Raw genomic sequence first — 57,671 nt, forward strand, 5'->3', positions numbered from 1 at the left:
GGGCTGCTGGGTCGGCACCTGCGAACCGTAGGGCGCGTCGCCCTGGCCCGCCTGGTCCGCCTCGTCGGGGCGCCCGAAATCGTTCGAGTCGTCGTCGTGCTGGGGATCGCGTCCCTCGTGGTCGGGGCGGTCGCGCCGCGGATCGTTCGCGTCGGTCATGGCTCACTCCTGTCGGTGGGGTCGTTCCCTGGATCTGTGATCCTCCTGAACGTTACGCCCGAACGGCACCTCGGGCCGGGAGCACCCGCCCTGGCCGCGAGGACTCGCAGGCCCGGGCGAGCCGGTAGCGTGGACGGGACCGCCGAGCGACGAAGGACGACGACGTCATGACCGACACCAGCCAGACCCCCTCCGACCCGACCGCGACCGACGCCGGAGCGTCCGGGGCCGCCACGACCACGCGTCGGGCCTCCGGGGCCGGCCGCACGCGACCGAACCCCGACATCGCCCGGTCGTGGCTGCTCGTGCCCGGCACGGCGCCCGACCGGTTCGACTCGGCCCAGGCGTCGCGCGCCGACCAGATCGTGCTCGACATCGAGGACGCCGTCGACCCCGCCCGCAAGCCCGCCGCCCGCGACGACGTCGTCGCCTGGCTGACGGGTGGCGGCGAGGCGTGGGTGCGCATCAACGACCGGTCGACCGCCTTCTGGTCCGACGACGTCGACGCCCTGATGGGCCTGCCCGGGCTGCACGGCGTCATGCTCGCCAAGACCGAGGCGCCCGAGCACGTGACCGAGACCTTCGACCGCCTCGGAGGCGCGGTGCCGGTGCTCGCGCTGGTCGAGTCGGCCCTCGGCATCGAAGAGAGCCCCGCCATCGCCAAGGCCCGCGGAGCCTTCCGACTCGCCTTCGGCAGCGGCGACTACCGCCGCGACACCGGCACGAGCGCCGACGACCTGGCCATGGCCTACCCCCGCTCCCGCCTCGTCGTGGCCAGCCGCATCGGCGGCCTGCCCGGCCCGATCGACGGCCCCACGGTCGGCAGCAGCCACCCCGTGCTGCGCGAGCAGTCGTCGGTGGCCGTCGCCCTCGGCCTCACCGGCAAGCTCTGCCTCGACGTCGAGCAGCTGCCCGTGATCAACGAGGTCATCAGCCCGACGCCGTCCGACGTCGCCTGGGCGCAGGACTTCCTCGCCGACTTCGAGGGCCGGGGCCGCGTCATCCGCGACGGCAGCGACCTGCCCCGCCTGGGCCGCGCCCAGAAGATCGAGAAGCTCGCGTCGGCGTTCGGCGTGCAGCCCGCGAGCTGATCCGCCGGACGACCGCAGGAGGCGCACCCCACCCGGGGTGCGCCTCCTTCTTTTTTCTCGTTTTTCACGAAACGGTTGACAGGCGATAGTCAACGACATATCTTTGACACATCGCGACAGCACGTCGCGATCTCGACTTCTCCCCCGACCCGAAAGGAGTACCCCATGGGTACCGACTTCACCCCCGAGAACCACGGCGACCCCCGCCGTGCCCACCACGACTCCCCCGACTCCCGTCGCGAGCCCTTCGGCCGCGGCGAGGGTCACGGCCGCTTCGGCCGCCCGTTCGGCCGCGGCTTCCGTCCCGGCCCCGGCTTCGGCGGCTTCGGCCCCGGCGGCCCGGGCTTCGGCCCCGGCGGCTTCGGCCCGGGCCGCGGCGGACGCGGTCGAGCCCGTCGGGGCGACGTCCGACTGGCGATCCTCTCGCTGCTCGCCGACGCCCCCTCGAACGGCTACGGCCTGATCAAGGCGATCGCCGAGCGCACCGACGGCACGTGGAAGCCCAGCCCCGGCTCGGTCTACCCCACGCTGCAGCAGCTCGTCGACGAAGAGCTCATCTCGAGCGACGAGGCCGCGACGAAGAGCGTCTTCACGCTGACCGAGGCGGGCCGCGCGTACGTCGCCGAGCACGCCGACGAGATCGACAAGGCCTGGGCCGCCACGGCCGACGACGCCAGCGACACCGACCGCGAGTTCCAGACCAGCCTCATGAAGCTGATGGGCGTCGTCAAGCAGTTCCACCACGACGGCAGCGAGGCCCAGCGGGCCGCCGCCACCGCCAAGCTCGACGAGACCCGCCGCGCGCTCTACGCCATCCTGGCCGACTGAGGCCCGGCCGGCGTCGGCCGCTCGACGCGAGCACCCGAGGAGGCGCGGTGCGGGGACGACCCGCACCGCGCCTCCGTCGTGTCGTCACGTCGCCCCGGCGTCGCGCGGGCCGGATGTCGGAGGCCGTGGGCATGATGGCCCCACGAGCACGACGACCCGCCGGAGGCGCCCATGAGCACCGCAGACGACCCCACGACCGCGACCACCCCGGGCCTCGACCGCACGGGCTACGACCCGACCTTCCTGACGGTCGACGTGCCCCTGCCGGCCCTCCACACGACCGTGCGCGAGTTGCCGTACGTCCACTTCACCGTGCTGCTCGACCCGGCCCGGCGACTGGCCGCCCTGACGGCGGTCAACATCGACGGCGCGAGCCTGCTGGACCTCGGCCGCGGCGACGACTGGCACTACGACGAGCGCGTGCCCGACGACGAGCAGACCGGCCCCGACGTCTACGCCGCGAACGACCTCGACCGGGGCCACCTGGTCCGTCGACGCGACCCGGTCTGGGGCGACCGTCCCGTGGCTGCGGCCGCGAACGTCGACACCTTCAGCTTCACGAACGCCGCCCCGCAGGCCGCCGAGTTCAACCAGTCGAAAAAGCTCTGGCTCGGCCTCGAAGACCAGGTGCTGCAGTACGCCTCGACGCACCGGCAGCGCCTGACCGTCTTCACGGCACCGGTGCTGCTCGACGACGACGCGCCCTACCGCGGGGTCCGACTGCCGCGACGCTTCTTCAAGGTCGCGGCGTGGACGACGTCCGACGGCGGGTCGCTGCGCACGGCGGCCTACCTGCTCGACCAGTCGCCCGAGCTCGAGGGCGTCGACCTCGAGGCGGCGTTCGCCCGGGCGCACGAGCTGGGCGACCCGCCACCGCTCGGGCCGTACCGCACCTACCAGGTGCCCGTCCGCGACATCGCCGAGATGACCGGCTTCGACCTGGCGCAGCTCGCCGAGGCCGACACCCTGCAGCCGGTGCCGACCGTCGAGCCACCGGACGGCATCCGCGCCGGCTGGGTGCCGCTCACGTCGGTCGACCAGCTCTCGTTCTGAAGGCCGGGCCGGCGGGTGGGTCGTGCGTGCCGGGCTCCGGGGTGCCGGGCACGTGGGCGCGACACGGCGCAGCGGTCCGGGCGCGCGGCCCGTCCAGGCGGTTCGCATCGACTCGTGCCACCATTCTCGGGCCATGGCAGCGAACGACCCAGACCCCGTCGATCCCGTCGATCCCCGCGACGAGGCGTTCCCCGTCGCCGCGCGCGGCGAGCCGACACCGTCCGGCCCGGGGCCGCACCTGCCCGCCGAGATGCCGCGCAGCCTGACGATCCTGCGCGACGAGGACGCACCTCCCGTCCGTGCCGCGCCGTGGCGCGAGGTGCGGGTCACCTTCCTCGTCCCCGTCACCTCGACCGACGCCGCCACCGGCGTGCGGCACCTGCTCGACGAGCCCGAGCTGCACTTCTCGCCGGGCCTGCGTCGCGGCACGCTCGCGCTGATGCCCCGTCGCTCGGCCCTGCTGCGGGTCGTGCTCGAGTGGGAGTGGTCGGTCGAGGCCGCCTCGTTCGCTGTCAACTCGTTCGAGCGGGAGCCCTTCACGACGGACGAACTCGCTGCGCTCGAGGCCTGGCTCCGCGCCACGGCCCGACGCCTGCAACTCTTCGAGGGTGCCCTGGCGCGTGCCGTCGCCCGGGTCGACCACGACGTCGTCCGGGGCATCGACGCGAGTTCGCCCGAGTCGTCCCTTGCCGGTGCGGCGACGACGGCCCGGGCCACGGGTCCGGGTGCCGGCGGTGCCGGGTCGCCCGACCTGGCCACGGCGGGCCCGGCGGCCACGACGGTGCGCACGGCCACCCTCGGCACGAGGCTCGCCTCCCCCTCACCCAGCGCCGCCCATCCCGTGGTCGACGTCACCCTGCCGGACGCGAGCGACCCCGGCTGGGAGGTCTTCGTCGACGCGACCAGTGGCCAGACACTCGGGTACCGCCGTACCCTCGACGTCGACGGCAGCGCCTACGCCTTCAGCTACCTCGTGGCCGACGACGTCGACGACGTCACGCCCGACGACCTGGTCGACTGGCACGATCAGCACATCCAACGCCAGCTGCTGGTCGAGGACGCCCGCCAGGCGTACGTGCACGTCCTCGCCGGCCTCGAACCGCCGGTCTCGGTGCAGTACACGGTCTGACCGGGGCGGGCCCGGGGCGGGCACGCTGCCGGGCCGAGCCGCCCGGGCGGCTCAGGGAGCGACGTCGACGATGGCGACGAAGCGGGTGCCGACGCCGTCCACCTCGGCGCGCACGACGCCCGGCTCGGGCTCGGGCAACTCGTCGGCGCCGTGGTCGTCGCAGCTGAGGTAGGTGTACTCGGGCCACCACTTCTTCGGGCGGGCCGCCTCGTGGTAGCCGCAGACGACGCACTCGAGCTCGACCCAGACCGGCTTGCCCGTGCGGTTCGCGCGGGACTGCACGAGCCATGCCGGCGGGGTCCGCTCGATCGCGACCAGCTCGTCGACCGTCATCTTGGGCGGCAGTCCGTGGCGCTTCGCCATCTCGAGCGGGATGTCCAGCCGCAGGGCGGCGTCTCGTCGCGTGATCACCCGCACACGCTACCCGTCAGCCCGCATCCGATGCGAGCGAAGGCCCTGTTGCCACGCGCAACACCAGGCGTCAAGTCGGCCAGAGTGCCGACTTGCCCCCGAACGGGGGGCAGGCGGAGGCTCGACCCAGGCGGGACGTGCCCGATCCACCGGGTCGGGCGATCACCGGACCGCCGGGCCAGCACCACCCGACACGCACCACTCGAACCAAGGGGAACCACATGAAAAAGTTCGTCGCCGCCGCCCTGACCGCCGCGGCCCTCGCCGTCGGATCGCTCGGGGTCTCGACCTCGGCCCTCGCCGCCACGCCCGTCGACACCATCCGGTCGACGGACGTCGTCGGTGGCGAGAAGGCACCCACGACGCCGTGGGCCGTGCAGCTGGTCTTCCAGACCGGGGGCACCGCGAGCTACGCCTGCACCGGCGAGCAGATCACCGCCAGCTGGGTGCTGACCGCCCGACACTGCATCGACGGCGTGACCTCCATGCAGGTGTACCACTCGAACAGCACGACGAACCCGGGCACCGCGATCGCCGTCGACCGCGTCGCCGCCGCCCCCGCGGGCGACATCGCGCTCGTGCACCTGAGCCAGTCGAAGACCCTCGGCAGCTACCCATCGCTGAACCTCGGGTTCCAGGCGACCTCGTCGGGCAGCGGAACGATCATGGGCTACGGCCTGCGCGCGAACTCGGTGCAGTCGGACGGCCTGTACCAGGCGACGGTCGGCCTCACCGGCCGCAGCACCGACGCCTACGGCGGGGTCGCCCAGCACCTGAACGGCACCACCGGCGCGGCGAACCACGGTGACTCGGGTGGCCCCCTGATCGTGGGCGGCCAGATCGTGGCCGTCTGCTCGACCGGCGACGAGGCCGACCCCGGCGCGAACACGCGCGCGGGTTCGAACTACGCCGTGCTGTCGCAGAGCGCGAGCTGGATCCGCTCGACGGCCGGCCTCTAGTCCGAGGGCGGGCCGTCCGGCGACCACGGGCGGTCAGGTCGGCCCCGTGTCCACCGAGTCACCCGCGACACCTGCGCAGGAGGCGCGCCCCGACCACGCGGCCGGGGCGCGCCTCCCGCGTCGTGGCGACCCGCGCCTCCTCGGTGCGTCGGCCGCCGGCCGTCAGACGGGCGGCCCTCTGGCCGTCAGACGGGCCCACCGGCGATCGACCGTCTGGCGTCTGCCCCTCAGGCGACCGGCTTCTCGAAGCAGATCGACTGCGGGATGGTCGTGACGTAGGGCTCGTAGGTCGGGATGCGCGTGAAGCCGATCTTCTCGTACAGGGCGACGGCGTCGGGCTGACGGTCGCCGGTCTGCAGGATGAGCCGGCGGGCACCGCCCTCGCGCGCGATCGTCTCGAGCTCGGCCATCAGCAGTCGTCCGATGCCCCGCCCACGCTGGCCGTCGGCGACGATCACGCGCTTGACCTCCCACTCGCCGTCGCGGTCCTGCACGAGGGCGTGACCGACCGGGGTGCCGCCGTCCGCGCCGTCGTCGGCGACGACCAGCACGGTGCCCAGGACGTTCGAGGGGTGCACGGTGAGGGCGGCGTTCCGTGCCTCGACGACGGCGACGGGCTCGACCACGTCACGGTGGTAGCGGACGGTCATCTCGGCGTCCATGGCGTCGCGCAGGGCGACGGCCCGGGGGTCGTCGAAGGCGACGCGTTCGAGGTGGAGTGGGGACGGAGCGGTGGGAGCGGTGTTCGTCACCAGACGATTCTGCCCCTTCGCGGGCAGGCCGTGCGCCGAGGCGACCGGACCTAGAGGCGCACGCCTCGGGCGGCCATGAACGGCACCGGGTTCGTCGAGGCGCCGTTCACGCGCGTCTCGAAGTGCAGATGGCAGCCGGTCGAGTTGCCCGTCGAACCGACCAGCGCGATGAGCTGACCGGCCACCACGCTCTGACCGCGCGACACCTTGATGCCGCCGTTGACGATGTGGCCGTAGGCGGTCGAGACGCCGCCCCCGTGGCTGATCTGGACGTAGTTGCCGTAGCCACCCGTGAGGCCGGCGAACGTGACCGTGCCCGAGGTCGCGGCGTAGATCGGGCTGCCGCAGCCGGGGGCGAGGTCGATGCCGTCGTGCATGCGGTAGACGCCCGTCACGGGGTTGACGCGCATGCCGTAGCCGCTCGACATGTAGCCGGCGCTGGGACGCACCCAGCCCGAACCGGTCGAGGCACCCCCACCGGACGATCCGCCGCCGGTCGACGGGGCCGGACCGGGCGCCGGGGCACTCGGCCGGGCAGCGGCCGCGGCCGCGGCGGCAGCGGCAGCCGCCGCACGCTGCTGGCGCAGGGCCTCGGCCTGACGAGCGGCCTCGGCAGCCGCCGCGGCCTTGCGAGCCTCTTCGGCCTGACGCGCGACCTCGACGCCCGTGGCGTAGTCGGCCTCGGTCTGGAGGCTCTGGTCCTGCAGCACCGCGAGCTGGCCCTGGAGGCGCGACTCGTTCTCCTGCTGGGCGGCCACGGCGGTCGCGGCGGCGTCGGACGCGGCCTGCGCCTCGTCCATCGAGACCTGCGCGGCACCCTGCAGCTTCACGAGGGCGTCCGAGGCGACCTTTGCCTGGTCGGACAACGACTGCGCGACGTTGCGGTCGGTGACGGCCTGCTGGCGGATGCCGTCGGTCTGCTCGGTGAGCTTGCTCATCGCCCCGAGGCGGTAGAGCAGGTCGCCCGCCTTCTCGGTGTCGCCCACGAGCTGCGACGAGACGTCGCCGCCACCCGTGCGGGCAAGCTGGGCCGAGACCTGTCCGGCCCGCTGCTCGCTGGCGTCGGCGACGGCGCCCTTCTCGTCGGCCTGCGCCTGCAGCTCGGCGAGCTTGGCGGCCCCGGCGTCGGCGTCGGCCTGGGCCTTCTCGAACTCGAGGCCGAGACGCTCGGCCTCGGCCTGCGCGTCGGCGGCGTCGCTCGCGAGCTGGTCGAGCAGCCCCTGGATGCGGCTGACCTCGGCGGCCTTGGCCGACTCGTTCGAGCGGGCCGCCTGGACGTCCTCCCACGAGGGGTAGCTGACGGCCTGCGCGGGCGAGGCTCCGAGCACCGTGCCCAACACCACCAGCGAGAGGCTGAGCAGCACCGTCGCGGCGGCGGCGATGCCTCGGCGGCGGGGCAGGGTCACGGGCGAAGTCACGGAGGGGGCACCTATCTGTGGTCGGTCCCGGCCCGCAGGACGCGCCGGATCGACGGTCGACGGGGGTGGGGAACCCGATCAGCCTACGGGCGGAACGCGGAAGGGTAAACCCGCACCTCAAGGTTTCTCGTCATCGGCGCGTCCCCAGTCAGGGGTTCACATGCGGGCACACGACATGACGTGAGTCACACGAGTCACACGATCTGTACCCCGAATACGAGGAGGCGCGGCGGGGCGACCGACGCCGCTCACGACGACACGTGTCGCTTTCATCCCCCGCCGAGGGCCGGCCACCGGCTGCCCGGACCCGGCCTGCTCAGTCGACGAACGCCGAGTTCAACCGGTGCAGGGCGGCGGCGAGCGCGTCGACCTCGGCGGCCGTCCAGCCGGCGAGGCGGTCGGCCAGGGCCGATCGGTTCGCGTCGACAGAACGGGCGAGCAGCTCACGCCCACGGTCCGTCAGGGCGAGCGCCTGACCCCGGCGGGCTTCGCCGCCGGCCGTGCCTCCGGCCGCGGCGCCGGGTTCGACCAGCCCGAGTTCGACCAGCCCGCCGAGCTGGCGCGACACGGTCGAGCGGTTGAGGCCGAAGTCCGCCGCGATGTCGGTGGCGCGACAGCCGGGGTTCGCCGCGATGAAGGTGACGAGCGAGTGCTCGACGAAGGACAGCGGCGCGCTCTTGTGCCGGGCGCGGGCGACCGCCCGCCGCGACACCGTCTCGAGCTCGGAGTACACGGTGTCGATGCCCTGCTGCCCCCGCTGGTCCGTCACGAGCCCAGCCTAGCCAGGGGTGGGCGGGAACACCGGGGTGCTCGTAAGTGTTGCATAATGCAACTGCATGACCGACCGGGCAACGGGGCCCCCGACCACGAGGAGCACCGTGACGACCACCGACCTGACCCTGCACCGACCCGACGACCGGGCGCGACCGAGCGCCGAGGGGCACACCGACGACGAGACGCGACGTGACGACGGGGCGCGACCCGACCCGCGCCTCCACCGTGGGCACCTGCACGCGAGCCCGTCCACCGCGCGACGACCGCGCGTCGACGCCGCGGCCTGGCGCTCCCTGGCGTTGCACGTGCTGATCCCGCTCTTCCTCGCGACGGGCATGGCCCTGGCCTACCTCGGGGCCTTCGGCCAGCCGACCCCGCACCACGTGCCCGTCGCCGTGGTGGGCACCTCGGCGCAGAGCGAGGTCTTCGCCCAACAGCTCAACGACGCCGACCCCGACGCACTCGACGTCCGCACGGTGGCCGACGCGTCCGCCGCCCGCGCCCTCATCACCAGCCGCGAGATCTCGGGGGCGTTCGAGGTGGGTGCCACGGACGCCACCTTGTACGTCTCGTCCGCGGCCTCCGACACCACCGCGAGCGTGCTGCAGAAGGTCTTCGGCCCGGTGGCCTACCAGCTCGGCCTGCCTCTCAAGGTCGACGACGTCGTGCCGAGCGGGGACGGTGACCCGACGGGCCAGGGGCTGTTCTTCCTGCTCGTCGCCCTGAGCGTCGGCGCCTACGCGAGCGCCGCGGCCATCTCGGCGGCGAGCGCCCGGCTGGGTCTCGGCTCGCGCCTCCTCGCCGGCGTCGCGACGGCCGCCGTCATCGCGGCCGTCGGCACGATCGTCGTCGGTCCCGTCTACGGCATCGTCACGAGGGGGCTGTGGGCCCTGGCCCTCGTCAGCTGGCTGTACGTGACGGCGATCGTCGTGATCGGCATCGGCCTCCACCCGCTGCTGCGGCACTGGACGACGCCGGCGCTGACGATGCTCTTCGTGATGCTGAACTTCACCAGTTCGGGTGGCGTCTTCTCGTCGCAGCTCGTGCCGCCGTTCTTCGGTGCCCTCGGCGCCTTCTGGAACGGCTCGGCCTGGTTGCACGCGACCCAGTCGATCGTGTACTTCCCCGGGCAGGGCTGGGGTCGGGCCGGCCTGACGCTCGCCCTCTGGCTGGCCGTGGGGCTGGGCCTCGCCGGGCTCACGCACCTCTGGAGCGTCCGCCGCACCCGCCTGGCGAACGAGCGCGTCGCCGTCCGCGAGGACGAAGAAGGCATCGCGGCCTGACGCGACGCGGGCCGACCACCCGAGGAGGCGCGGCGAGCGGTGATCGCGCACCGCGCCTCCTCGGGCGGTGCCGCCGGCGGAGCCCGGCCCGGGCCGGAGCGCGTGCGAGACTCGTCGGGTGACGACGACGCACGAGACCCTCCGGCCGCCCCGACGCGACGAACGCAACTGGGCCGACAGCTTCAGCTACGGCGCGACCGGGGTCGTGACGCCGACGTCGGTCGACGAGCTGCGCGACCTCGTCGCCGGGGCTCCCCGCATCCGGGCGCTCGGCACGCGCCACTCGTTCAGCGACGTCGCCGACGGCCCCGGCCTGCTGGTCTCGACCACGGCCCTGCCCGCCGACCCGGTGGTCTCGGACGACGGCCGCAGCGTCACGGTGGGTGCGGGCACGAACTACGCCGCCGTCGCCCGGCACCTCGACCGGCACGGGCTCGCCCTGCTCAACATGGGGTCGCTGCCGCACATCTCGGTCGGCGGCGCGATCGCGACCGGCACGCACGGCTCGGGGCTCGGCCTCGGCAGCCTCGCGAGCGCCGTCTCGGCCCTCGAGATCGTCGGGGCCGACGGGTCGCTGCGCACCGTCCGCCGCGGGCAGCCGGGGTTCGACGGCAGCGTCGTGGCGCTCGGCGCCCTCGGCGTCGTCGTGCGGGTGACCCTCGACGTGCAGCCCGGGTTCCGCATGCGGCAGGACACCTACGTCGACCTGCCCTGGACCAGCGTCGACGACCACCTGCTCGACGTCTTCGGCGCGGGCTACAGCGTCAGCTTCTTCCACGAGTTCGACCACCGCATCCGCGAGGTGCTGGTGAAGTCACGCGTGCCCGACGGCCTCGCCGACGTCTCGATGCCCCGCAACCTCTGGGGTGCCCGTCCGGCCCCCGTCGACGAGCACGCCGAGGTCACCGGCACGAAGTCGACGCCGATGGACGGCAGCGTCGGCTCGTGGGCCGACCGGCTGCCCCACTTCCGCATCGACGCGACGCCGTCGGTGGGTTCCGAGCTGCAGAGCGAGCACTTCGTCGCCCTCGAGGACGGCGCGGCCGCCCTCCGCGCCGTGCAGCAGCTCGGAGACGCGCTGCGACCGCACCTGCACACCTGCGAGACCCGCACGGTCGCAGGTGACCCCCTCTGGCTGAGCCCGACGCCACGCGACAGCCTCGCCATCGCCTTCACCTGGAAGAAGCACCCCGCCGAGGTCGGCGCCCTGATCCCCCGCGTCGAGGAGGCGCTGGCCCCGTTCACCCCGCGGGCCCACTGGGGCAAGTTGTCGGCCCTGCCCCCGGCGGCGATCCGTGCCGCCTACCCCCGCCTGGACGACTTCGCCGCGCTCGTGCGCGAGGTCGACCCCGGCGGCAAGTTCTCCGGCCCGGCGCTCGAGCGCCTGCTCGGGTAGCCGGGCGCGCGATCACCCGGCCGCGGGCGAGCGGTCACCCAGCCGCGGGCGAGCGGTCACCCAGCCGCGGGCGCGCTCGGGACGCCCCCGAGCCGACCCCGAGCCGAGCTCAGTACGACTCGCCCGTCGGGTCGGGAGCGTCGAGGTCGAGCAGCTCGGTGCCGCCGACGGGCAGCCCCTGCCAGGTGCGCAGGCGCCAGCCGCGCTCGAGGGTGCCCTCGAGCGTCACGACCCCGGTGTTCTCGAGCAGGTGCTGACGGATGAACTCGTCGTCGGCGTTGACCGCCCGCGACCCGACCCAGGCGCGGATCGCGGCGCCGTGGCTGACGGCCGCGACCGTCTGGTGCCCGTCGCGCTCGCCCGCGGCGACCAGCTCGGCCAAGGCCGCGTCGTACCGCGCGAAGAACTCGTGCCCGTCTTCAGATCCGGGCACCCGGGCGTCGAGGTCGCCCGCCGCCCACGAGACGACGCGGCCGACGTAGGCCGTGACCGCCGCGGTGTCGCTGCGGCCCTCGAGGTCGCCCGCCCTCACCTCGCGCAGCCCGTCGAGCACCGTCGGGGTGAGCCCCCGGGCCTCGGCGAGGGGCGCGGCCGTGAGGTGGGTGCGGACGAGCGTGCTGACGGCGAGGGCGCCGATCGACTCGTCGGCGAGCGCGTCAGGCAGTGCCTCGGCCTGGCGCCGCCCGAGGTCGGTCAGCCCGACGCCGGGGGCGACGGTGCCGAGCTTGCCCTCGACGTTGTCGGGGGTCTGACCGTGGCGGATCAACAACAGGCGCATGATCGTCCACCCTACGGTGGGCCTCCGACACCGCCGGCCGGGGGCGGACCCGACCCGCACCTCCTCTGCTTGCATCCCGACCGGGACGAGGAGGCGCGGTGCCGACGGGCGGTCACGCGACGGGCGGTCAGGCGTCGAGCCGTCAGGCGTCGGGCGGTCAGGCGTCGGGCGGTCAGGCGTCGGGCCAGAGGCGGCCCGCGTCCACGACGGCGTCGGCACGGCCCCGGGTGGCGCGGACGAGCCGGGCGGCGGCCTCGTCCGGGCCGGCGGCCCAGGCCTCGGCCGCCTCGGGCGTCATGCCGAACCGGACGTGCCGGGCGACCAGCCACCGGCGTCGCAGCCCGGCCGGGGTGTCGACGAACCACACCTCGTCGAACTCAGACCGCACGGCGGGCCACGGCGCGAGCTCGGCCAGCAGGTAGTTGCCCTCGCTGACCACGACCTCGACGCGGGGGTCGACCTCGACGGCTCCGCCTATCGACTCCTCGACCCCGCGTACGTACTCGGGCGCCCAGACCGTCGACCGGCTCGTGCGCAGCCGGTGCAGCAACGCCAGGTAGCCCTCGGCGTCGAACGTGTCGATCGCCCCCTTGCGGTCGAGGCGGCCGAGCCGGGCGAGCGTCGCGCCCGCCAGGTGGAAGCCGTCCATCGGCACGACCACGGCGCGCACCCCGACGCGCGTGAGCCCGGCGACGACGGCCGCGGCGGCCGTGCTCTTGCCGCCGCCGGGCTCGCCGGCGACGCCGATCAGCGTGCGGACGGGCGTCGGGGCGGCCGTCGTCGGGGACGTGAGGTCGGCCGGGGTGCCGAGCCGCGCCTCCTGGGCCCTCGCGTGGACCGCGAGCGCTCGGGCGACGAGGTCGTCGACCGAGCCGAGCGGCGTCGCCGTCACTCGGGGCGGCCGGCCGAGCCGGGCAGGGTGCCCGGGTCGTCGCCGACGTCGGCGGTGCGCAGCTCGGTCAGGGCGGCCTCGCGACGCGACCGACGCCAGGCCAGCAGGGCGTGCAGGGCGATCGGGACGACCGACAGCACGACGAGCACGACGGCGAGCACGTCGATGTGGTCGCGGATGAACGGGATGCCGCCGAGCAGCGAGCCGAGGACCGTCATGCCCACGGCCCAGAGGAACGCACCGGTGACGTTGAACAGCAAGAACTTGGGGTACCGGTAGCCCGCCGTGCCGGCCGCGAGGGGCACGTAGGTGCGGACGATCGGCACGAAGCGGCCGAGGATCAGGCTCGTGCCGCCGTACTTGGCGAAGAACGCCTCGGCGCGTTCGAGGTAGGCGGTCTTCAAGATGCGGGCGTCGTCGGTGAACAGGCGGCGGCCGAAGCGGTGGCCGAGGAAGTAGCCGACCTGGTCGCCCAAGACCGCGGCGACGAAGGCGCAGAGCGCGATCACCCAGACCTGCAGACCCAGCGCCTCGTGCAGCACGCCCGCCGTGAAGAGCAGGGAGTCGCCCGGCAAGAAGGGGAACAGCACGCCCGACTCGACGAACACCATCAGCGAGATGCCGGCGAGCGCCCACGGTCCGAGGGCGGGCAGCAACTCGTCCGGGTTGAACAGGACGAACCCCCCGCCGGTGGAGGCGGGCAGGGCGGCGAGCAGGGTGTCGGCGATCACGAGGGACGACCCTAACGGGTCGACCCCGGGGCGAGGCGTCCGCCGAGCGGACCATGCCGTCATCCGCAGGTCTCGGCCGGGCGGGGGATGCCTCCGGGCAGGCCACGCCCCTAGCCTGGGGCGATGCGGACACCCCTCAGCATGCCGACGACAGGACGCACGCGATGATCGAAGCCCGGAACCTCACCAAGATCTACGGAGACAAGCGCGCACTCGACGACGCCACGTTCACGGTCCGACCCGGCCTGGTGACCGGGTTCCTCGGCCCGAACGGCGCCGGCAAGTCGACCACCATGCGCATGATCGTCGGCCTCGACCGCCCCACGAGCGGCAGCGTCACCGTCAACGGCAAGCACTTCGCCGACCACGCGGCACCGCTGCACGAGGTGGGCGTCCTGCTCGACGCCAAGGCCGTCCACACGGGGCGCAGCGCGCACGACCACCTGCTGGCCATGGGCGCCACGCACGGCATCGGCAAGAAGCGCGTGGCCGAGGTGATCGCCCTGACCGGCCTCGAGTCGGTGGCGAAGAAGCGGGTCGGCGGCTTCTCGCTCGGCATGGGGCAACGCCTGGGCATCGCCGCCGCGCTGCTCGGCGACCCGGCGACCGTGATCCTCGACGAGCCCGTCAACGGCCTCGACCCCGAGGGCGTCGTCTGGGTGCGCACCCTCGCCCGCTTCCTCGCGAGCGAGGGCCGGACGGTCTTCCTCTCGTCGCACCTCATGAGCGAGATGGCGCAGACCGCCGACCACCTGATCGTGCTCGGGCGGGGCAAGGTGCTCGCCGACTCCCCCGTCGCGGACGTCATCTCGCAGGCCTCGGGCGACGCGGTCCGCGTGCGCAGCCCGCACGCCGACCACCTCGTCTCGCTGCTGCGGGGCCCCGACGTCGCCGTGACGGCCGTCGAGCCCGGCGTGGTCGAGCTGCGGGGCGTCACCGCCGAGCGGGTCGGCGACGTCGCCGCCTCGTCCGGCGTCGTGCTGCACGAGCTCACCCCCCTCGTCCGCTCCCTCGAGGACGCGTACATGACCCTCACCCAAGACTCCGTCGAATACCACGCAGGAGGCGCGGCCGCAGGCAGCCACGTCGCCCCCGACGCGCAGACCCCCCAGGGAGCGACCCGATGACCGCCACGACACCCACGCGGCACCGCGACCGGCCGGCACAGCCGACCTCGAAGCTCAGCTTCGGCGGCGTGCTGCGCAGCGAATGGATCAAGCTCCGCACCCTTCGGTCGACGTGGTGGTGCCTGGCCGTCATGGTCGTCGTCATCGTCGCGTTCGGCGCCCTGTTCTCGACCAGCGCCGGCTTCTTCGCCCTCGACGGCGCGACGCGCGAGCAGCAGCAGGCCGTGGTGGCGCAGTCGGTCACCGTCGGCGTCGTCTTCGGTCAACTGGTCGCCTCGATCCTCGGGGCCCTCGTGATCACCGGCGAGTTCGGCACCGGCATGATCCGGTCGACGTTCACGGCCGTGCCCCGCCGCGGTGCCGCCCTCGTCGCGAAGCTGATCGTCGTCGCCGTCACGCTCTTCGTCGTGTCGCTCGTCGGGCTCGTGGTGTCTCTGCTCGTGAACAGTGCGATCCTGCCGGCGCACGACATCTCGGTCGACTTCGCGGACGCCGCGCTCTGGAAGACCGTCCTGGGCGCCGCCGTCTCGATCGCGGCCATCGGCATGATGGCGCTCGCCCTCGGCGCGATCATCCGGAACGGCGCCGGTGCCATCGCGTCGGCGGTCGGCATCGTGTTCGTCCTGCCGATCGTGGTGCAACTCTTCATGGCGGCCAACGACTCGGTCTGGCTCTACAACCTGAACGAGATCATCCCGCCGAACGCCAGCGCCCGCCTCTACGACTACGTCGTCGACGGGCAGTCCGCGACGATGCTCCCCGTGCCCGAGGGTGCTTGGACGCTCGAGCCCTGGACGGCCCTGCTCGTCCTGGCCGCGTGGGTGGTCGTGCTCTTCGCCGCGGCCTTCGCGCTCGTGAAGCGACGCGACGTCTGACCGACCCGCACCGCACCTCCTCGGGGTGACGGCGAGGCGATCGTGACGGATCGGGAAGAACCGGACCGTCTCGTACGTTCAGCCGCACAGGCACACCCGCCGTCACCTCCGAGGAGCCCCACTTGAGCATCGACCCCTCTCCCCCGACGACCGTCGGCGACAGCCGCGCCGGAGACAGCCGCGCCGGCGACAACGCGGCGGCGGGCGCCACGTCGGCGGGCGCCGACGGCGACCAGGCCGCGACCGCCGCCCGCAACAAGCTCGTCATCGGGCTGCTGCTCGTCTCGGCCTTCGTCGTGATCCTCAACGAGACGATCATGGGCGTCGCGCTGCCGAGCCTGACGCGCGACCTCGGCATCACCGTCACGGCCGGCCAGTGGCTGACCACGGGCTTCATGCTCACCATGGCCGTGGTGATCCCGATCACGGGCTTCCTGCTGCAGCGCTTCAACACCCGGCCGGTGTTCATCACGGCCATGAGCCTGTTCAGCCTGGGCACGGCCATCTCGGCCGTCGCGCCGGGCTTCGGCGTGCTGCTGCTCGGCCGCGTCGTCCAGGCGTCGGGCACGGCCATCATGATGCCCCTGCTCATGACGACCGTCCTCACGCTGGTGCCGCCGGCGACCCGAGGCCGCACGATGGGCAACATCTCGATCGTCATCTCGGTCGCGCCGGCCATCGGTCCCACGATCTCGGGCGTCATCCTGAGCGTGCTCGAGTGGCGCTTCATGTTCATCCTCGTGCTGCCGATCGCCCTCGCCGCCCTCGCCCTCGGCGCCGCCCGCGTCAAGAACGTCACCACGCCGAAGAAGGTGCCGCTCGACGTCACCTCGGTGATCCTGTCGGCCTTCGCCTTCGGCGGCATCGTCTTCGGGCTCAGCTCGATCGGCGAAGGCGCCGAGGCCGCCGTCCCCGCCTGGGTGCCCCTGGCCGTCGGCGTCGTCGCCCTCGTCGCCTTCGTGCTGCGCCAGCGGGCGTTGCAGCGTCGCGACCGGGCGCTGCTCGACCTGCGGACCTTCCGTTCGCGCACCTTCACCATCTCGGCCTCGGTGCTCGGTGTCGGCATGATCGCGCTCTTCGGCACGCTGATCGTGCTGCCCATCTACCTCCAGAACGTGCACGGCCTCGACCCGCTCGCCACCGGCCTGCTGCTGCTGCCCGGCGGTCTCGTGCAGGGGCTGCTCTCGCCCGTCGTCGGCCGCCTGTTCGACCGGTACGGCCCGACCGTCCTGCTCGTGCCCGGCACGACGCTCGTCAGCGCGGTGCTCTGGTTCATGTCGACGGTGTCGGAGTCCACGCCGATCCCGATGGTGCTCGCGGCCCACGTCGCCCTGAGCATCGGCCTGGCGTTCATGTTCACGCCGCTGTTCACCTCGGGCCTCGGCTCGCTGCCCTCGAACCTCTACTCGCACGGCAGCGCGATCATCGGCACCGTCCAGCAGCTCGCCGGAGCCGCCGGCACCGCCGTGTTCGTCACCGTGATGACCCTCGCCGCCACCGCCGCCGCCAGCCAGTCGGGCGCCGGAGCCGCCGCGACCGGGGCGGGCGTGCGCGCGGCCTTCCTCGTCGGGGCGATCATCTCGGTGTTCGCCGTCGTCGGGTCGTTCTTCGTCCGGCGCCCGCCGGTCGTCGAGGGCGCCGAGCCGGTCGTCGCCCACTAGCGAGCCGCGCGCGGCCGCCCGTGCAGGCGTGCACGCGCCGGCGCGGTGCCGTTGCCGGTGCGGGCGCGGGCGCAGGTGCGGTGCCGGCGCCGGCGCGGATGCGACCTCTGGCGCCGGTGCCGGCGCGGGTGCGGTGCCGGCGCGGGTGCGGGCGCGACCTCCGGTGCCGGGGCGGATGCGGGTGCGACCTCCGGTGGCGGTGCCGGGCTCGTCACGTAGCGACGGCGACGACCCGCCCGGAGCCGGATCGCTGCCGCGCACCGCCGGCCGGCCGAAACCTGTCGGCAACTCCTGATTCATGCCGCGCGTCAGCTCGGGGTCGCCGTCTTCCAGGCCCATCTGCCACCGCGGGTCCTGCGTGCCCGACGCGCACGACCGCGCCGACGATCCGCCGGTGGGCAACCGCCTCCGAGGGCACCAGCGGGCCGGCCGGTCGCAAGCTGCGGGCAATTCCTGACCGGTGACGCTCCTCGCCTCGGTGCCGCTGATGTCCTCGCCCTAGCTTGGACAGCGATCCTGCGTTGCCGACGTGCGCCTCCTCTCCGCCGTCGATCCCTCGGCCCGGATCTCGTGGCGGACACGGCCGCCAGGCGCGAGTAGCGTCCGGGCACGTGCAGATCATGCACAGTTGCAGACCACGCACCCGTCGTCGCACCACCGGGAGGCCGACCCATGACCAGCACACCCGCCACCTCGTCCGGCGGCACCAGGAGCCTGGTACCCGCCCGCATGGATCGCCTGCCATGGACGAAGTTCCACTGGTCGATCGTCGTCGGCCTCGGATTCTCGTGGGTGCTCGACGGGCTCGAGATCCAGATCGTGGCCTCGGCCGGGTTCCAAGCCGACCTCGGGCTCACCGCCGCAGAAGTCGGTCTGCTCGGAACGATCTACCTCGTGGGCCAGGTGTTCGGCGCACTGATCTTCGGGCGCATGGCCGACAGCCTCGGTCGCAAGAAGTTGTTCATCCTGACGCTCGCGATCTACCTCGTGGCGAGCGCCATCGCCGGCCTGTCGCCCAACTTCGTCTTCTTGGCCGTGTTCCGGTTCTTCGCCGGTGCAGGCATCGGTGGCGAGTACGCCGCCATCAACTCGGCGATCGACGAACTCATCCCCTCGAAGTACCGCGGACGCGTCGACATCGCCATCAACGGAACGTACTGGGGTGGGGCAGCCCTCGGAGCGACCGCCAACATCTTCTTGCTGAACCCCGACCTCTTCGCCGAGAACGTCGGCTGGCGCATCGGGTTCTTCATCGGGCCGGTGCTCGGGCTCGCGATCATCTACCTGCGGCGGCACATCCCCGAGAGCCCTCGATGGCTGATGACCCACGGTCGCGAGAAGGAGGCGGAGGCGACGGTCGACGAGATCGAAGCTCGCGTCGAGCGCGACAAGGGCACCGACCACCTGTCACGGGTGTCGGACGACCAGGCGATCGAGGTGGTGGCCGCAGGACGGATCGGCTTCGGGACCATCGTTCGCACCCTGGTCCGTGACTATCCGAAACGCACCTTCGTCGGTGCGGCGATGATGATCACCCAGTCGTTCCTCTACAACGCGATCTTCTTCACCTACGCCCTCGTGCTCCAGAACTTCTACGGCACGAGTCCCAGCAGCACGCAATACTTCTTCTTGATCTTCGCCGTGGGCAACCTGCTCGGACCGCTCGTGCTCGGGCCACTGTTCGACAGCTGGGGTCGGCGTCAGATGATCTTCCTGACGTACGCCGTGTCGGCTGCCGTGTTGGCCGTGTCCGCCATCCTGTTCCAGGCCGACGTGTTGAACGCCGCGACCCAGACGGCCTTCTGGAGCGTCTCGTTCTTCTTCGCCTCGGCCGGGGCCTCGTCGGCGTATCTGACGGTCAGCGAGATCTTCCCACTAGAACTGCGCAGTCAGGTGATCGGGTACTTCTTCGCTCTCGGCCAGATCGTCGGGGCCGTCGCGCCCAGCCTGTACGGAGCACTCATCGGTGACGGCGGCGACCGAGGGCCGTTGACCGGTGGGTACTTCCTCGGCGCCGGGGTCATGCTGGTCGGCGGTGTCATCGCCCTCCTCTTCGGCGTCGATGCGGCACGCAAGTCACTGGAGACCATCACCACGCCCCTCTCGGTCGTGCCGCCGTCGAAGCAGTCCCCCCGGGGCTGACCCTCGACGTGCGATGGGCCGGAGGTCGGTCCTAGCCGTCTGGGCGCCTGCTTGCCAGGTCAGATCAGGACGTCGCCGTCTGTAGCCCGCGCCCGACACCCTGCGGAGGTACGGCGAGGCGCCAGCGTCTACGCCCCCGGGGCCCCAGCACCCGTGGCAGTGCGGCGTCGCCGATGCGAGATGTCGGCCTCGCACCACCCGCCATGTGGATCAGGGCCTCGACGGCGTCGACGGTCGCCTGCCACCTGTCCCGTACCATCTGCGCACTCGCACGGAAGGGCACCCGACCGCTCCGGGCGATGTCCGAATCCTTCGACCGGTCCTGCTCGAAGCGATCGGCGTGGTGGGCCCGCCCGTCGGTCTCGAGGCCGACGACCCCGTCGACCACCATGTCGATGATCTTGCTCGTTCCCTCGATGGGAACCTGACGCACCACGTGATGCCCGGCGCGACGGAGTCTCGTGCCGGCGGTGCTCTCGAGGATGCTCTCCGCGCCTCCTTCGCTCCAGGCCACGAGCCCGGCGGCGTCCGCTCGCAGGCGGGCCAGCACCTCGGCCGCGTCGTCGTCATCCGAGACGATGCCCGCCTCGCGCGCCCAGTCGACGAGCACGACGGCGTCCTCGAACGAGTCCGCCTCGACGACCGCCCTCGCCAGCGCGTCACGGGGGTCCACCGCCCACGTCGAGCCACGACCGCTCAGGTCGACGGAATCCCACACGACCCGCACGCCACGGCGGCGCCGCAGACGCGAAGCCGTCTCGGGCACCGACACCGTCAGGGGCGGCCGACGCCACGACCACGCCCCGAGCAGGTGGAGCGCCGACGCGCCAGTGAGCCGGCCGCCGACAGCCACCGCGACGTAGCGGGGGTCGTTCTTCGGCCACGTGGAGTACCACCCCCGTCGGGGCCTGCTGACGCTCTGCGACCGGACGGCGCCGGTGAGATGGCGGTCGGTGGCCCCGAGCGCGACCAGGTCGCGTTTGTGGAGCAGCCCCCCGGCGGACGTGACGAGCTCGGCGATCGTGGTCATGGGAAACGAGAGTGGCCGAGACCCAAACGACGCCAGGCCCGCGGCGAAGAGGGTGTGGATCACCTGGTCTCGTCCACCTTCGAGGAGGAGACGTCCGCGAGCCGATCGAGACGCCGACGCCGACGCCACGCCACGCCGCACCCGACGCGACGTGATCCCCCGTCGGCAACTCCCCTTCGGTGCACTGTCGCGTCCGTCGGCCCGTCGACCGGTGGGCCGATGTCGACTGCGGGCAGGAGTTGCCCCCGCCCGAGGGTAGGAGTCGGCCGGAACGGACGAGCGGGGTCAGGGGGCGGTGGTCACGGTGTGGAGAAAGCCGGCGGGAGCCGCGCCAGATCGACACCGATGCCGATGTCGACGAGCACGAGCCGCCCCGCCAGTCGCGAGGCCGGGGCGACGAGCAAACCCACCTTGTGCCCGCCGAACGTCACGGTGACGTCCGCAGCCAGCACGGCGAGCGGATCGGGCACGGTTCCGTCGTCCACCCCGATGCCGCTCGGCACGTCGACGGCGACCAACACGGGCGGAGCCCCAGCCGCACCGGCCCACGCACCGGCACCGGCGCCGGCACCAACACCAACACCGACACCGACACCGACACCGAGCATCGCCTGCACCACCCGCAGGGCCTCACCTCGTAGGCCCGGACCGTGCGATCCCGTCCCGACCAGCCCGTCGAGCACCACGTCGTACCCGGGCAGGCTCTCCGAGACCGCCGCTTCGTCGCACCAGCCCTCGACGTCGTCCAGGACGGCCCCGGCCTCGAGCGCCGCGGCCAACGCCTCCTCGTGGACGCGTGCGCCGGCGGGCACCACGGTCACCGCACCCCCGGCCGGCACGAGCTCGCGAGCGAGCGACTCCCCCGCGTAGAGGGCGTCCGCCCCGTTGTTTCCGCTGCCCACGAGCAGCAGCACCTTCGTGGTGCGACCACCCCGACGAACCGAGGAGGCGCGCAGCACCTCCCTGACGACGGTCGCCAACCCGTCGGCGGCGCGCTGCATCAGGGGTTCTCCCGCTTCGAGGTGTGGGCGCTCGGCCTCGCGGACCTGCGCGGCCGTCCATGCGTCGATCATGACCCGAGCCTGCTCCGCTCCGTCGCCAGCCGACCAGGCCTGCCTCGCCAGTCCGTCCGGCCGGGTCCGGACCCAGACCCTGCTCCGGCGCGCAACCTCGTGCGAGGTGCGAGGTGCGGGGTGCGGGGTCTGCCGAGGCCACGACAGGGTCGGCAAGTCCTCCGCCGTGACGCCGCCGGTGCCGAGGGCACGGGTCGCACGCGTCGCTCACGGCAGGGAGGAGGAGTTGCCGACCTTCCACGCTCACCGGGCGGGCAAGGTCGGGAAGTGCGAAGCGGGCAGGAGGGCAGGTCGGGCAGGGCGGACGGGCGAGCAAGGCGGACGGGCGGGTAGGGCGGACGGGCGGGTAGGGCGGACGGGCGAGCAAGCCCGGCGGACGGGGGCAAGGCAAGGCGGGGCGGGGCGGGGCGGACGGCGGGCGGAGCGGACGGCGGGCAGGGCAGGGCGGGCAGGGCGGAAGGGCAGGACCGGGCAGGTCAGGGCCGCGCGGGGCGAGCAGAAGGCGCAGAACGTGCGCAGCGAGCACTACGACCACAACCCTCGCCGACCGCCGGGCACTGCCAGACTGGCCGGATGCGTGCGAGCACCCCCAACCCCGTCGACGGCACCGAGATCGCCTACGAGGTCGACGGCGACGGTCCGCCCCTGGTGCTCGTGCACGGCTCGGGCCTGTCGCGGGGCACCTGGCGCGGCCTCGGCTACCTGCGCGACCTGCAGCGCGACTTCACGGTGGTCGCCCTCGACATGCGCGGGCACGGCAAGAGCGGCAAGCCCCACGACCCCGCGGCCTACGACATGGACCTCCACCGCGGCGACGTCGCGGCGGTCCTCGATGCCACCGGGCTCGACCCGGCGCACTACGTCGGCTACTCGTTCGGCGCCCGGATCGGCCTGTCCCTGGCCGCGAACGAGCCCGAGCGCCTCCGCACCCTGACCACGATCGGTGGCAGCTGGGCTCCGATGAACGGCAACATCGGTGCGACGTTCACGCCCGACTGGCACGACGCCCTGACGACCGGCGGCATGGCCCGCTTCGTCGACCGCTGGGGCGAGACGATCGGCCGCCCCATCGACCCCGAGACGCGTCTCGCCTTCATGCAAGACGACCCCGCCGCCCTGGCCGCCTTCTTCACCGCCGCCGAGACGGGTGGCGGCCTGACCGTGGCGCAACTCGACTCGGTCGAGGTCCCGACCCTGCTGCTCGCCGGCACGCGCGACGTCGACCGGCACCGCGAGTCGCAAGAGGCCGCGCGTCGCATGCCCGCCGCCGTCTTCTACTCGCTCGTCGGCCAGGACCACGCGTCGTCGCTCCTGCCCGTCGACCAGGTGACCGACCTCCTGCGCACGTTCCTCGAGACCGTCGACGCCTGACGCCCGCCGACGCGACCAGGAGGCGCGGCGAGCGACCGCGGGAGCCACCAGGAGGCGCGACGAGCGACCACGGGAACCATCGGCGGACGCGACGGTCGGCCCCGCGAGGCCCCGGGAGGCGCGGCCCGCGACCGCAGGACGCCGCGGCTCCGCGGCGCGCGACCCCGGCACCGGCCAGGCGCGAGCGGACCCCCGCCCCGGCTGCGAGAATGGGCGCACCATGGGCATCAGTCGGCGAGCGTTCTTGACGGGTTCGGTCTCGGGGGCCGCGGTCCTCGTGCTGTCCGCGTGCACGACGGACGCGCCCGCGCCGACCGGCAGCGCCACGCCGACCGGCAGCGCGCCGACCCCGACGCCGACCCCGTCCGCCGCCCCGACGGGCACGGTGGCCCCCGCGGCCTTCCGTCGCAGTTCGTGGAGCGACGACCCCTACGCGCTCGGCGCCACGAGCCATCTGACGCCCGGCACGACCGACGCCGACCGCCGTCTGCTCGGCACCCCGATCGACGACCGGCTCTTCTTCGCCGGTGAGGCCGTGGCCGCGTCGATGGGCGGCACGGTCTACGGGGCCCGCCAGTCGGGCTACGACGTCGCGGCCCAGGTCGCCGAGGTCGCCGCGACCGACGAGCGCATCGCCGTCATCGGCGCCGGCATCGCCGGGGCGACGGCCGCGCGCTCCCTGGTCGAGCGGGGCTACGACGTCGTCGTCGTCGAAGCCAGGGGTCGGGTCGGCGGTCGGGTGCACAGCGTCCACGACGACGACTGGCCCTACCCGCTCGAGCTCGGCGTCGGTCTGCTCGAGGGTTCCGGCGCGGTCGCCCTCGAGGCCGCCCTCGCGCTGGCCCGGGTCCGCACCCGCCCCCTCGACGACACCCTCGAGGTCCGCACCTCCGACGGCACCGTCGACTCGCTCGGCGACGCCGCCGACCGGCTCGACCGGGCGGCGTCGTGGGCGTCCGCGCGGGCCGGGTCGAGCGATGCCGACGTCGGCACCAGCGTCACGGACGCCCTCGCGGGGTCCGGTGCCGACCAGGTCTCGACCTCTCCGGGCCCCGACGGCGTCTCGGACGCCGACCGGCTCGCCCTCGTGCTCGACGACCTGCTGCCCGCCCGCTGGGGTGCCGCAGCCGACGACCTCTCGGCCGCCGTCCTCGGCGACGACCCCTCGGCCGACCTGCTGCCCACGGGCGCGACCCTCGTCACAAGCGGCCTGTCCGGCTTCGTGGCGGGTCTGCTCGACGGGCTCGACGTGCTCCGCGACAGCAACGTCGTGCGGCTGCAGTACGGCGACCAGGGCGTGGGGCTGCGCTTCGCGACGGGCGAGTCGCTCTCGGTCGACCGCGCCGTGTCGACCATCCCGCTCGGCGTGCTCAAGTCCGGCGTCCCCGAGTTCTCCCCCGAGCTGCCCTCGACCCACGCCGACGCGATCGAGGCCCTCGGCGTCGGCACCCGCGAGGTGCTCTGGCTGCGCTTCGACGAGGCCTTCTGGTCGACGCAGGCGACCGTCTGGGCCGTGCTCGACGACGACGCGCCCTTCCGGCTGTTCGTCAACCTCATGCCGGCCACGGGCGCCCCGGTGCTCCTCGCCCTGACGGGTGGCGAGGCCGCGTCCGCGGTCGCCGACCTCGACGACGACGACGCCGTGGCGGCCGCGATGCAGAGCCTCGCGCCCTACCTCGACCTCGTGGCCGAGGGGTCGCCCGCGCCCACCGACGAGCCGTCGGCCGACCCGACCGCCTGACCCGCGCCTCCCGGACCCGCGCCTCCCCGACCCGCGGCTCCTCGTCCCGCGACCGCAGGAGGCGCGGTGCGCGTCGTCGACGACGGCCCACCGCCCAGCCGCCCCCTGGCGTGCGGCCGCACGTGACTCAGGGCGACGAGCGCGACGACCACCCCGACGATCGTCCCGAGGGCGATGCCGTTGTAGAGGACGAACTCGCCCGGCCAGGTCACCTGGGCCGGGTCGAGGAAGAAGTACGGGTACCAGCCGACGTCGGCCCCGCGGACGATCGTGTAGACCCCCCAGACCAGCGGGAACACCAGCACGACGGAGACGACGCGCCACCGGACCCGGGGACGGTCGGGCCCCAGCACCCAGTCCACGAGCACGAACGTCGGGATCACGAAGTGCAGCACCTGGCTCGACCAGGGCACCTCGATGCGGTAGTCGTGGCTCGCCGACTCGGCCACGATGATGCCGAACACGATGCCCGACACGATGACGTAGGTGCTGACCAGGGCGTGCACGGAGGCGAACCACCCGGGTTCCGGCCGACCGACGAGCAGCAGCACCCCGGCGGTCGCGAGCACGACCACGTTGGCCATGTTGCTCTGCTGCGTGAAGTAGCTGAAGTAGTTGATCGAGCTGAAGGTGCTGAACCCGAGGACGTAGACGAAGTCCGCGACCAGGGCGACGACGCCGACGGCGGCCACGAGCAGGCGTAGGACGCCGACGATCCGTCGCACCGTGTCACGCCCTCCGGGTCTGGTCGTGGTCTGGGGAGACGTCGATCGTACTAGCCCCCACCGACGGCCCCGACGCGACGAGGCCGGGCGAGCACGTCGTGGTGACGTGCCGGCCCGGCCTCGGTGTTCAGTGCTCGGTGCCGCCGTGACGCGGCACCGTCGCCGATCAGGGGATCAGCTGGGGATGTAGTTGAAATCGTCCGGGTTCGGGCCGGTGCGCTCGTCCTTGTTCAGGCCGGTGATCGCCGCGACGTCGGCGTCGGTCAGCTCGAAGTCGAACAGGTCGAAGTTCTCCTCGACGCGCGACCGCGTGACCGACTTCGGGAAGACGATGTCGCCCCGCTGGATGTGCCAGCGCAGCGTCACCTGGGCGGTCGTCTTGCCGACGCGCTCGGCGATCTCGGTGATCGTCTCGTCCTTCAGCACGCCGCCCTGGGCGATGGGTGACCAGGCCTCGGTGTGGATGCCCTTCGAGACGCCGAACTCGCGCAGGGCGTCCTGCGTCAGGTACGGGTGCACCTCGATCTGGTTGACGACCGGCACGACCGACCCCTCGTCGAGGATGCGCTCGAGGTGGGCCTGCTGAAAGTTCGAGACGCCGATGGACTTGGCGCGACCGCTGGCGTGGATCTCTTCCATGGCCTTCCAGGTCTCGACGTAGTCGACGTCGATGCCGGGCAGGGGCCAGTGGATGAGGAAGAGGTCGACGTAGTCCTGCTTCAGGGCGTCGAGCGTGCCGTCGAAGGCCTTCAACGCGTCGTCGCGCTTGTGGAAGCCGTTGTTGAGCTTCGAGGTGACGAAGATGTCGGCGCGGTCGATGCCGCTCTCGGCGATGGCCTCGCCGACGCCCGCCTCGTTGCCGTACATCTCGGCGGTGTCGATGTGGCGGTAGCCGACCTCGAAGGCCGTCAGCGTGGCGTCCTTCGTCTCGGCCGGGTCGACCTGGTAGACGCCGAACCCGAGCTGGGGGATCTGGATTCCGTTGTTCAGGGTGATGGTGGGGATCGTGGTCATGTGTAGAGCCAACCACCGACCACCGTCGAGCCTTCCGAGAAAGCCCTGGTGCACGTACCCCGGGCGTGTTACAGTCATGAGTCGCTTGGGCCTCTCTTCTCACAGAGTCCCCGTGCGTTGACGACCGAGTCCACACCGGTCCACCGCTCGAAAAGCCTCGCGAGACGACCTCGCCGGATGCGCACGACGACCACCGATCGTCGTTGCCCTACTTCTCCGGCCGCCGTCACCGCGGGCCCGACCACCGCCGCACGGCGGACCACGACCGCCCTTCCGGCGGGTCGTCCCACAGATTCTGTCGCAGCACAGAGCACACATCGAAATCGAGCATCATGAACGACATCATCAGCATCACCGGCACGGTCGCGACCGCGCCCACCCTGACCACCGCCCGTCTCGTCGAGTTCGTCGTCGTCGACGACCACGGCACCGAGTTCGCCGTCCGCGCCTGGCGCGACGACGTCACGGCCGCCGTCCGCCCCGGCGCGACGGTCACCGTCCACGGCGCCGCCGGCTGGGTCATCCCCGGCCGCAGCTGGCGTCACGAGCCGAGCCGCACCATCGTGCAGGCCTCGTCGGTCGAGACGCGCGAGCTCGCCCTCGCCGCCTAGGTCGCCCCCGCGCCCGAGGCGCGACGAGCCGAGGAGGCGCGGTGAGGCTGTCGGCCGCACCGCGCCTCCTGCGGTCCCCGCCCCCGACGACCACGGGCCCGGCCACCGAGAGGTGACCGGGCCCGTCGTCGTCCCCGCTGGCCGAAGGCCTGCTCGGGGCACGGGGTCAGAGACTCAGGGGCTCAGGGGGTCAGAGGCCCTGGGCGCGCACCAGGATCGGACGGTGGTCGCTGACGCCGGCGGGCAAGGTGACGACGTCCTCGATCTTGAGGTCGTAGCTCGTCGCGAAGTCGAAGTGGCCCTTGACGTACTTGTAGCCGAGGTAGGTCGGGGTCGAGCTGCGGGTGAGCACGAAGCCGTCGCGCTCGATGTGCTTCCGCAGGCCGCCGTGGAACCACGGGTAGTTGAAGTCGCCCACCATCAGCATCGGCACGCCCGGCGCGAGCGCGCGCATCAGGCGGTGGGCCGACTCGACCTGCTTCTTGCGCAGCGCGTTGGTGGCCGTGAGCGGGGCGGCGTGGAACGAGCCGATCAGGACGTCCCGCCCGCTCTGCCGGTCGGCCAGGTGCATGGCGAGCAGACGCTCGTGCGCCGGCGACATGACCCGGTCGTGCATCGACTTCTTGAGCGCGTAGACGTTCGTGCCCAGCAGCTCGAACCGCGTACGCCGGTAGTAGGCCGCGAGCCCCAGCCGGTTGTTCTGCGTCGACGCCGCGAGGGCGAAGTCGCCGAACTCGTCGGGGATGTCCTTCGTGTCGGCCTCTTGGAGGCACAGCACGTCGGCGTCGTTGTCCTCGGCCAGCGATCGGATCTCGCCCTTGGCGGTGTGCTCGCGCAGGTTGTAGCTGACGACGCGCATGGTGTGTCCGTTGTGTTCATCCACGAGTAGCGAACCTAGTCCACGAGTGTTTCGAGCATGTGCAGGTTGGACGAACGGGGGGTGCCGGGCGCCGCGGACGTCACGTCCGCCGCACCCGGCACCCCCGGTCGCGTGCTATGCGTCGCTGTTCGTGCGGTCGGTGCCGGCCGCCGTCACGGCGCGGGCCGCCCGACGACGGGTGCCGATGACGAGCGCGGCTCCGAGCAGGGTGAGCAGCGCGGCCAGGCCGACCGGGCCGGCCAGCTCGGCGCCGGTGAAGGCGAGACCGGTCGTGGTGCCCCGGGGCGTGGTCGCGACCGGGGTGGTCGGGCCCGCCGCGGGGACGGCGACGGCGGCCGGCGTCGTCGGCGAGGCCGACGGCGTGGTGGGCGTGCCCACGGCGGCGGGGACCCGGGCGAACCAGTCGTTCGAGGCCGTCACGGCCTGACCGGACTCGATGCCGCGCGCCGTGACGGTGCCGACGTCGTGGTGGTCGACGTCACCGGCCTGGACTCCGGCGAGGGCCGCGGTGCAGTCGAACGAGTCACCGACCGCGAACGGTCCGGCCCACGTCACGCCCGTCGCCGGGCCGCCGAGGGGCGAGAAGTCGCAGCTGAGACCGGTGACAGTGCCGTTGGCGACGACCGCGTCCGAGACGGTGACGCCGGCGAGCGCGTCGGCACCGGTGTTGGTCACCTGGTACGCGAGCGAGGCGGTGCCGTCGACGCCGAGTCGGACCGCGGTCTCGGCGGTGTCGGCCGCGTTGCCCGAGGCATCGTCCTTGGTGATGGTCACGGCGGACACGGGCACGTCACCGCTGCCCTGGCCGCCGGCCGAGGCCTGCGTCTTCGAGGCGCTGACCTGGCCGTCCTGTGTGACGCCGGCACGGACGGTCGAACCGGTCGCCACGTTGGTGAAGGTCTGCGGGGCGGTCGCGGTGCCGGTGGCTGCGGGCAGGCTGACGGCCACGGAGGTGCGGTACTGGGCGGTGCCGGCCTCGGCACCCCACGTCGCCGTGTAGCCGGCGGGCGTGCAGTCGAACGTGAGCGGGGTGACGACGACCGGGGCGGCGAGGGTGCCGTCGGCCTTGGTCCGGATCTCGGTGAACGCCGCGGTGTCGCAGTCGAAGGTCCATGCCTGGCCGGCGGGGACCGAGTCGCTGACGGAGGCCGAGTCGAACGGTCCGACGGGCGTGTTGACGCTCCAGACGAGGAAGTCCTCGGCCGTCACGCGGCCCTGGTCGGCGCCGGTGTAGGTGCCGAACTTCGTGACGACGTCCGACCCACGCAGCGTGCCCGTGGGGGTGACGACCGTGGTGAAGGTCGCGCCGTCGTTCGTGGTCGAGGTGAAGGGCGTGGGCTGACCCGACGGCGTGGTCGACGACTCGAAGTCGGAACGGACGAAGGCCGAACCCTTCGTGTTGAGGTGGTCCTCGGCGTAGGCCGTCATGGTGAAGGTGACGACGAAGGGCTCGGTCCGCTGGACCGTCGCCTCGGCTACGACCTGGTCGGTCGCAGGGTCGCGCAGGGCGAAGCCGGTGGGCAGGTTCTTGAGGTGGTCGCTGAGGGTCAACGTGAAGGTGTCGCCCTCCAGGGTGCCGTTGGGCACCTGCCACGCGATCTCGGTCGTCAGCTGCTGACCCTGACGGGGGTTGGTCGGCGAGACGGTCACGTCGGTGATGGCACCGCTGACCTCCTTGGCCTGGGCGGAGGTCGCCGGCCCGGTGAGGGCGGCGGTTCCGGCCAGTGCCAGCACGGCGAGCAGGGCGGCGGACAGGCGCAGGGCCCTCCGCCCGCGACGGGGAGTCCCCGCGAGGGTGAGCGAGTGCATGGTGGTGCCTTTTTCGGGTAGAGCGGACGCGCGCCTCGACCTGTTCGCCCGGTGCCGTGTTCGGGTACGGCGCCGGGGTCGGGTGAACAGGGATCGTCACGTCTCGGGTGCCCCCAAACTAGGGCCGCGTTGCTGACAAAGTCCACCGTTCGGGGGACAGATCACCCGGATGGGCGAACGGGCGACGCCGGAGGTCCCCCGATCCACCCACTTCGGGGGACGGATGCGCGGGCTCGACGACCCGTGGTGACGGCAACTCCTGCCGCCTGCGCCGCGCCGCACGAGGAAGCGGGCGACACGGGCGGCCCCGCGGCAGGCGCCAGGAGTTGCCACCCGGCGGAGCGCTGTGGGGCAGGGCGGGGGCGGGCCGGGGCCGCGAGTGCGAGCCGGTGCCGGCCGAGCCGGGAGGGGGCGGCAACTCCTGCTCCCCGCGCCCGCCGGGGCCCCGATGCCGGGCGGCACCGCGCGGGCACGGCACCAGCCAGGAGTTGCCGCCGGGGGCGGGGCGGGGCGGGCGGGCAGGCGGGCGGGGCGGACGCACGAGGAGGCGGTGGCCACCTCCCGAGGGAAGGTGACCACCGCCTCCTGGCCGTCAGGCCGTCAGGCCGTCAGGCCGTCAGGCCGGGCCTGCTACCAGCGCCACGGGAACCACCCGTGGAACAGGTCGCCGAGGGCGTTCCAGATCCACTGGAGGACGTCGCCGAGGCTCCAGCCGCCACCGGGGTTGCCGGGCTGGCCCGGGCCGGGGCCCGGATCGGTGGGCACCTCGGGCTCCTCGCCCGAGGCGACCGTGAGGTAGGTCACCTGCCCGGTGTCGCCGTAGACGACGCGGCCGAGGTAGGTCTGCTCGTAGGCCAGGTCGCTCCACGACGCGGTGAGCGTCGCGGTCTCGCCGAGTCCGGCCGAGAGCGTCGCCGGGTCGACCGTGAGGCCTCCGACGGCCGTCGCCGGGTCGAGCAGGTACGACGTGAGCGTGTAGTCCAGCGCGCCCGACCCCGAGTAGAAGTCGACGAGCAACACGTAGTCGCCGGCCGCGGGGGCGTCGAGGTCGATCTGCTCGTCCGCCGACCCCGTCGCCGAGGCGGCGGCGAGCTGGTCGGGCGCACCGTCGGCGTCGGCCGTGTACAGCAGCAGGTCGAGGTCGGCGGTGTCGTCGGCGCTGTCGAGCACGAAGCGCGCGTGGGTGGTGCCCTCGGCGATCGTGATCGGCGTCTCGGCGGCGGCGGCTCCGGCCGTGCCCGAGCCGGTCGTCACCTGACCGGCGACGAGCCCCTCGGTGGTCAGCGGCAGCTCGAGGGCGTCGCCCGCGGTGACGTCGAACGCGGCCTCGCCGGTGGAGCCCTCGCCGGCCACCTCGGCCGGTGCCTGCAGGCGGACGGGTCGGACCGCCAGCGGGCTGCGGACGTCGTGCTCGCCGTCGCTCCAGGTCAGGTAGCCCGTGGCGAACTCGTCGAGCGCGGCCGTGGTGCGGGTGAAGGTGACCGTGTAGTCCTGCGTCTCACCGGCGGCGTCGAACGTCAGGGTCGAGGGCTCGACGGTGGCCGTGACCCCGTCCATCTCGATCGGGGCGACCGTGTACGTGCCCGCCTCGGTCGAGGTGACGCTGCGGGTGACCTGGGCGGTGCCGGCCAACGAGCCGACGCTGATCGAGGGCAGGTTGAGCGACGAGTCGGTGCCCTCGACGGTGTCGATCGAGTCGACGTAGGCCTGCCAGTCGGCGGGGCCGTTCTCGTAGACGAGGCCGGGGTCGAGGTACGCGGTCGGGTCGACGTGGCCGGCTCCCTGGGCGAAGACGTCCTGGCTGGGAGCGCCGTCCTCGCCGACCAGGTCGTAGGCGGTCGTCATCATGGCCGACTTGACCTCGTCGGGGGTCCAGTCCGGGTGGACGCCCTTCGACAGGTAGAGCGCTGCGAGGCCCGCGATGTGCGGTGACGACATCGACGTGCCCGAGAGGAACTCGTACGTGCCGGGCTCGCCCTGGGCGTTGGCACCGTCGGCGAGGATGGCCACGCCGGGTGCCGAGATGTCGGGCTTCAGCAGGTTGCCGCCGTCGGCGGTCACCGGACCACGCGACGAGAAGCCGGCGATCTGCGGGGTGGCGGGCTCGGGCAACGCGCCCGGGTTGCCGTCGAGCAGCGTGACGGTCGCGCCCTCGGTGTCGGCGTACGCGTGGATGGCGGCGTAGTCGTCGGCGTTGAGGTGGACGGTGGGCACGGCGTGCTCGTCGAGGTCGACCGAGCTGCTCGTCGGGTTGACGAGCACCATGCCGATGCCGCCGGCCCGCTCGACCTCGGCCGACTTGGCCGTGCGGTCGTAGACGCCGCGGTCGCAGAGCACGATGGTGCCGGCCGCCTTCGCAGGGTCGAGCGTGTCGGGCGCGCAGAGCGTGACGGCGGTTGCGTCGGCTCCGGCCGCGGCGACCGCGGTCGACGAGACGAAGTCGCCCGAGAGGCCGTCCTCACCCGTCGGCACGGTGATCGAGCCGCCGAGGTAGTTCGTGCCGTCGGCGGTCTGCACCGTCGCGCCGTAGCTGGGGATGGTCGACGCGGCGACGGTGGTGATCCACGGCGCGGCGTTGTCGGCCGTGGTGGGGGTCGGGCCGTCGTTGCCGGCCGAGGCCGCGACGAAGACGCCGGCCGAGGCCGCGCCGAGGAACGCCTGGTCGGTGGCCGAGTAGGTGCTCGTCGCCCCGCCGCCGCCGATCGAGTAGTTGATGACGTCGACGCCGTCGGTGACCGCGGCCTCGATGGCGGCGATCAGGTCGAGCGTGGCGCAGCCGTCGTCGTCGGTGGCGACGCGGTCGGGGCCGTCCCAGCAGACCTTGTACGCGGCGATCTTGGCGGCCGGGGCGACGCCCGACACGGTGCCGAACGAGCGGTCGCCGATGGTCGCCTCGACGTCGGCGTTGCCGGCGGCGGTGGAGGCGGTGTGCGATCCGTGGCCGTTGCCGTCACGGGGCGAGAGGTACTCGCCCTGCTCCTCGGTGCCGATGTTGCCGACCCCGAAGCCGTCGACGAAGTAGCGGGCGCCGATCAGCTTGGTGTTGCAGTCGCTCGCGTCGAACTGGACGCCGGTCTGGCACACGCCGGTGAAGGTGCCGCCGTCGCCCTTGGCGAAGACGGTCGCGTCACCTTCGAGGTGCGGTTCGGCGTCGCTCGCCGACCCCAGCGGGTCACCGGCGAACGAGGCGTTGCCCGCCGCGATGCCCGAGTCGATGATGCCGACGACGACTCCGTCGCCCGCCTTGTCACGACCCCCGACGGCGTCCCAGACGCCGCCGTTCCCCTCGGCGTCGCCCAGCCCGAGGAACTCGGTCGAGGGCGTGGCCTGCAGCTTCAGCAGTTCGTTCTTCGAGACGGCGGCGACCGCCGGGTCGCTCGCGAGCTTCGCGGCCTGGGCGGCCGTGAGGTCGGCCGAGAAGGCGTTCGTCGTGATGGCGTAGCTCGCCTCGACCGTGGCTCCGGCGGCGGCGGCGACGTCCTGCTGGACGCCCTCGAGGTGCTCGGCGTAGTCCTGCACGGGCGCGCTCTGCGCGTCGAGGTGGCTGCCCTGGGGCACGGCCGTGCGTGCGAGCCCGGCCTTGCCGCCCTCGTAGGTCGCGGCGGCCGGTTCGCGCAGCGTGACGATGTACTTGCCGTCGGCGAACTGGCTGTCGCCCACGACGGCGGGGCCGTCGGCGGCGAAGGAGGCGGTGGCCGGCACCGCGACGAGGCCCGCGGCGACGACGCCGGTGGCCAGGATCGCGGCGAAGCCGCCGCGGAGGCGGGTGCGAGGGGGTGCGGTCGGCCTGCGTCGGCCGGATGGTGTGATCACGGATCGCCTTTCGATGCACGCCGCTCGGAGCGTGCTGTCGGGGGTGCGCCGCGGCCTCGGGCCACGGTCGATCCATAAGAACTACCTGTGAATGTGCGTGACCCTCTAGTGGGGGCCATGGCCGAAACCGGCCAGTGACCTCCATCGGCCAGAGAGTTCACACGAGGAGGCGCGGGCGGGGCACCGAGGCCGTCCTCCCTTGGGGGGACTCACGCCCGCACACCGGTCCGACCGTGGCCGCCCGGCCGACTCAGACCCAGCCGCGTCGGGCGGCCTCGACCCCGGCGTGGAACCGGTTGCTCGCGCCGAGCTCGTCGAACAGGGCGTGCAGCCGCCGCCGCAGGGTGCGGGACGAGATGCCGAGCTGCGCCGCGATGACGTCGTCGGTGGCCCCGGCGGCCACGAGGGCGAGCAGGTCGCGCTCGGCGGGGGTGGGTGGTCGGGACGCGAGTCGCGCCTCCTCGTCCCGCGTCGTCGTCGCACCGCCCGCGGAGGACGCCGTCGGCACCGGCCAGCCGGCCGAGGCCGACGTCGAGGCCGCGAGTCGGGCCGCCACCTCGGCCCAGTCGACCGCGGGCTCACCCGCGCCGGGGGCGCCGGGCACGGGAAGCGCGCTGCGCCACCGCGCCTCGAACAGGTCGTAGAGCGCGGCCACGAGCGGCTCGGACTCGGTCACGAGGGCCTCGGGCCGTCCGGGGTCGTGGCCGATCGAGACGAGCGCCACCCGGCGGTCGGCGACGGCCAGCTTGACCGGCAGGTCGTGGGTGATGCGCGCCTCCTCGCCCTCGGCGCCGAGACGGTGCACCCCCTGCCAGCTGCCGTCGGCCGAGATGCTCGCGACCGTGTAGACCGCGCGCCAGCGCACCCCGCGCCCGAGGGCGACGCGCTGCGTGGACTCGTTCGAGGCCACCACGTAGGGCGGCCGGTCGAACGCGACGAAGTCGGTGGTGGCGCGGTGTTCGAGCTGCGAGTACCAGTCGCCCACGGCCGCCTGCCCGACGACGACGCGGGTCAGCTCGTCGGCGTCGTGCGGGCGACGCCCCTCGTCGAACAGCTCGCCCAGCTCGGGCACGGCGGCCCGCACCTCGACCAGCGCGTCGGCGCGCGCCGCGACCACGGCGGGCACCGCCACCCGGGGGTCGACCGCGCCGTACCCCCCTCCCCCGGCGGACCGCTGGACGAGCCCGAGCGAACGGAGGCGCTCCAGCGCGGCCAGCGCGGTCGCCTCGTCGAGGTGCACGGCCCGTGCCACGGCCCCGGCGGTCGGCGCGGCCGCCGACCCGCCCTCGTCCGCCGCTCCGGCTCCGGCCACGACGTGACGGTAGACCGCGACCGCGACGTCGTCGATCCCGAGGGCGGCGAAGGACGAAGGGGGCACGCGTTGATCTTGCCCCGTCCCAGCCGACTGTTGGTAGCGTCGTCCAGATGACCGGACACGGGGCGGGGCGGTGAGCCGCGAGACGATGGCGTCGCCGACCGCGACGACGCTGCGCCGACCCGCCTTCACGGTCGACCTGGCGGCCCGCCTCTCGGGCAGCTGGCGCAGCGTCTTGGTCGTCTACCTGGCGTCCCGCCTGTTCTCGACGAGCGTCCTCTTCGCCGTCTACGAGATCGCGAAGCTGGCCGGTGCGACCTTCATCACGCCCGGCAGCGACCGGAGCTTCCTGGACTTCACCTCGTCGTGGGACGCCGACCGCTACCGCACCATCGCCCTGCACGGCTACCCGTCGACGCTGCCGACCGACGCGACCGGCGAGGTGCTGCCGAACGAGTGGGCGTTCCTGCCGGTGTTCCCGTACCTCTGCCACCTGCTGATGGTGGCGACGGGCATGGACTTCACCGTCGCCGCCCCCCTGCTGGCGACCGTGTTCGGTGCCGCCGCGGCCGTCGTGCTCTACCGGCTGCTCGTCACGAAGGTCGGCCACCGCGGCGCCATCTGGGCCGTGCTGCTGTTCTGCTTCGGGCCGATGGCGTTCGTCATGTCGGTCGGGTACGCCGAGAGCCTCTTCCTGCTGCTGATGTTCGGCGGCCTGCTGGCCATGCAACGACGGCAGTACGCGCTCGTCGCGGCCGCCGGCATCGTCGCCTCGTTCGTGCGGCCCGGGGCGCTCGCGCTCGCGCTCGCGCTCGGCATCCACCTGATCGTGCGCTGGCACACCGAGCGTGAGCGACCCGCCGTCGCGTCCGCGCGGGGCGCACTCACGACCGACCAGCTCACGGTCGACGGCGGGTCGGCCACGCTCTCGAGCGACGACCTCTCGACCGACGACGCCGGGACGCGACGGATCGCCGGGGTCGGCACCGCGCCTCCTGCCGTCGTGACGGCCGCCCGACGCTCGGTGGGTCGCGCCTGGGGCGGGCTGCGCGAGTTCGTCGTGGGCGGCCGGCTGCCCGGCCGCGAGCTGACGACGATCGTCGTGGCGGGGCTGGCGATGGCGGCGGCCGGGCTCGCCTGGCCCGTCGTGGCGCACGTGGTCACCGGCCAGGCGGATGCCTACCTCGAGACCGAGATGGCCTGGTGGGTCGACTACGTCGGCCGGCCCGCGTTCGTGCCCTTGACGCCGTGGTTCCTGCTCGCCGGCCGCTGGCTCGGCATCGGGGGCATCGTGCTCGTGCTCGCCCTCGTCGGGTCGTTCACGTACTGGGTGACCCGCCGGTCGACCCAGCGCCTCGGCCACGAGGTCGTCGCCTTCGTGGCCGGGTTCTTCGGCTACCTCGTGGCGGTGTTCCTGCCGCAGCAGAGCCTGTTCCGACTGCTGATGCCGCTCAGCCCGTTGCTGGGCACGCCCGCGATCTCGTCGCGGCCGTGGCTGCGCCGCACCCTGTTGCTCGGCGGGGCCGCGCTGCAGCCGGTGGCCGTCGTCTTCGTCTTCCTGTTCACCGCGCCGTAGCGACCGCGGCGTCGCCGCCGGCTGTCACGACGAAGACACGGCCGAGAGGACAGGACACCGTCGCATTTCTCGGTGTCTCGTCCACTCGGCGGTGTCCGGCGGGCGGGGCGCCGCGCGTCTCGCTCGGAGGCGCCGGCGGGCTACGCGGCGGCGGGGGCCGGCTGCATCGCGTCGGCGAGAAGCGCGACCGACCGGAGGCGCGCCTCCAGCGACGAGGACGAGTGCGCGACGATCAGCTCGTCGGCCTGGGCGGTGCGGGCGAACTGCTCCATGTACTCACGGGCGTCGCCGGGCGTGCCGACGGCGGTGTAGGTCGTCATGGTCTGCACGTGCTGGCCCACCGGGGTGCGCAGCAGGTGGTCGAGCTCGTCGTCGCCGAACTCGCGCGTGGGGTCGATCTGGCCGCTCTGACGCAGCAGCATCAGCAGTCGCTGACGCTTCACCTGGGCGAACTGCACCTCGGCCTCGTCGGCGTCGTCGGTGACGATCGCGTTCACGGCGGCGAGCACGTAGGGCTCGCTCAGCTGTGCCGACGGCTGGAACTCGCGACGGTAGGCCGAGACGGCGTCGACCAGGTCGCCGGGGGCGAAGTGCGACGCGAAGGCGTAGGGCAGGCCGAGGGCAGCAGCGAGCTTGGCCCCGAAGAGGGACGAGCCGAGGATGTACAGCGGCACGTTCGTGCCGGCACCGGGGACGGCCTGGACGCCGGCGACGCGGGACTCGCCGGCCAGGAAGGCCTGCAGCTCGACGACGTCCTGCGGGAAGCGCTCGGACGACGACGGGTCGCGGCGCATGGCGCGGAAGGTGGCCTGGTCGCTGCCGGGGGCACGACCGAGGCCGAGGTCGATGCGACCCGGGTGCAGGGTCTCGAGGGTGCCGAACTGCTCGGCGATGGCGAGCGGCGAGTGGTTCGGCAGCATGACGCCGCCCGAGCCCAGTCGGATCGTCGAGGTCTGGCTGGCGATGTGCGCGATCAGCACCGAGGTCGCGCTCGAGGCGATGGACGCCATGTTGTGGTGCTCGGCGTACCAGACCCGCCGGTACCCGCTCGCCTCGGCCTGCTGCGCCAGGGCCACGGAGGCCGCGAAGCTCTCCCGCACGGTCTGACCGGGTGCGACGGGGGCGAGGTCGAGGATGGAGAGGGGGATGCTCATGCGGGGGTGAACAACGACGGGCGTCGTCGTATGCCCCGACACGGAAGACGAGTGGTCCCGGATCGTCGTTCGCCGGGGGACGAAGGACGATCCGGGACCACTCGATGCGCGAAGAGCCGTGCTGCGCGAGGGCCTACAGGCCGCGGGCCAGGCGGTGGTACGCGGCGTTCCAGGCGACCTCGTGGCGGAAGTCGCGGATGCGGGTGTCCTCGTCGATGACGAGCAGCTCGGTCTCGACGATGCGCGCGAGGTCCTCGAACGCCTCGAGGCCGACGGCGGTCGACATCACCGTGTGGTGCGCGGCGCCGGCGGTCAGCCAGGCCTCGGCCGAGACGGCGAACGACGGGCGGGGCTTCCACACCGCGCGCCCCACCGGCAGGTTCGGCAGGTCCTCGTCGGGGTCGACGACGTCGACCACGTTGACCGTCAGGCGGAACCGGTCGCGCACGTCGCTCATCGCGACGACGACGGCGGGGCCGGGGTCGGCGGAGAAGACCAGGCGCACCGGGTCGTCCTTGCCGCCGATGCCGAGCGCGTGCACCTCGAGCGAGGCGCGCCCCGACGTCAGCGCCGGGCTGACCTCGAGCATGTGCGCCCCGAGGATCTTCTCCTCGCCGGGCACGAGGTGGTACGTGTAGTCCTCCATCAAGGAGGCGCCACCCGGCAACCCGGCGCCCATCACGTTGGCCGCACGCACCAGCACCGAGGTCTTCCAGTCGCCCTCGGCGCCGAAGCCGTAGCCCTCGGCCATGAGGCGCTGGACCGCGAGTCCGGGCAGCTGCTTGAGCGCACCCAGGTCTTCGAAGTTCGTCGTGAAGGCACTGAACCCGCCGGCCTCGAGGAACGACCGCAGGCCGATCTCGATCGCCGCACCGTCGCGCAGCGACTGGTGCCGCTCGCCGCCCGTCCGCAGGGCGGGCACGACGTCGTACTCGGCCTCGTACACGGCGACCAGGTCGTCGATCGCCGACTCGGACGCCGCGGCGACCGCCTCGGCCAGCTCGTTGACGCCCCAGGTGTTGACCTGCACGCCGAAGGCCAGCTCGGCCTCGGTCTTGTCGCCCTCGGTCACGCCGACGAAGCGCATGTTGTCGCCGAAGCGGGCCAGCTTGAGCGAGCGCATGGCCGAGGCACCGGCGGCGGCGCGCATCCACGTGCCGACCTGCTGTTGCACGCGTGGGTCGCTGACGTGGCCGACGACCGTCTTGCGCGGCACGCCGAGGCGGGTCTGCATGTAGCCGAACTCGCGGTCGCCGTGGGCGGCCTGGTTGAGGTTCATGAAGTCGAAGTCGATGTCGGCCCAGGGCAGGGCGACGTTCGCCTGGGTGTGCAGGTGCAGCAGCGGCTTGCGCAGCGCGTCGAGCCCGCCGATCCACATCTTGGCCGGGCTGAAGGTGTGCATCCAGGCCGTGACGCCGATCACCGAGTCGTCGAGGTTCGCCTCGAGCATCGTGCGGCGGATGGCGTCGGCGTCGGTCAGCACGGGCTTCCAGACGAGCCGCACGGGGACGTCGGAGGCGGCGGCGAGCTCGTCGGCGATGGCGCGCGACTGGTCGGCGACCTGCTTCAGGGTCTCTTCGCCGTAGAGGCCCTGGCTGCCGGTGAGGAACCACACCTCTCTCGAGGCGAGGAAGGCGGTCGGGTCGAGGGTGTCGTTGGTCACTTCAGTTCTCCTGCGGGTGCTTGTCCATAGACGTTCTGGTACCGGTCGAAGAGGGCGTCGATGCTCTCTGCCGGGATGGGGATGGGTTCGCCGAGCTGGCGGGTGACGTGGACGGTGCGGGCGACGTCTTCGGTCATGACGGCGGCCTTGACCGCGTCGCGGGCGTCCTTCCCGATCGTGAAGACGCCGTGGTTCTGCATCAGCACGGCGCGGCTGCGGTGGCCCTCGAGCGTCGCGACGATGCCGCGGCCGATCGAGTCGTCGCCGATGATCGCGAACGGCCCGACGGGGATCTCGCCGCCGAACTCGTCGGCCATGGCCGTGATCACGCACGGGATCGCCTCGCCGCGGGCGGCCCAGGCGGTGGCGTAGGTCGAGTGCGTGTGCACCACTCCCCCGACGTGCGGCATGGTCCGGTACACGTAGGCGTGCGCGGCGGTGTCGCTCGACGGGCTGCGGTCGCTGCCCGGGGTGCCCTCGACCACGGTGCCGTCCAGGCGGCAGAGGATCTGGTTCTCGGCCGTCAGGTCGTCGTACAGCACGCCGCTCGGCTTGATCACGAAGAGGTCGGTGCCGGGCACGCGGCCCGAGACGTTGCCGCCCGTCCAGACGACCAGCCCGTAGCGCACGAGCTCGGCGTGCAGGGTGGCCACGTCTTCTCGGGTGGCGTCGATGGCCGCCTGCGTCGAGCGGTCGATCCAGCCGGTCATGCGGTCACCTGCGCGTCGGTCGTGGCCGAGGCGGTGGCGTCCTGCTCGACCGCGTCCGCGCCTCCTGCGTCCGCCGTCGGAGCCGAGGAGGCGCGGGTCGCCTCGCGACGCATCGCCCGCAGGCGGTGCATCACGTCGTTGCCGCCCCGACCGAACCAGTCGTGCAACAGGAGGTACTCGGCGTAGAGGGCGTCGTAGGCGTCGGCGTTCGCCTCGTCGGGCGTGTACGTGGCGCGGTCGACGCTGCCCATGGCCTCGGCCGCCGAGCGGATGTCGGGGTAGGCGCCGGCGGCGACGGCGGCGTGGATCGCCGAGCCGAGGGCGGGGCCCTGCTCGCTCGTGATCGTCGAGATCGGCAGGCGCAGCACGTCGCTGTAGGTCTGCATCAGGTGGGCGTTCTTGAGCAGGCCGCCCGCGGCGATGAACTCGGTGACGGGAACGCCCGACTCCTCGAAAGCCTGCACGATGCGACGGGTGCCGAAGGCCGTGGCCTCGAGCAGGGCACGGTAACCCTCTTCGGGCGTCGTGCTGAGCGTCTGACCGACGATGACGCCGCTCAGCTCGTGGTCGACGAGCACCGAGCGGTTGCCGCTGTGCCAGTCGAGGGCCACGAGGCCGTGGGCGCCGACGGGCTGCTCGTAGGCGAGGTCGGTGAGGTGCTGGTGGACGCTCTTGCCCGCGGCCGCGGCGGCGTCGACCGCCGACTGCGGCACCTGGTTCTTGACGTACCAGGCGAAGATGTCGCCGACGCCGGACTGCCCGGCCTCGTAGCCGTAGAGGCCGTCGACGATGCCGCCGTCGACCACGCCGCACATGCCGGGCACCTCGGCGAGCCTGTCGCCGTTCATCACGTGGCAGGTGCTCGTGCCCATGATGGCGACCATCTGACCGGGCTGGGTCGCCTTCGCGGCCGGGGCGGTCACGTGCGCGTCGACGTTGCCGACGGCGACGGCGATGCCCTCGGGCAGGCCCGTCCAGCCGGCCGCCTCGGCGGTCAGCGTGCCCGCGACGTCGCCCAGGGCGCCGATCTCGTGCACGACCTTGGTCTCGGCGAAGTCGGCGAAGTCGGGGTTGAGGGCAGCGAGGAACTCACGGCTGGGGTACTCGCCGTCCTGGTAGATGCCCTTGTAGCCGGCGGTGCAGGCGTTGCGGACGTACCGACCGCTGAGCTGCCAGACGATCCAGTCGGCGGCCTCGACCCAGTGCTCGGTCGCGGCGTAGACCTCGGGGTCCTCTTCGAGCAGCTGGAGGCCCTTGGCGAACTCCCACTCGCTCGAGATGAGCCCGCCGTACCGCGGCAGCCAGCTCTCGCCCCGCTCGGCGGCGAGCTCGTTGATGCGGTCCGCCTGCCCCTGGGCCGCGTGGTGACGCCAGAGCTTGACGAAGGCGTGCGGGCGGTCGGCGAAGCGCTCGAGCTCGTTGAGCGGCGTGCCGTCGGCGGTGGTCGGCACCATCGTGCAGGCCGTGAAGTCGGTGCCGATGCCGACGACGGCCGAAGCGTCGACGCCCGACGCGCGCAGGGCCTCGGGCACGGCGTTCTTCAGCACGTCGACGTAGTCCGACGGCACCTGCAGGGCCCAGTCGGCGGGCAGCCGCTCGCCCGTGCCGGGCAGCGTGCGGTCGACGACGGCGTGCGGGTACTCGAACGTGGCGCTGGCCAGTTCGGCACCGTCGCGCACGCGCACGACGACCGCCCGGCCGCTGAGCGTGCCGTAGTCGACGCCGACGACGTACGTGTCGGCCGAGGTGTCGGCGGGGCCGGGGCCCCCGGGCGACGAGTCGGAGGGGATGGCGGTCTCAGCCATGGAACGTCCTTGTCCTGATGCGAAAGTGAGCGCTCACATTCTCACACGCGAGGGCTCGCGCGTGCAATCTCGTGAGGCGCGGGTCGGGCCGATCGGCGACCGTGCCCGAGGCCGGGCCCGACCCCACGAGCGGCGCTCGACGATCCGCCTAGGCAGAGGTTCTGGGCCGGTTCAGGGGGTCACCTCGGGCAGGCCGGGCGGACGCGCAGGTCCGACCCCCACGAGCGGCGCTCGACGATTTGCCTAGGCAGAGGTTCTCTGCCGGACGAGGGGGCCACCCGGGCAGGCCGGGCCGGGCCGGCCCGCGGGCACCGGACCGCAGGCGCGGGTCAGCGGGCGGGGGCGGCCGTCGAGCGGCGGACGACGAGCTCGGGCTCGAGCGCCGCGACGGGGGCGTCGTCGCCCGCGAGCACGGCCTCGACGGTGGTCATGAGGCGGCGGCCCAGGGCCTCGAAGTCCTGCCGCACGGTCGTCAGCGGGGGCACGAAGTGCTCGGCCTCGGGGATGTCGTCGAACCCGACGATGCTGACGTCGCGGGGCACGACGAGCCCGGCGTCGACGTACGCGTGCACGACGCCGAGCGCCATCTGGTCGTTGCCGCAGAAGACGGCGGTCACGTCGTCGCGCCGGGCGAGCTCGCGGCCGATGCGGTGCCCCGACCCCGGCGTCCAGTCGCCCCGGCACAGCACGCTCGAGTCGACGCCGAGCCGGGCGCAGGCCTCGCGCCAGCCGCGCTCGCGGTCGCGGCCGTCCATCCACCCGTCGGGCCCGGCGACGTGGGCGATGCGTCGGTGCCCGAGTGCCGCGAGGTGCTCGACGGCGGCCTCGGCCCCCGCGGCCTGGTCGAACGACACCGTGTGGTGGCCGTCCTCGGCCTCGCTGTCGGCGGTCACGAGCGGCACCGAGACGTCGGAGCGCCGCAGCACCTCGAGGGCCTCGGAGTCGGGGGCGATCAGCACGATGGCGGCGACGTTCTGCCCGACCAGCGAGTCGAGGGCCTGACGCATGCCCTGCCGGTCGTCGACGTCCAGCGTGGCCATCGAGACCTGGTAGCCGGCTCGGCGGGCGGCCCCGTTGAAGCCGTGCATGGTGCTCGACGGTCCGTAGAACGGGAACCCGGTGCTGATCACGCCGAGCGACTTCGTCTTGCGGCTGGCCAGGGCCCTCGCCGTGAGGCTCGGCCGGTAGTTGAGGTCGTCGATCGCGGCATCGACCTTGGCCTTCGTGGCGGGACGGACCGTCGGGTCACCGTTGACGACCCGCGACACGGTCTGGTGCGAGACGCCGGCCGCGGCCGCGACGTCGAAGAGGGTTGCCACGAGGTGATCCTATTTCGGTTCGGTTTTCGGACGACGGTGTCCTGTTCGCCCGGTCCGCGCCTCCTGGGGTCGGACCGGGCGTCCGCCCGAGGGCGGAGAGACGAGGAGGCGCGGCTCCCGTCACCGGGAACCGCGCCTCGTCGCGGGGTGCTGCGTTCGTTACTTGGCGGACGAGGCGGCGCGGCGCTTGTTGAACACGTCGAACGCGACGGCGGCAAGCAGCACGAGGCCCTTGATCAGGGACTGGTACTCGGTGCCGACGCCGAGGATCGACAGGCCGTTGTTCAGGATGCCGATGATCAGACCACCGATGATGGCGCCGGTGACCGTTCCGATGCCACCGGTGACGGCGGCTCCACCGATGAACACGGCGGCGATGGCGTCGAGTTCGAAGCCGGTGCCGGCGCTGGATGCGGCGAGGTTCAGCTGGCTGGTGAAGACGATGCCGGCCAGGGCCGAGATGACGCCCATGTTGACGAACAACAGGAAGGTCACGCGCTTGGTCTTGACGCCCGAGAGCTCGGCGGCGTGGACGTTGCCACCGATCGCGTAGACGTGACGACCGAAGACCGAGTTCTTCATGACGGTCGAGTAGACGACGACCAGCACGGCGAGGATGACCAGCACGATCGGGGTGCCCGAGTAGCTCGCGAGCAGGAACCCGACGTACATGACGAGCGCGACGGTGAAGACGAGCTTGGTGACGAACCACAGGAAGGGCTCGTCCTCGAGCTGGTACTTGCGACGCGTCGCACGACCGCGCAGGCCGGTGCCGATCAGGGCGACCGAGGCGACGGCGCCGAGGATCAGCGTGAGCGGCTCGTACCCGGTGGTGCCGAAGGCCGGCAGGAACCCCGAGCCGATGTTGCGGAACCCCTGGGGGAACGACGAGATCTGCGTGCTCTGCAGGGCGATCTGCGCCGCGCCACGGAAGGCGAGCATGCCCGCCAGGGTGACGATGAACGCCGGGATGCCGAAGTAGGCGATCCAGAAGCCCTGCCAGGCTCCGACCAGCGCGCCGAGCACGAGGCAGAGGACGACGGCGAGCGGCCAGGGCAGGCCCCACTGCGTGATCATGACGCCGGCCATGGCACCGGTGAAGGCGACCACCGAGCCGACCGAGAGGTCGATGTGCCCGGCGATGATCACCATCACCATGCCGATCGCCAGGATCAGGATGTAGCTGTTCTGCACGACCAGGTTCGACACGTTGATCGGCGCCAGCGTGATGCCGTTCGTGGTGATCTGGAAGAACAACACGATGACGATCAGCGCGATGAAGAGGCCGATCTGGCGCAGCTGGCCGCCGAGGTACGAGACCGCGGAGACGATCGGGTTGCCGCCCGAGCCGGACTGCGGCTGACGGGACGTGGGCGACCCGCCCGTGGGCTTCGGGTCGGTGGCCTGGGTGGGGCTAGGCGCGCTCATTGACGGGGCTCTCTCGTTCGAGGGTCATGTACTTCAGGAGGAACTCGGGGGTCGCCTCGGCGATCGGCACGTCGGCCGTGATGCGTCCCTCCGAGAGGGTGTAGATGCGGTCGCAGATGCCGAGCAGTTCGGGCAGCTCGGACGAGATGACGATGACTCCCTTGCCCGCGTCGGCGAGCTGGTTGATGATCGTGTAGATCTCGTACTTGGCCCCCACGTCGATGCCGCGGGTGGGCTCGTCGAGGATCAGCACGTCGGGGTCGGCGTACATCCACTTCGACAACACGACCTTCTGCTGGTTGCCGCCCGAGAGCTTGCCCGTCACGGCGGCCACGGTCGGCGCCTTGATGTTCATGCTCTTGCGGAACCGCTCGGCGACGGTGCTCTCTTCGGAGCGGTTGACGAAGCCCCAGTTCGCGAGCTTGCCGAGGGCCGAACCCGAGACGTTGCGGGTGATGTCGTCGATCAGGTTGAGACCGTACTTCTTGCGGTCCTCGGTGGCGTAGGCGATGCCGGCCGCGATGGCCTTGCTCACGGTCGAGGTGTCGACCTTCTCGCCGCGCTTGTAGACGGTGCCCGAGATGCCGGTGCCGTAGCTCTTGCCGAAGACGCTCATCGCGAGCTCGGTGCGACCGGCACCCATCAACCCGGCGATGCCGACGATCTCGCCGGCCTTCACGCTGAGGTGGGCCTGGTGGATGATCTCGCGCGACGCGTCGAGCGGGTGGTGGACGGTCCAGTCCTCGATGCGCAGCAGCTCTTCGCCGATCGTCGACTCGTGGGCCGGGTACCGGCTCTCGAGGTCGCGACCGACCATGCCCTTGATGATGCGGTCTTCCGACACCTCGTCGGCGTGCATGTCGAGGGTCTCGATGGTCTTGCCGTCGCGGATGATCGTCACCTTGTCGGCGATCGCCTTGATCTCGTTCAGCTTGTGGCTGATGATTATCGACGTGATGCCCTGGCCCTGCAGGCTCTTGATCAGGTCGAGCAGGTGGGCCGAGTCGTCGTCGTTCAGGGCGGCCGTGGGCTCGTCGAGGATGAGGATCTTCACGCGCTTCGACAGCGCCTTCGCGATCTCGACCAGCTGCTGCTTGCCGACGCCGATGTCGACGACCTTGGTGATCGGGTTGTCGCGCAACCCGACCCGGGCCAGCAGGCCGGCGGCGTCGAGGTTGGTCTTGTTCCAGTCGATGAACCCGCCCTTGGACTGCTCGTTGCCGAGGAAGATGTTCTCGGCGATCGACAGGAAGGGGCTGAGGGCCAGCTCTTGGTGGATGATGACGACGCCGGCGGCCTCGGAGTCGTTGATGTTCTTGAAGTCGACGGGCTGGCCGTCGAGCAGGATCTGCCCGTCGAACGAGCCGTGCGGGTAGACGCCCGACAGCACCTTCATCAGCGTCGACTTGCCGGCGCCGTTCTCGCCGCAGATGGCGTGGACCTGGCCGCGTTCGACCTCCAGCGAGACCTCTTGCAGGGCCTTGACGCCGGGGAACGTCTTGGTGATGTCCCGCATCTCGAGGATCGTGTTCGCCACGTGTTCCTTCTTCCGTGTTTCGGTGGGGTGCAGCTGTGGAGCAGGGACGCGAGGAGGCGCTGGTCGGCGACCAGCGCCTCCTCGGTCCGCGGAAGGGACGGACCTACTTGAGGTCGGCCTCGGTGTAGTAGCCGCTGTCGACCAGGACCTCTTTGTAGTTGTCCTTGGTGACGATCGTCGGCTGGAAGAGGTACGTCGGGACGACCTTCTCACCGTTGTCGTACGTCTTGTCGTCGTTCGTCTCGGGCGTCTTGCCGGTGAGCAGGTCGTCGGCCATCACGACGGACTGGTCGGCGAGCTGACGGGTGTCCTTGTAGATCGTCGAGTACTGCTGGCCCTCGATGATCGACTTGACCGAGGCGGCCTCGGCGTCCTGACCGGTGATGACCGGCAGGGCGTCGCTGGCGTAGCCGGCACCCTCGAGCGCCGAGATGATGCCGAGCGAGATGCCGTCGTAGGGCGAGAGCACGCCGTCGAGCTTCGTGCCGGACGAGTAGGTCGAGGCGATCAGGTTCTGCATGCGCGCCTTGGCGGTGGCGGGGTCCCACTGCTGCGTCGCGGCCTGCGTGAACTGGTCCTGACCGGAACCGATGGTCAGCGAGCCGTCTTCGATGTAGGGCTTGAGGGTGTCCATCGCGCCGTTGAAGAAGAAGGTCGCGTTGTTGTCGTCGGGGCTGCCGGCGAAGACCTCGATGGTCTTGGGCGAGGCGCCGTCGACCTTCTTGCCGTCGGCGTCGGCGAGGCCGAGGCCGGTCAGCAGGCTGGTGCCCTGGTCGACGCCCACCTTGTAGTTGTCGAACGAGACGTAGTAGTCGACGTTCTCGTTGCCCGTCAGCAGGCGGTCGTACGAGATGACCTTGATGCCGGCCTTGGCGGCGGAGTCGAGCTGGTCGCTGAGCGAGCCGCCGTCGATCGAGGCGACGATGAGCACCTTGGCGCCCTTGGTGATCATGTTGCTGATCTGCTGGACCTGCTGGGGGATCTTGTTGTCGGCGTACTCGAGGTCGACCTTGTAGCCCTTGTCTTCCAGGGCGCTCTTGACGGCGTCGCCGTCCTTGATCCAGCGCTCGGACACCTTGGTGGGCATCGCGACGCCGACCAGCGCACCGGCGTTGTCGCCGCTGCTGCTGCCGCCGGCGTCACCGCCGCGTCCGCCGGCACCGCCGGAGCAGGCGGCCAGGGAGAATGCCATGCCGACGGCGACGATGCCGACGAGGAGCTTTTTCTTCACGGTTGTTCCATTCGTGTCAGGTGTCATCTCGACGGCGTCGTCGATGACGGGTGGTGGTGCTGTGGAGGGATCACTGTGGTGCAGGCACGCGACGACTCGGGAGGCCGGGGACGTGCCGGGCCGACGGGTGCGCGAGGCGTGCCCGTCGGGGCTGGGGGACGTCAGGCCGGGGCGGCCGCGAGGAGGCGCGGGGCGGGCGACGTGCGGAGGGCCGGCTGAGCGGCCGGGCGGGGTGCGGTGCTGTTCACGGTTGACCTCTTCGTCAGGAAACGTGTGGCGGGGTGTGTCGCAGGGTGGGACGTGACGGCCCGTCATGAGGACGGTCGAGCGCTGACCTGAGAATGTGAGCGCTCACATCGGGTGGTGCGGGGCAATACTGAACGAGGTCCAGGTGCTTGTCAAGTCGGTCCGCCCTCGGCGTGTCGCCGGAGGATTTACACGTTCGCCACACGCCGTTCACGTGCATGAGCGGTCGTCAGGTCACAGTGTGGCCATGATCACCGCGACCGCGACCGTCCACACGGCGCACGACGCCGCCGGCCTGTTCTGGTTGTCGCGCCGCCTGCTGGCCGAGCACCGGGCCGCCCGGGTCGACGTGGGCCAGTACCTCGTGCAGCTCGCGGACGCGGGCACGGTGCTGCTGACCGAGCTGCCCGACGCGCTGCGCTTCGACGTCGTCGTGCGCGACGAGCTCGCCGCCCGCCGGACGCGACGCGCGCTCGAGGCCGCTCTCGAGCGCTGCCTGCCCGGCACGGTGTCGGCGATGACGTGGCAGACCGAGGCCCTCGTCGCGGGCGCCGAGGTCGAGGTCGCCTGAGCCGACCGCACCGCGTGCGGTCGAGGTCGCCTGAGGCGACCGCACCGCGTGTCGTGCACGGCACCGCGTCTAGACCGGGTGCGGTGAACGAAACGCGGTGCGTTGCGGGTGGGGCGGACGGCCGGGCGGGCCGGGCGGGCGAGACGGGCGGGGCGGGCTGGTGCCGGGGCTAGAAGGCCGTGATGGTCCAACTCGCCGTGTGCGACTCGCCGGGGGCGAGCAGCACGAGGTCGTCGCCCGAGTTGAAGGCGTCGGGCGGGCAGGTCATCGGCTCGACGGCGAGGCCGACGCGGTCGTTCTCGGGCTCGGGCCGGTCGGCGGTGTGCACCTGCACCCAGGGCAGCTCGCGACCCCACGACATGGTGACTCCGTGGCCGTCGCGCGCGGTGACCGTGGCGGTGACCCGCGCCCCCTGGGCCTCGCCGGACGTGTCGTCGGCCCACGTGTCGTCGGCTGACGTGCCGTCGGCCGACCTGTCGTCGGCCGACGTGTCGTCGGCGGTGGCACCGTCGGCCGGGCCGAAGTCGAGGTCGGTGAAGGCGTGGTCGACGAAGAGGTCGCCGATCGCGTGCCCCTCACGGAAGTCGAAGCCCTCGCGGTCGCCCACCGGGCGGGTGCCGACGGGCACGAGGCGGTCGTCGGTCACCTCGAGGTAGCTCGCGGCGGGCAGGTCGAACGTCCAGTCGTCGACGCGACCCTCGCCGGCCACGAGGTACGGGTGCGGGGCCGTGCCGTAGGGCGCCGTGCCCTCGCCCACGTTGCGGGCCGTGACCGTCGTGGTCAGGCCGTCGTCGCCCAGCTCGTAGACGACGGACAGGGCGAGGCGCCAGGGGTAGCCGTCGCTCGGCACGAGGACGAACGACGCCGACGCCCTCGCGGCCTGGGCCTGGTCGAACGTCCAGTCGGCCCAGTGGGCGAGGCCGTGCAGGGCGTGCCCGCGTTCGACCTCGTTCAGGGCCAGCTGGTGTTCGACCCCGTCGCGCTCGTAGCGACCGTCGGTCACGCGGTTGGGCCAGGGGGCCAGCAGGGCGCCCCGGAAGCCGGGCCGCACCTGGTCGGCGGCGAACGGCACGACGAGGTCGCGGCCCTCGAAGGTCAGGGCGCGCAGCGTGGCCCCGACCGCGGCCAGCTCGGCGCGGTAGCCGTCGCGCTCGAGCACGACCTGGGCACCCGACACCGGCACGGGCGAGGTGGTCAGCGTCGCCGTGGGCGGTGCGCCCGGCGCGGGCTCGACGACGGGCGGGGTCGTGCCGGGCACGGGGACGTCGGCGACGGGGGTGGGCTCAGACACGGGCGGACTCCCCCAGGACGGACGCGGACAGGAACGCGTTGCGGAACCGACCCTCGGGGTCGACCGACTCGACGTGGGCGGCGAACTCGCCGAGGCGCGGGTGCACCCGGCGCAGCTCGGCGTGCGTCGCGGTCGACACCTTGCCCCAGTGCGGTCGGGCGTCGAAGGCGCCGAGCACGCGCTCGATCTCGGGCAGAGCGGCCAGCACGTCGGCCGGCCGGCGGTGCCAGGTGAAGTGGAACGCGACGCTCTGCCGACCGCTGCTCGGGCTGATCCAGGCGTCGTCGGGGGCGATGGTGCGGATCTCGCTGACCATCAGCACGTCGGCGAAGGTGTGCGCGATGCCCCGCAGCCCCTCGATGGCGGCCGCGGCGTGCTCGGCCGGCACCAGGTACTCGCTTTGGATCTCTTCGCCCGCGCTCGGCGTGAAGTCGAAGCGGAAGTGCGGCAGACGTTCGAGCCACGGGCCGGCCACGCCGCCCTGCTGCGTGACGGCCGCGGTCTCGGCACCCGGGATCATGTGCGTGGTCGCGTCGGCCCGTACCGCCCCCAGGTCGCGCAGGTCGAGCCCGACCTCGTCGCCGACGCGGTGCTTCGACCACACCTGGTCGACCCCGTCGCCGTCGTAGCGGGTGAAGAAGCTGAGGCTGTAGGCGCTGGCCAGCACGGCGTCGAGGTGTTCGAGGGCGGCCGCCCACGGCAGGCCCTCGACGATGGTCTGCTCGACGTCGAAGGTCGGCACGGTGTCGAGCTCGAGGGCGGTGACGATGCCGACGGCGCCGAGCGAGACCACGGAGGCGCCGAACGCGTCGTCGCCGCGGCGGACGGTCTCGAGGCTGCCGTCGGCCCGCACCAGCTCGACGGCGCGGACGCCGGCCGAGAGGGCCGGGTTGCGGACGCCTGAACCGTGGGTGCCGGTCTGGACGGCGCCGGCCACCGAGATGTGCGGCAGCGAGGCGAGGTTGTGCAGGGCGAGGCCGCGGCGCTGGAGCTCGCCGGCGAGGGCGGCGTGCGTCGTGCCCGCACCGACGCGGACGGACCCGGCGGCCGAGTCGACCTCGACCGGGGTGTCGAGCGCGTCGAGCGACACGAGGGTGCCGTCGGTGTCGGCGACGCGGTTGAACGAGTGGCGCGACCCCAGGGCCTTGACGCGACGACTGCCCGTGACGACGTCACGCAGTTCGTCGAGGCTCGTGGGGCGACGCAGGTCGGTCGTCGAGTACTCGACGTTGGCGGCCCAGTTCTGCATGGAGGCTCCTTCGACTCGGGGTGCTCCGTCGAGTCTAGGCGCGCCGCCGGGGTGTCGTGTGAGCGCTCACTTCGCCTGCCACCCGAGCAGCGGCCCGAGTCGCTCGGCGGCGTCGGTCAGCACCTGCGCGTACTCGGCGAGGCCGAAGTCGAACGGCAGCTCGACGATCAGGTCGTCGACCTCACGCATCGCGGCGTTCTCGTGCAGCTGCTCGGCGATCCACTCGGACGGGCCGACCAGGTCGCGGTCGAACATCATGCCGCGGGGCCCGTGCGCCACGGTGGTGCGGTCGCGACGGGAGGACGCGTAGGCCTCGTACGCCGCACGCTGTTCGGCGGTGGCCGTGTCGGTGGGCAGGACGACCGCGCCCTTGGCGACCCGCGCCTCCTGACCCGCCGGGTGGGCCGCGCGGAAGGCGCGGATCTGTTCGAGCTGCGACGCGGCGAAGCGGGTCGGCTCGATCGGCCCGGGTGCGCCCGCGAAGCTGACGTTGCTGATCAGCATGCCGAGCCCCTGTCGGCCGGCCCACTCGGCGGACCGCGGGCTGCCCGCTCCGTACCAGACGCGGTCGGCGAGGCCCGGGCTCTGCGGCTGCACCCGGCCCGTGTAGACCTCGATGCCCTCGGTGCCCTCGAACGCGCTGACCTGCTCGCCTCGGACGAGCGAGAGGAACTTCTCGACCCGGCCGTACGAGAAGTCCTGGTGGTCGACCGCGTCGCCGTAGAGGTGCGGGCCGACCTCGTCGTAGCCGCGGGGCTCGCCGACGCTCACCCCGAGCTGCAACCGGCCGCGCGAGAGCACGTCGACCGTCGCCCAGTCCTCGGCGAGGCGGAACGGGTTCTCCCAGCCGAGCGGCATGACGGCCGTGCCGAGGGTGAGCCGCGAGGTGCGCTGCGCCGCCGCCGAGAGGAACGCCACGGGTGACGAGATGCCGAACTGCAGGTGCCGCGTGCGGGTCCAGCCGCCGTCGAGCCCCAGCGCCTCGGCCCGCTCGAAGAGCTCGAGCCCCTGCTCGAGGCCGACGGTCGGGTCGTCGCCCTCGAACGCGCCGATGGTGAGGAACCCGAGCCGACGCAGCGGCCTCGGGTCGGCGGACGGCGAGGACGACGAGGAGGCGGTGGTCACCCGTCGAGCCTAGCCAGACGGCACGGCGGCCCCCGGCCCGCGTCGGGCGGCCCCCGCCTCGCGTCCCCCGTTGGGCGTCCCCCGGACTGGGGACCGCCCCACCCCCGTACTGGGTAGCCGCGCACCGTTGTCCCCCGGCCCCGGGTGCGGTTCGCTGGACGGAGCCGTTCGAGAGCCACGCGTCGACGACGACACGACCACGGACGACACCACGACTTCAGGGGACACCACCACGATGGACACCGCAGAACCCGACACCGGACGCCCCGGCACGACCGACCCGTCGGACGCCGCGACCACGCTCGACCCGGCGACCACGACCGGCACCGCACCGGCCACCCCGACCCGAGCGCTGCGCGTCCGCCCCGAGCGCGTCACCCGCGTCCGCCGACCCGCCACCTTCGTGCTGACGTGGCTCGACCTGCCGAACGACGGTGAGGACCCCGGCCTGCCGCTCGGCACCTGCCTCGTGCTGCGCACGGTCGGTCGCTCGGTGCGCGACGTGCTCGTCGACCTGCCGGGCGGGTCCGTCCGCGGCCGCGACAAGCTGCGCCCCGGCACGATGCTGGGCATCGCGACCCCGGTCGAGCTCGACGCACTGGTCGCACTCGGCACCGTGTTCGTCGAATGGTCGGACGGCCGCGGCGGCAGCCGCACCACCTGGCTGCGCGTGCCGCCGGTGCCCGCCCGCTACCGCAGCCCCGCCACGAGCTGACACGACCGCGCCGCGCGACGACGCGACCCCGACGACGGCGCGACCGGCGTCGCCGACCGCGCCGCGCCTCCCGGGTTCAGCGGCGGTAGGCCGCCGCCGGGTGCGTCTCGGGCAGGCGCGGACCGCCGCCGGTCAGCCGCTCGCGCAGCGTCTCGCCCGGCACGTACGCCTCGCGCAGTCGCCCGCGGCGCCGCAGCTCGGGCACGACCAGTTCGACGAAGTCGGTCAGCGTGTCGAACGAGTGGTACTGGCGCAGGTTGATGCCGTCGATGCCCTCGTCGTCGAGCCACCGTTCGATCTCGTCGGCCACGACCGTCGGCGTGCCCGCGACGAAGAACGTGCCGCCCCAGGCCTCGTCGACCGAGTCGATCAGCTGGCCCACCGTGATGTCGAGCGGCAACGCGGCCGCGCCCGGGTGGTCGAGCCGCCCCTCGGCCTCGAGCGCCTCCCGGACGCTGCGGTCGCGCGGGTGGGACGGCGCGTCGAACGGGATGCTGCGGTGGATCAGCTTGCCCTGCTCGCTCGCGAACGACCGGTAGAGGGCGAGCTTCTCGGCGACGACCTCGTCGGTCTCGCCTGTGATGACGCCCGCCTGCACGATGAACGACACGTCGTCGGCCGAGCGACCGGCCAGGACGGCGGCCTCGCGGGTGGCGGCCCCGACGGCCCGGACCGCCGGCCCGCCGGTGAAGACGACCTCGGCGTTGCGGGCCGCCTGCTCGACGCCCTTCGGCGAGGCCGTCGCGAGGAAGAGCACGGGCGTGCGCTGCGGCGACGGCTCGCTGAGGTGGGGCCCCGCGACGCGGAAGTGCTCGCCGACGTGGTCGATCGCGTGGACCTTCGACGGGTCGGTGTAGACGCCCGAGCCGGGGACCAGCCCGTCGGCGGTGGGGTCGGCGACGACCGCGTCGTCCTCCCACGAGCCCTCCCACAGCTTGTAGAGCACGTCGAGGTACTCGGCGGCGCGGGCGTAGCGCTCGGCCTTGGGTATCTCGGCGTCGAGGCCGAAGTTGCGCGCGGCGTTCGGCAGGTACGACGTCACGACGTTCCAGCCGACCCGCCCCTTGGTGAGGTGGTCCAGCGTCGACATGCGCCGGGCGAACGCGAACGGCGGCTCGTAGCTGGTCGAGAACGTGATGCCGAAGCCGAGGTGCTCGGTGACCGCGGCCATCGCCGGCACGACCATCATCGGGTCGTTGTTCGGCGCCTGGACGCCTTCGAGCAGGGCCGGCGCCGGGCTGTCGCCGAACACGTCGTAGGCGCCCAGCACGTCGGCGATGAAGATCGCGTCGAAGCCCCCGCGCTCTGCCAGCCGGGCGAGTTCGAGCCAGTACGCGAGGTCCTTGTACTCGCTGCGGTGGTTGTGCGGCAGCCGCCAGAGGCCGTGCGTGATGTGGCCGACGCAGTTCATCTCGAACAGGTTGAGGATCAGCCGCTTCGTCGCGGTGGGGGCCCCGGCGTCGGCGGTGGCGGACGGGTCGACGGCGGTCGGGTCGGACGCGGGGGTGTCTGCGGTGCTCACGCGTCCTACTGTGCCGCACCGCGCCTCCTCGTCCGCCGGGGCGTCGCCCCGTGTCGCCGCGACGACGTGCGGGCGGCCCGACCTCAGCACCGCGTGTCGTGCACCGCACCACGACTGGTCCGGGTGCAGTGCAAGACACGCGGTGTGGTGCGGACGGGCGGGGTCAGCCCTCGCGGATGGTCGTCGTCACGTCGACGAGGCTCGGGTCGGCGGGCGCCGAACCGAAGCCGAAACGCACGGGCGGGTCCAGCGGAGCAAGCGCCCCGAGCGCCCGACCGTCGAACCGGGCGTCGACGGCGACGATGCGGCGGGCCAGCGTCACGCCGTAGTACTCGCGACGGCCGCCACCGGCCGTGCCCGCGGTGCGGGCCCCGGGCACGAGCAGGCGCGCCACCGGGTCGATCAGCGTCAGCCAGCCGGGCCGGGTGGCGAACGCGGCCGGCACGAGGCGCAGCAGCCAGCCGAGCGGCGACACCGGCCCGATCTCGAGCGACAGGTCGAGCACGTCGTCACCCGAGGCGTCGGGCCCGGCCGACACCCGCAGCGTCCGGTCGACGCCGCGCCACGAGACGGGCTGCACCCGCACCTCGTCGAACGTGTACGTCGACGACACGTAGTCCGCCACGGCCTGCGACGGAGCCAGCAGGGTGCGGTGGCCGTCGGCGGCCTCGACCATCACGTCGACGAACCGCCCGAGCGGCGAGCGGGTCCAGAGCCCGACGACGACCCGCGTGCCGGAGGTGGTGCCGAAGCCGGCGATGCGTCCGTGGAACCTCTGGTCGGGGGTCGGGCTGCTCATCGCTCGACCGTACGCCGAGGGGGCTGCGCGCACCGCGCCTCCCGGCGGCTCCGCCGGTCCCGCCGCCGGGGCGGGACCGTGCGGGGCCGACCCCGGGAGGCGCGGGTCGTCCGACAGGGACGGCGCTACTCGGGCACCCGGGCCGAGACGGCCTCGAGGGCGGCGAGCTCGTCGGCGCTGAGTGCCACGCTCGCGCTGGCCAGCAGGGCCGGCAGCTGCTCGAGGGTGCGCGCGCTGGCGATGGGGGCGACCACGCGCGGCTGGGCCTGCAGCCAGGCGAGCGCGATCGAGGCGATCTCGACCGAGTGAGCGCTCGCGATGTCGCGCAGGGCGGCGACGACCTCGAGCCCCTCGTCGCTGAAGTAGCCCTCGACGTTGCCGCTGCGGGCACCGGCGATGTCGTCGCGGGACTGGTACTTGCCGGTCAGGAAGCCCGCGGCCAGCGAGAAGTACGGCGTGACGCCGAGCTGGTTCAGGGCGGCGAGCGGTGCCAGGTCGCGCTCGTACGCCCCGCGGGTGACGAGGTTGTAGTGCGGCTGCAGCGCGACGGGTGCTGCGAAGCCCTCACGACGGGCGATCTCGATCCATTCGGTGATGCGCTCGGGCGAGAAGTTCGAGATGCCGACGTGCCGCACCTTGCCGGCCTTCTGCAGCGCGTCGAACGCGCCCAGGGTCTCGGCGAGGTCGTCGCCGGTGTCGAAGTGCGCCCAGTACAGGTCGATGTGGTCGGTCTGCAGGCGGGTCAGCGAGGCGTCGGCGGCCGCGGCGACGTTGGCGGCGCTCAGCCCGGGGAACTCGGGGTGCTGGCTGACCTTCGTGCCGATGACGAGCTGGTCGCGACGGGCGGCGCCGCCCTGCGCGAGCCACGTGCCGATCACGGTCTCGGACTCGCCGCCCGAGTTGCCGTCGGCCCAGGCCGAGTAGACGTCGGCCGTGTCGACGAAGTTGCCGCCTCCGGCGACGAACGCGTCGAGCACCGAGTGCGACTCGGCCTCGTCGCTCGTCCAGCCGAAGGTGTTGCCGCCGAGGGCGAGGGGGAAGACGTCGAGGTCGGATGTTCCGATGAGGGGCATGCGGGGGTTCCTTTCGCGAACGTCGCGTCGGGTCGGCGCGGCGACTACCCAGGTCTAACGCGTCGGGGGCGGGTTCGTTCCCAGCCTGGCGACGTTGCGACACCGTCGAGTGGACACGGCACCGCCGCACGTCACGGTGTCGTGTCCACTCGACGGCGTCCTGGCGTCCTGGCGTCCTGGCGTCCTGGAAGGAGCGGCTCAGTAGCCCTGCTCGACGTCGACGACGCCCTCGGGTTCGCCGCCCTCGGCGAGCGCCCGCGCGTTCGCCTCGACGCGGGCCTGGAACAGGGGCTCGGTCATGGCGTTCGTGTTGGCCTGGTGCGGGGTGATGAGCGCTCGCGGTTCGGCCCACAGCGGGTGGCCGTCGGGCAGCGGCTCGGGGTCGACGACGTCGAGCCCGGCGGCTCCGATGTGCCCCTCGGCGAGCGCGGTCACGAGGGCGTCGGTGTCGACCAGGGGGCCGCGGGCGATGTTGACCAGCACGGCGGTCTCTTTCATGGCGGCGAACTCGTCGGCGCCGAGCAGGCTGCGGGTGCCCCCGGTGAGGGCCGCGGCGACGACGACCACGTCGCTGGTCGGCAGCACCTCGGCCAGGCGGTCGACGGTGATCGTGCGGTGGGCGCCGGGCACGGCCTCGTCGGTGCGGCGGACCATCGTCACCTCGACGTCGAAGGGCTGCAACAGGCGCAGCAGCTCGGTGCCGATGCCGCCCGCCCCGACGATCGTCACGCTCGACCCGTTCAACGAGATGCCGCGCTGTTCGTGTTCCCACGAGGAGGCGCGGGCCCTGATCTGCAGGGAGCGCAGGGTGGCCAGCGTCAGGGCCAGGGCGTGCTCGGCCACGGGTGCGCTGTAGGCGCCCTTGGCGCTGGTGAAGACGAGGCCGTCGCGCGCGGTGGCCTGCATCGTCTCGACGTACGCGTCGACGCCGGCGCTCGGCAGCTGCACGACGCGGACCCCGGGGTGCTCTTCGATCGCGGTGCGCAGCTCGTCCTGGTCGACGCGGCCACCGACGACGATCATCTCGGTCTCGTCGCCGAGCTCGACCAGGCGGGCGTCGGTCGCCTCGACCGCCCGCTCGGCGGGGCCGACGCCCCACGTGTCGCCCGACGACCGCTCGGAGTCGGCGGTGGCGGAGGCGGCGGGAAGGACGGTGACGGCGACGGTGCTCATCGCTCCACCGTATCGATCGGGTCACGAAGGCGACTCAGGCTCGTGTCCCGCCCGCACCGGTGGCAGAGTGGCGCCGTCTGCCGGTCGCGAACCCGATCGTGGACGCGGGAGGCACGGGTCAACGGCGACACGCGCCTCCTTCTCACACCACCCGTCCGCACCGGTCGCCCCCGGGTTGCCGCGGGGGTACGCTGTCCCACGGCCCACCAGGGCCCACGGCCCGTCCGGGCCCGGCGGCAGCACGACGGAAGGCAGGTGAGCGGCGATGGCTGGTGACAGTACTGGCGCCCCGCGGCATCCCTCCGTGGTCGCGCCGTCCGCCCCGCTCGTCTGAGCGGCCGGGCCGAACGACCACGAGCGATGCCCACGGGCACCGACGTCTCCCGTCGACGCACGTCGTCGGCGATCCGCGCCTCCGGGTGTCGCGTCGCCGCCCGTGTGCGTCGCCCCCGGCCAGCACCGCCCGCCCGTCGTCCCGACGGCTGTCGTGACCACCACCCGGCTCGACGTCGGCGCCGCACCACGGCGCCGTCGCACCACGAACGGCAAGGAGCGCAGACCATGGCACTCATCGACAACGGCATCTACGTCGCGGGGCACCGCACCGACAGCCCGGCGAACCTCGACGAGACCTTCGAGCTGC

General features: G+C 72.7%; 48 protein-coding genes (1 of these 48 cut by a window edge). 18 read left to right on the plus strand and 30 right to left on the minus strand.

What is annotated here, in order from left to right:
* Positions 1-326 precede the first annotated feature (326 nt).
* From ASG05_RS05085 to ASG05_RS05100, 4 genes are all read left to right on the plus strand, one after another.
* Positions 327-1,250: a CoA ester lyase gene (locus ASG05_RS05085; RefSeq protein ID WP_082486373.1), complete on the plus strand. Its 924-nt coding sequence runs from the start codon at positions 327-329 to the stop codon at positions 1,248-1,250.
* Positions 1,251-1,415: 165 nt separating this feature from the next.
* Positions 1,416-2,078 (plus strand): PadR family transcriptional regulator, encoded by a 663-nt coding sequence (locus ASG05_RS05090; protein ID WP_056257969.1) that lies wholly within the window; start codon positions 1,416-1,418, stop codon positions 2,076-2,078.
* Positions 2,079-2,249: 171 nt separating this feature from the next.
* Complete coding sequence (locus ASG05_RS05095; protein WP_056257971.1) at positions 2,250-3,131, plus strand: DNA/RNA non-specific endonuclease; 882 nt, start codon at positions 2,250-2,252, stop codon at positions 3,129-3,131.
* A 133-nt stretch (positions 3,132-3,264) separates the two neighbouring features.
* Positions 3,265-4,260, plus strand: coding sequence for a hypothetical protein (locus tag ASG05_RS05100; protein WP_056257973.1), 996 nt, complete (start codon positions 3,265-3,267; stop codon positions 4,258-4,260).
* Between the two features lie 51 nt (positions 4,261-4,311).
* On the opposite strand, the gene ASG05_RS05105 is transcribed toward ASG05_RS05100, so the two are convergent.
* Entirely contained in the window at positions 4,312-4,671 is a 360-nt protein-coding gene (locus ASG05_RS05105) for a hypothetical protein (protein WP_056046678.1), read from the minus strand.
* A gap of 221 nt (positions 4,672-4,892) precedes the next feature.
* Here ASG05_RS05105 and ASG05_RS05110 point away from each other — a divergent pair, with 221 nt between their 5' ends.
* Positions 4,893-5,630: a trypsin-like serine protease gene (locus ASG05_RS05110; RefSeq protein ID WP_056257974.1), complete on the plus strand. Its 738-nt coding sequence runs from the start codon at positions 4,893-4,895 to the stop codon at positions 5,628-5,630.
* Positions 5,631-5,857: 227 nt separating this feature from the next.
* On the opposite strand, the gene ASG05_RS05115 is transcribed toward ASG05_RS05110, so the two are convergent.
* From ASG05_RS05115 to ASG05_RS05125, 3 genes are all read right to left on the minus strand, one after another.
* Positions 5,858-6,382 (minus strand): GNAT family N-acetyltransferase, encoded by a 525-nt coding sequence (locus tag ASG05_RS05115; protein WP_056257977.1) that lies wholly within the window; start codon positions 6,380-6,382, stop codon positions 5,858-5,860.
* A gap of 50 nt (positions 6,383-6,432) precedes the next feature.
* Complete coding sequence (locus ASG05_RS05120; RefSeq protein WP_235491389.1) at positions 6,433-7,800, minus strand: M23 family metallopeptidase; 1,368 nt, start codon at positions 7,798-7,800, stop codon at positions 6,433-6,435.
* Between the two features lie 316 nt (positions 7,801-8,116).
* The gene (locus tag ASG05_RS05125) at positions 8,117-8,569 is read right to left on the minus strand and encodes a MarR family winged helix-turn-helix transcriptional regulator (protein ID WP_082486375.1); all 453 of its coding nucleotides are present in this window, start codon (positions 8,567-8,569) and stop codon (positions 8,117-8,119) included.
* A 109-nt stretch (positions 8,570-8,678) separates the two neighbouring features.
* Between ASG05_RS05125 and ASG05_RS05130 the strand changes: the two genes are divergently transcribed.
* Together ASG05_RS05130 and ASG05_RS05135 are read left to right on the plus strand one after the other, a co-directional pair.
* Positions 8,679-9,857 carry an ABC transporter permease gene (locus ASG05_RS05130; RefSeq protein WP_056257987.1) on the plus strand — a complete coding sequence of 393 codons (1,179 nt, stop codon included), beginning with the start codon at positions 8,679-8,681 and terminating at the stop codon, positions 9,855-9,857.
* Positions 9,858-9,975: 118 nt separating this feature from the next.
* Positions 9,976-11,253, plus strand: a complete 1,278-nt coding sequence (locus ASG05_RS05135) for an FAD-binding protein (protein ID WP_056257991.1) — start codon at positions 9,976-9,978, stop codon at positions 11,251-11,253.
* A 109-nt stretch (positions 11,254-11,362) separates the two neighbouring features.
* Here ASG05_RS05135 and ASG05_RS05140 read toward each other — a convergent pair whose 3' ends face one another.
* The 3 genes from ASG05_RS05140 to ASG05_RS05150 form a co-directional block, all read right to left on the minus strand.
* Entirely contained in the window at positions 11,363-12,031 is a 669-nt protein-coding gene (locus ASG05_RS05140; protein WP_056257993.1) for a histidine phosphatase family protein, read from the minus strand.
* A 172-nt stretch (positions 12,032-12,203) separates the two neighbouring features.
* Positions 12,204-12,923, minus strand: coding sequence for a nucleoside/nucleotide kinase family protein (locus ASG05_RS05145; RefSeq protein WP_056257995.1), 720 nt, complete (start codon positions 12,921-12,923; stop codon positions 12,204-12,206).
* Positions 12,920-13,654: a DedA family protein gene (locus tag ASG05_RS05150; protein ID WP_235491390.1), complete on the minus strand. Its 735-nt coding sequence runs from the start codon at positions 13,652-13,654 to the stop codon at positions 12,920-12,922. The genes ASG05_RS05145 and ASG05_RS05150 overlap by 4 nt, the downstream gene beginning before the upstream one ends.
* Before the next feature lie 164 nt (positions 13,655-13,818).
* Here ASG05_RS05150 and ASG05_RS05155 point away from each other — a divergent pair, with 164 nt between their 5' ends.
* The 4 genes from ASG05_RS05155 to ASG05_RS05170 all read left to right on the plus strand — a co-directional run bounded on the left by ASG05_RS05155 (position 13,819) and on the right by ASG05_RS05170 (position 19,459).
* Positions 13,819-14,781: an ABC transporter ATP-binding protein gene (locus ASG05_RS05155; protein ID WP_056257998.1), complete on the plus strand. Its 963-nt coding sequence runs from the start codon at positions 13,819-13,821 to the stop codon at positions 14,779-14,781.
* A complete protein-coding gene (locus tag ASG05_RS05160) occupies positions 14,778-15,656 on the plus strand; it encodes an ABC transporter permease subunit (protein ID WP_056257999.1) in 879 nt (292 codons plus the stop codon). Before ASG05_RS05155 ends, ASG05_RS05160 begins: the two co-directional genes overlap by 4 nt.
* 128 nt (positions 15,657-15,784) lie before the next feature.
* On the plus strand, positions 15,785-17,317 hold the full coding sequence (locus tag ASG05_RS05165; RefSeq protein ID WP_082486464.1) for an MDR family MFS transporter: 1,533 nt from the start codon (positions 15,785-15,787) through the stop codon (positions 17,315-17,317).
* Positions 17,318-17,989: 672 nt separating this feature from the next.
* Positions 17,990-19,459, plus strand: a complete 1,470-nt coding sequence (locus tag ASG05_RS05170) for an MFS transporter (RefSeq protein ID WP_056258002.1) — start codon at positions 17,990-17,992, stop codon at positions 19,457-19,459.
* 64 nt (positions 19,460-19,523) lie between these two features.
* On the opposite strand, the gene ASG05_RS05175 is transcribed toward ASG05_RS05170, so the two are convergent.
* Both ASG05_RS05175 and ASG05_RS05180 read right to left on the minus strand, forming a co-directional pair.
* Positions 19,524-20,489, minus strand: coding sequence for a hypothetical protein (locus tag ASG05_RS05175; protein ID WP_056258005.1), 966 nt, complete (start codon positions 20,487-20,489; stop codon positions 19,524-19,526).
* A 299-nt stretch (positions 20,490-20,788) separates the two neighbouring features.
* The gene (locus ASG05_RS05180) at positions 20,789-21,562 is read right to left on the minus strand and encodes an NAD(P)H-hydrate epimerase (protein ID WP_056258008.1); all 774 of its coding nucleotides are present in this window, start codon (positions 21,560-21,562) and stop codon (positions 20,789-20,791) included.
* Between the two features lie 573 nt (positions 21,563-22,135).
* Between ASG05_RS05180 and ASG05_RS05185 the strand changes: the two genes are divergently transcribed.
* Both ASG05_RS05185 and ASG05_RS05190 read left to right on the plus strand, forming a co-directional pair.
* Entirely contained in the window at positions 22,136-22,933 is a 798-nt protein-coding gene (locus ASG05_RS05185) for an alpha/beta fold hydrolase (RefSeq protein ID WP_056258010.1), read from the plus strand.
* 220 nt (positions 22,934-23,153) lie between these two features.
* Positions 23,154-24,674, plus strand: coding sequence for an FAD-dependent oxidoreductase (locus ASG05_RS05190; protein ID WP_056258013.1), 1,521 nt, complete (start codon positions 23,154-23,156; stop codon positions 24,672-24,674).
* On the opposite strand, the gene ASG05_RS05195 is transcribed toward ASG05_RS05190, so the two are convergent.
* Positions 24,605-25,399: a Pr6Pr family membrane protein gene (locus tag ASG05_RS05195; RefSeq protein ID WP_056258016.1), complete on the minus strand. Its 795-nt coding sequence runs from the start codon at positions 25,397-25,399 to the stop codon at positions 24,605-24,607. The genes ASG05_RS05190 and ASG05_RS05195 overlap by 70 nt on opposite strands.
* A gap of 174 nt (positions 25,400-25,573) precedes the next feature.
* Positions 25,574-26,413, minus strand: a complete 840-nt coding sequence (locus tag ASG05_RS05200; protein WP_056258018.1) for an aldo/keto reductase — start codon at positions 26,411-26,413, stop codon at positions 25,574-25,576.
* Between the two features lie 332 nt (positions 26,414-26,745).
* Here ASG05_RS05200 and ASG05_RS05205 point away from each other — a divergent pair, with 332 nt between their 5' ends.
* A complete protein-coding gene (locus ASG05_RS05205) occupies positions 26,746-27,024 on the plus strand; it encodes a hypothetical protein (protein ID WP_056258020.1) in 279 nt (92 codons plus the stop codon).
* A gap of 190 nt (positions 27,025-27,214) precedes the next feature.
* Here ASG05_RS05205 and ASG05_RS05210 read toward each other — a convergent pair whose 3' ends face one another.
* The 4 genes from ASG05_RS05210 to ASG05_RS05225 form a co-directional block, all read right to left on the minus strand.
* Complete coding sequence (locus tag ASG05_RS05210; protein ID WP_056258024.1) at positions 27,215-27,883, minus strand: endonuclease/exonuclease/phosphatase family protein; 669 nt, start codon at positions 27,881-27,883, stop codon at positions 27,215-27,217.
* Positions 27,884-28,018: 135 nt separating this feature from the next.
* A complete protein-coding gene (locus ASG05_RS05215) occupies positions 28,019-29,713 on the minus strand; it encodes an Ig-like domain-containing protein (RefSeq protein WP_056258026.1) in 1,695 nt (564 codons plus the stop codon).
* Between the two features lie 630 nt (positions 29,714-30,343).
* The gene (locus ASG05_RS05220; RefSeq protein WP_056258027.1) at positions 30,344-33,526 is read right to left on the minus strand and encodes a S8 family peptidase; all 3,183 of its coding nucleotides are present in this window, start codon (positions 33,524-33,526) and stop codon (positions 30,344-30,346) included.
* A gap of 250 nt (positions 33,527-33,776) precedes the next feature.
* Positions 33,777-34,904 (minus strand): helix-turn-helix transcriptional regulator, encoded by a 1,128-nt coding sequence (locus tag ASG05_RS05225; RefSeq protein WP_157490055.1) that lies wholly within the window; start codon positions 34,902-34,904, stop codon positions 33,777-33,779.
* 70 nt (positions 34,905-34,974) lie between these two features.
* Here ASG05_RS05225 and ASG05_RS05230 point away from each other — a divergent pair, with 70 nt between their 5' ends.
* A complete protein-coding gene (locus ASG05_RS05230; RefSeq protein WP_056258032.1) occupies positions 34,975-36,417 on the plus strand; it encodes a mannosyltransferase family protein in 1,443 nt (480 codons plus the stop codon).
* 140 nt (positions 36,418-36,557) lie between these two features.
* On the opposite strand, the gene ASG05_RS05235 is transcribed toward ASG05_RS05230, so the two are convergent.
* From ASG05_RS05235 to chvE, 8 genes are all read right to left on the minus strand, one after another.
* Complete coding sequence (locus ASG05_RS05235; RefSeq protein WP_056258035.1) at positions 36,558-37,571, minus strand: LLM class flavin-dependent oxidoreductase; 1,014 nt, start codon at positions 37,569-37,571, stop codon at positions 36,558-36,560.
* 133 nt (positions 37,572-37,704) lie between these two features.
* Positions 37,705-39,234, minus strand: a complete 1,530-nt coding sequence (araA, locus tag ASG05_RS05240) for an L-arabinose isomerase (RefSeq protein ID WP_056258038.1) — start codon at positions 39,232-39,234, stop codon at positions 37,705-37,707.
* Positions 39,231-39,944 carry an L-ribulose-5-phosphate 4-epimerase gene (locus ASG05_RS05245; RefSeq protein WP_056225236.1) on the minus strand — a complete coding sequence of 238 codons (714 nt, stop codon included), beginning with the start codon at positions 39,942-39,944 and terminating at the stop codon, positions 39,231-39,233. The genes araA and ASG05_RS05245 overlap by 4 nt, the downstream gene beginning before the upstream one ends.
* Complete coding sequence (gene araB, locus ASG05_RS05250) at positions 39,941-41,749, minus strand: ribulokinase (RefSeq protein ID WP_082486378.1); 1,809 nt, start codon at positions 41,747-41,749, stop codon at positions 39,941-39,943. Before araB ends, ASG05_RS05245 begins: the two co-directional genes overlap by 4 nt.
* A 329-nt stretch (positions 41,750-42,078) precedes the next feature.
* Positions 42,079-43,068, minus strand: coding sequence for a LacI family DNA-binding transcriptional regulator (locus tag ASG05_RS05255; RefSeq protein ID WP_056258041.1), 990 nt, complete (start codon positions 43,066-43,068; stop codon positions 42,079-42,081).
* 159 nt (positions 43,069-43,227) lie between these two features.
* Entirely contained in the window at positions 43,228-44,496 is a 1,269-nt protein-coding gene (gene mmsB, locus ASG05_RS05260) for a multiple monosaccharide ABC transporter permease (RefSeq protein ID WP_082486380.1), read from the minus strand.
* Positions 44,483-46,012, minus strand: a complete 1,530-nt coding sequence (mmsA, locus tag ASG05_RS05265; protein WP_369814036.1) for a multiple monosaccharide ABC transporter ATP-binding protein — start codon at positions 46,010-46,012, stop codon at positions 44,483-44,485. The genes mmsB and mmsA overlap by 14 nt, the downstream gene beginning before the upstream one ends.
* A 124-nt stretch (positions 46,013-46,136) precedes the next feature.
* Positions 46,137-47,225, minus strand: a complete 1,089-nt coding sequence (gene chvE, locus ASG05_RS05270; RefSeq protein ID WP_369814037.1) for a multiple monosaccharide ABC transporter substrate-binding protein — start codon at positions 47,223-47,225, stop codon at positions 46,137-46,139.
* 532 nt (positions 47,226-47,757) lie between these two features.
* Here chvE and ASG05_RS05275 point away from each other — a divergent pair.
* Positions 47,758-48,081, plus strand: a complete 324-nt coding sequence (locus ASG05_RS05275; protein WP_056258048.1) for a hypothetical protein — start codon at positions 47,758-47,760, stop codon at positions 48,079-48,081.
* Between the two features lie 169 nt (positions 48,082-48,250).
* On the opposite strand, the gene ASG05_RS05280 is transcribed toward ASG05_RS05275, so the two are convergent.
* From ASG05_RS05280 to ASG05_RS05290, 3 genes are all read right to left on the minus strand, one after another.
* Positions 48,251-49,372 carry an aldose 1-epimerase family protein gene (locus ASG05_RS05280; protein WP_235491392.1) on the minus strand — a complete coding sequence of 374 codons (1,122 nt, stop codon included), beginning with the start codon at positions 49,370-49,372 and terminating at the stop codon, positions 48,251-48,253.
* Entirely contained in the window at positions 49,365-50,621 is a 1,257-nt protein-coding gene (locus ASG05_RS05285; protein WP_056258051.1) for a D-arabinono-1,4-lactone oxidase, read from the minus strand. Before ASG05_RS05285 ends, ASG05_RS05280 begins: the two co-directional genes overlap by 8 nt.
* A gap of 66 nt (positions 50,622-50,687) precedes the next feature.
* A complete protein-coding gene (locus ASG05_RS05290) occupies positions 50,688-51,746 on the minus strand; it encodes an LLM class flavin-dependent oxidoreductase (RefSeq protein WP_056258052.1) in 1,059 nt (352 codons plus the stop codon).
* A 235-nt stretch (positions 51,747-51,981) separates the two neighbouring features.
* Here ASG05_RS05290 and ASG05_RS05295 point away from each other — a divergent pair, with 235 nt between their 5' ends.
* A complete protein-coding gene (locus ASG05_RS05295) occupies positions 51,982-52,461 on the plus strand; it encodes a hypothetical protein (protein WP_056258056.1) in 480 nt (159 codons plus the stop codon).
* Between the two features lie 76 nt (positions 52,462-52,537).
* Here the strand turns inward: ASG05_RS05295 and ASG05_RS05300 are convergent, their stop codons facing one another.
* The 4 genes from ASG05_RS05300 to ASG05_RS05315 all read right to left on the minus strand — a co-directional run bounded on the left by ASG05_RS05300 (position 52,538) and on the right by ASG05_RS05315 (position 57,028).
* The gene (locus tag ASG05_RS05300) at positions 52,538-53,983 is read right to left on the minus strand and encodes an NtaA/DmoA family FMN-dependent monooxygenase (protein WP_235491393.1); all 1,446 of its coding nucleotides are present in this window, start codon (positions 53,981-53,983) and stop codon (positions 52,538-52,540) included.
* Positions 53,984-54,146: 163 nt separating this feature from the next.
* Entirely contained in the window at positions 54,147-54,782 is a 636-nt protein-coding gene (locus tag ASG05_RS05305) for a hypothetical protein (RefSeq protein WP_056258060.1), read from the minus strand.
* 125 nt (positions 54,783-54,907) lie between these two features.
* Positions 54,908-55,855 carry an aldo/keto reductase gene (locus ASG05_RS05310; protein WP_056258062.1) on the minus strand — a complete coding sequence of 316 codons (948 nt, stop codon included), beginning with the start codon at positions 55,853-55,855 and terminating at the stop codon, positions 54,908-54,910.
* A 198-nt stretch (positions 55,856-56,053) separates the two neighbouring features.
* Positions 56,054-57,028, minus strand: a complete 975-nt coding sequence (locus ASG05_RS05315; RefSeq protein WP_056258064.1) for a D-isomer specific 2-hydroxyacid dehydrogenase family protein — start codon at positions 57,026-57,028, stop codon at positions 56,054-56,056.
* Positions 57,029-57,589: 561 nt separating this feature from the next.
* Between ASG05_RS05315 and ASG05_RS05320 the strand changes: the two genes are divergently transcribed.
* Positions 57,590-57,671: the 5' portion of a magnesium and cobalt transport protein CorA gene (locus tag ASG05_RS05320; protein WP_056258067.1), read on the plus strand. 977 nt of this gene lie beyond the right edge of the window; only the first 82 of its 1,059 coding nucleotides appear in the window; its start codon is at positions 57,590-57,592; its stop codon lies off the right edge, out of view.

This window comes from Frigoribacterium sp. Leaf186 (genome assembly GCF_001423905.1).
In the GTDB taxonomy this organism is placed as follows: Bacteria; Actinomycetota; Actinomycetes; order Actinomycetales; family Microbacteriaceae; genus Frigoribacterium.

Bases quoted from the DNA above. Each gene is read 5' to 3' on its own strand.
- araB (WP_082486378.1), bottom strand. From the start codon at position 41,749: ATGGCTGAGACCGCCATCCCCTCCGACTCGTCGCCCGGGGGCCCCGGC.
- ASG05_RS05085 (WP_082486373.1), top strand. From the start codon at position 327: ATGACCGACACCAGCCAGACCCCCTCCGACCCGACCGCGACCGACGCC.
- ASG05_RS05200 (WP_056258018.1), bottom strand. From the start codon at position 26,413: ATGACCACGATCCCCACCATCACCCTGAACAACGGAATCCAGATCCCC.
- chvE (WP_369814037.1), bottom strand. From the start codon at position 47,225: ATGGCATTCTCCCTGGCCGCCTGCTCCGGCGGTGCCGGCGGACGCGGC.
- ASG05_RS05185 (WP_056258010.1), top strand. From the start codon at position 22,136: ATGCGTGCGAGCACCCCCAACCCCGTCGACGGCACCGAGATCGCCTAC.
- ASG05_RS05275 (WP_056258048.1), top strand. From the start codon at position 47,758: ATGATCACCGCGACCGCGACCGTCCACACGGCGCACGACGCCGCCGGC.
- ASG05_RS05095 (WP_056257971.1), top strand. From the start codon at position 2,250: ATGAGCACCGCAGACGACCCCACGACCGCGACCACCCCGGGCCTCGAC.
- ASG05_RS05305 (WP_056258060.1), bottom strand. From the start codon at position 54,782: ATGAGCAGCCCGACCCCCGACCAGAGGTTCCACGGACGCATCGCCGGC.
- ASG05_RS05090 (WP_056257969.1), top strand. From the start codon at position 1,416: ATGGGTACCGACTTCACCCCCGAGAACCACGGCGACCCCCGCCGTGCC.
- ASG05_RS05190 (WP_056258013.1), top strand. From the start codon at position 23,154: ATGGGCATCAGTCGGCGAGCGTTCTTGACGGGTTCGGTCTCGGGGGCC.
- ASG05_RS05205 (WP_056258020.1), top strand. From the start codon at position 26,746: ATGAACGACATCATCAGCATCACCGGCACGGTCGCGACCGCGCCCACC.
- ASG05_RS05100 (WP_056257973.1), top strand. From the start codon at position 3,265: ATGGCAGCGAACGACCCAGACCCCGTCGATCCCGTCGATCCCCGCGAC.
- ASG05_RS05155 (WP_056257998.1), top strand. From the start codon at position 13,819: ATGATCGAAGCCCGGAACCTCACCAAGATCTACGGAGACAAGCGCGCA.
- ASG05_RS05310 (WP_056258062.1), bottom strand. From the start codon at position 55,855: ATGCCCCTCATCGGAACATCCGACCTCGACGTCTTCCCCCTCGCCCTC.
- ASG05_RS05160 (WP_056257999.1), top strand. From the start codon at position 14,778: ATGACCGCCACGACACCCACGCGGCACCGCGACCGGCCGGCACAGCCG.
- ASG05_RS05170 (WP_056258002.1), top strand. From the start codon at position 17,990: ATGACCAGCACACCCGCCACCTCGTCCGGCGGCACCAGGAGCCTGGTA.
- ASG05_RS05215 (WP_056258026.1), bottom strand. From the start codon at position 29,713: ATGCACTCGCTCACCCTCGCGGGGACTCCCCGTCGCGGGCGGAGGGCC.
- mmsB (WP_082486380.1), bottom strand. From the start codon at position 44,496: ATGAGCGCGCCTAGCCCCACCCAGGCCACCGACCCGAAGCCCACGGGC.
- ASG05_RS05110 (WP_056257974.1), top strand. From the start codon at position 4,893: ATGAAAAAGTTCGTCGCCGCCGCCCTGACCGCCGCGGCCCTCGCCGTC.
- ASG05_RS05180 (WP_056258008.1), bottom strand. From the start codon at position 21,562: ATGATCGACGCATGGACGGCCGCGCAGGTCCGCGAGGCCGAGCGCCCA.
- ASG05_RS05210 (WP_056258024.1), bottom strand. From the start codon at position 27,883: ATGCGCGTCGTCAGCTACAACCTGCGCGAGCACACCGCCAAGGGCGAG.
- ASG05_RS05245 (WP_056225236.1), bottom strand. From the start codon at position 39,944: ATGACCGGCTGGATCGACCGCTCGACGCAGGCGGCCATCGACGCCACC.
- ASG05_RS05175 (WP_056258005.1), bottom strand. From the start codon at position 20,489: ATGACCACGATCGCCGAGCTCGTCACGTCCGCCGGGGGGCTGCTCCAC.
- ASG05_RS05235 (WP_056258035.1), bottom strand. From the start codon at position 37,571: ATGAGCATCCCCCTCTCCATCCTCGACCTCGCCCCCGTCGCACCCGGT.
- mmsA (WP_369814036.1), bottom strand. From the start codon at position 46,012: ATGCGGGACATCACCAAGACGTTCCCCGGCGTCAAGGCCCTGCAAGAG.
- ASG05_RS05315 (WP_056258064.1), bottom strand. From the start codon at position 57,028: ATGAGCACCGTCGCCGTCACCGTCCTTCCCGCCGCCTCCGCCACCGCC.
- ASG05_RS05285 (WP_056258051.1), bottom strand. From the start codon at position 50,621: ATGCAGAACTGGGCCGCCAACGTCGAGTACTCGACGACCGACCTGCGT.
- ASG05_RS05295 (WP_056258056.1), top strand. From the start codon at position 51,982: ATGGACACCGCAGAACCCGACACCGGACGCCCCGGCACGACCGACCCG.
- ASG05_RS05140 (WP_056257993.1), bottom strand. From the start codon at position 12,031: ATGCGCCTGTTGTTGATCCGCCACGGTCAGACCCCCGACAACGTCGAG.